The following is a 55803-nucleotide window of genomic DNA, read 5'->3' as shown; positions in this document are numbered from 1 at the left end:
TTGCCCAAGGTTGAATTCAACCGTGAATTCAGTTTCAGCGATGCGGACTTCGAGCGTATTCGCAAACTGATTTACAAGGAAGCCGGTATTTCGCTGAACCCGTCCAAGAAGGACATGGTGTACGGCCGCCTGGTAAGACGCATCCGTGAGCTGAAGCTGGCCACCTTTGCCGCCTATGTGGATTATCTCGAGTCGGTCTCCGGCAAGCGCGAGTTCGAGCAGTTTGTGAATGCCCTCACCACCAACCTCACCTTCTTTTTCCGCGAAGAACACCACTTCCCGATTCTGGCGGATCACCTCAAGCAAAGGGCGGCGGCAGGTGCCAGTGAGCTGTCCATCTGGTGCGCGGCATCCTCCACCGGCGAAGAACCGTATTCGCTGGCCATTACCGCGCTGGAGGCCTTCCCGCTGTCCGGCAAGCCTGCCATCAGCATCATGGCCACCGACCTGGATACCAGCGTGCTGGAAACCGGCCGCAAGGGTATTTATCCGGAAGACAAGATTGCCCGCCTGCCGCCCGGACATGCGCACAAGTATTTCGACAAACTGCCGGATGGCACCTATCAGGCCAAGGCGGTGCTGCGCAACATGATTACCTTCCAGCGCCTGAACCTGATCGAAAACAACTGGGCACTGCGCAAGCAGTTCGATGCCATTTTCTGCCGCAACGTGATGATTTATTTCGATCGCGACACCCAGTTTGCCGTGCTGAAAAAGTTTGCCCCGCTACTGAAGCCTGATGGCCTGCTGTTTGTCGGCCACTCGGAAAACTTCTATTTCGCCTCGGACTACTTCCAGCTGCGCGGCAAGACGGTGTATCAGCACACACCGAAAAAGTAGCGTTTCCCCCATTGAGCCCTGCTGCGCTGCGGCGTAGTATCCGGGGTCTCAATCGGCTGAGCCGGACGGGCAAGCATGACTTGCCCGTTGTCACGTCTGCTGGAGTCAACATGAAGGTAGCTGTGCTGGGATCAGGCGTGGTGGGGGTATCCACCGCCTGGTTTCTGGCCCGTGCAGGGCATGAGGTAGTGGTGCTGGACCGCGCCAGCGGGCCGGCACGTGAAACCAGTTTCGCCAATGGCGGGCAAATTTCCGTCAGCCAGTCCGAGCCCTGGGCCAACCAGGCCGCCCCCTGGCAAATCCTGCAGTGGCTATTGCGCGATGATGCCCCGCTATTGTTCCGCCTGCGGCTGGACCCGGCCCAGTGGCGCTGGTGCTGGCAGTTCCTGCTGGAATGCCGCGCCAGCCGTGCCGAACGCAATATGCGCCAGATGCTGGCGCTGGGCCGCTACAGTCGCGATACCCTGCAAATGCTGCGTGCTGAGCTGAACCTGGATTACCAGCAGCAAACGCGCGGCATTGTGTCCTTGTTTCATACCCAGCGCCAGCTGGACGAGGCCGCCCATGTGGCCGCGCAAATGCGCGAGCTGGGCATGGACAAGCACATCATCAGCCGTGAAGAACTGGCACGCATCGAGCCGGCACTGGCCGGCATTGCTCCCACGCTGGCCGGTGCCAGCTACTGCCCGTCGGACGAATCCGGGGATGTGCATCTGTATACCTGCGCCATGGCCGAGCATGCGGCGCGTGCCGGGGTGGAGTTCCGTTTCAATACCCGCATCAATGCGCTGGAAACTGATAATGGCCGCATCAGCGGCGTGTCGGTCAATCTGCCGGAGGGTAATTACCGCCGTGTGACTGCCGACGCCTACGTGCTGGCGCTGGGCAGTTATTCGCCCTTGCTGGCGGCACCGTTGGGGCTGCGCCTGCCCATCTACCCATGGAAGGGCTATTCCGCCACTTTGCCCCTGCGCGACCCGGCCACGGCCCCGCTGGCCAGCATTACCGACGAAGCCTACAAGGTGGTTATCTCGCGTCTGGGCACGCGGCTACGCATTGCCGGGACGGCGGAGCTGGCCGGTTACTCCAGCAGCCTGAATGCGGTGCGCTGCCAGGCGCTGATCAAACGCGGCCAGGCCTTGATGCCCGAGGTGGCCGACTGGGACGCCGCCGAGTTCTGGAGCGGCTTGCGCCCGGCTACGCCCGGCAATGTGCCGCTGATCGGCCGCAGCCGCTATCCCAATCTCTACTTCAATACCGGGCACGGCACGCTGGGCTGGACCGAAGGCGCGGGCAGCGGCAGGGCGCTGGCGGAAATCATCAGCGGCCGTACCCCACCCATCGATTTTGCCTTTCAGGGTGTTTGATCCGGCGCAGCGGGTAGCAGGGCAGCAATGCTAAAATGCCGGCCTGCATTATTTCATTTTCTAACTGGAGTCGGACCATGCGTATCGGAACCCCGCACAGCGCCACTGCGCTGCGTGTCATGCTGCTGGGCAGCGGCGAGCTGGGCAAGGAAGTTGTCATTGCATTGCAGCGCCTGGGGGTGGAAACCATTGCGGTAGACCGCTACGCCGGCGCTCCGGCCATGCAGGTGGCGCACAGCAGCCATGTCATCAATATGTCGGATGCCGCCGCACTGCGTGCTCTGGTGGAGCAGGTGCGCCCGCATCTGATCGTGCCGGAAATCGAAGCCATTGCCACCGAAGAGCTGCTACGCATCGAGGCTGACGGTCTGGCCGAGGTAATCCCCACCGCCCGTGCTACCAACCTCACCATGAACCGCGAAGGCATCCGCTGTCTGGCGGCGGACGAGCTGGGCCTGCCCACTTCGCCGTTTGCCTTTGCTTCCTCGCTGGACGAATTGCAGCAGGCCATCGACGCCGGTATCGGCTACCCCTGCCTGGTGAAGCCGGTGATGTCCTCCAGCGGCAAGGGCCAGTCGCTGCTGCGTGGCCCGGATGATGTGGCCAAAGCCTGGGAATATGCCGTCAGTGCCGGTCGCGTTGACAAGGGCCGGGTGATTGTCGAAGGTTTTATCGACTTTGATTACGAAATCACCCAGCTCACCGTGCGTGCCAGCGATGGTCAGGGCGGTATTGCCACCCACTTCTGCGACCCCATCGGCCATCTGCAAAAGAACGGCGACTACGTGGAAAGCTGGCAGCCGCAGCCGATGAGCGAACTGGCACTGCTGCGCGCCCGTGAAATGGCCAAGGCTGTAACCGATGCGCTGGGCGGACGTGGCCTGTTCGGGGTGGAGCTGTTCGTCAAGGGCGATCAGGTATGGTTCTCCGAAGTCAGCCCGCGCCCGCACGATACCGGGCTGGTGACACTGGCTACCCAGCGCTTCTCCGAATTCGAGCTGCATGCGCGTGCCATTCTGGGCCTGCCGGTGGATGCCAGCCTGCGCAGCGCCGGTGCCTCGGCGGTGATTTACGGTGGCATGGAAGAGCAGGGCATTGCCTTTGAAGGCGTGGCCGAAGCACTGGCGGTGCCGGGTGCCGACCTGCGCCTGTTCGGCAAGCCGGAAAGCTTTGTCCGCCGCCGCATGGGCGTGGCGGTGGCGCAGGCTGATGATGTGGCTACCGCGCGTGAGCGTGCCTTGCTGGCCGCCTCGCTGGTCAAGCCGGTAAAGGACTGAGCCATGCAGGAAATGACGCCATACGAGCTGATGGGTGGTGAAGGCGTGGTGCGCTGGCTCACCAACCGCTTCTACGACATCATGGACAGCGACCCTTCGGTCAAGGTGCTGCGCGACATGCATCCGGCTGATTTGGCCGGTTCGCGCGAAAAGCTGTTCATGTTCCTGTCCGGCTGGCTGGGCGGGCCGGGCTTGTATATGGAAAAGTTTGGTCATCCGCGCCTGCGCATGCGCCACATGCCGTTTGCCGTGGACGGGGAAATGCGCGACCAGTGGATGCAGTGCATGACCCAGGCAGTGAACGAACTGCTGGTGGAGGACTGGCTCAAGGCCAAGCTGCTGGAAGCCTTCTATAACACCGCAGACTTCATGCGCAATCAGGAAGGGTAAGCGCCGGTCTGATTCAACGTAACCGGATAACCCTCTGCGCGGTAATTGCCGGCAGAGGGTTTTTGTTTATCTGTTGTCGGTCAACGGCGGAATGGAATAGGTGCCGGTGACATGTGCCACCGGCTCGTCACTGCCCGCAGAGTACAACAGCACTTCACCCACGGCCAGGCGTTTGCCCAGTTTGAGGATGCGGCCTTCGGCAATCACATCTTCCTGCGGCGACTTGCGCAGGAAATTGATATTCAGGCTGGTAGTCACTGCCAGCTCCACCTTGCCTATCATGCCTAGTACCACGGCATACAGGGTGGCATCGGCCAGTGCCATCAGGGCCGGGCCGGCAATGGTGCCACCGGGGCGGATCAGGTCGGGGTTGAAGTGCATGCGCATGCGGGCGGTGCCATGGGCAATGTCCTCGGTACGCATGCCGAACAGTTTGACCAGCGGCAGTTCGCTGTCGATCAAGGCCTGGAATTCTGCAACGCTGATCTGGCTCATGAGGTTTCTCTGAAAAAAGGCAGAGACACATGCTGCATGACCATTACGTTAACGTCAATTTGCGACCGTCAGACAGCGCATGAAGGCCACCGGACAATCTGTCCTGAAAAAATCAGCGCGGACGGTGACCACGCTCGATCAGCACGCCAACGCGGCGCACGCCGGGTAAAATTCCCAGCTTGGTGACGGAAACCTGTACCCAGGGCGCGCCAAAGTCTTCACGAATCACCTTGGCGATATATTCGGCCAGCGCTTCGAGCAGCAGGAAGTGCTGTTCCGACAGTGCCTTGCGCAAGCGTTCCACCACCACGCCATAGTGAATGGTGTCGCCGATATTGTCGGTGTGGCAGGGCACTTCACTGGGAATGCCGATTTCCAGGTCGATTTCGATGGTTTGCGGATTTTTCCGCTCCCACTCATAAACACCGATAATGGTGTCGGCGCGTACTTCGCGCAGGAAAATGATGTCCATTGCTATGCCGGGAGTTGGGCTTTGTCGCCCGATACCGTAAAATCCGAAGCCTTCTATTCTAATGGATACACCATGACCACGACAGCATTTGCCTTCATTGTTGCGGCCTACCTGCTGGGCTCGCTGTCTTTTGCCGTGATCGTGAGCAAGGCCATGGGCATGGCCGACCCGCGCAGCTACGGCTCGGGCAACCCCGGTGCCACCAATGTGTTGCGTACCGGCAAGAAACTTGCCGCCGTGCTGACCTTGCTGGGTGATGGAGCCAAGGGCTGGGTGGCAGTGGCGCTGACGGCCTGGTTCGGCCCGCAATACGGACTGGGCGAGCAGGCCATTGCCATGTCGGCACTGGCGGTGCTGATCGGCCACATGTGGCCGGTATTCTTCGGCTTCAAGGGCGGCAAGGGTGTGGCCACCGCGGTGGGCGTGCTGTTCGGTTTCAATATCTGGCTGGCACTGGCCGCCATTGCCACCTGGCTGTTCATGGCTTTTGTGGTGAAGATTTCCTCGCTGTCCGCCATCGTGGCCTGCGTGATGGTGCCGGTGTATGCCTATTTCATCGTGCAGCCGTCCTCGCCGTATTTTGGCACCTGCATCATCATTGCCATCCTGGTGATTCACCGCCACAAATCCAACCTGATCAAGCTGTTGACCGGGCAGGAAGGCAAGATTGGCGAGAAGGCCGAGAAAAAGGGCAATTAGTCGCTTGCCGACAAACCAAAAAGCCACCGCATGCGGTGGCTTTTTTTGCAGCCTTTGGCCATCAGCCGTCGGACAGTACCTTCACATGGGCGGTTACGCTGCGCGCCAGCGAGGACAAGTCATAGCCGCCCTCCAGTACCGAGACGATGCGGCCATCGGCATACTGGTCGGCAATCTGCATCAGGTGGCGGGTCACCCATTCATAATCCGCTTCCACCAGTCCCAGTGAACCCATATCATCCTCGCGGTGGGCATCAAACCCGGCAGAGATAAAGATCATCTGCGGCTGGAAGTCGTGCAGGCTGGGCAGCCACACGTTTTCCACCACTTCGCGGAATTCCCGCCCGGTGCTGCCCGCCTTCAGCGGCACGTTAACCATGTTCGGCCCTACCGGGTTGTCACCGCAGTAAGGGTAGAAGGGGTGCTGGAAGATGGACACCATCATCACGCGCGGGTCGTCACGGAAGATGTCTTCGGTGCCGTTGCCGTGATGCACGTCGAAGTCGATCACCGCAATCCGTTCGAACTTGTAGGTGGACAGCGCATGGGCAATGCCGACGGCGATATTGTTGAAGAAGCAGAATCCCATCGCCTTGTCGTGCTCGGCATGGTGGCCGGGCGGGCGAATGGCACAGAAGGCATTGGGTGCCTTGTCCTCGCACACCATTTCCACCGCCTTGATTACCGCGCCGGCGGCGCGACGTGCGGCAGGCAAGGTGCCCGGTGCCATGGCGGTGTCCGGGTCCATGCGAAAGGTGCCAACCGATGGCGCACAGGCCTCGATGTATTCCACATAGCGTGGCGGGTGCACCCGGGCCAATTGCTGCTCGGTGACCTCCGGTGCTTCCACCTCATGCAGGCTGTCGTAAATCTGTGCGGCCATCAGTTGATCCTTGATGGCAACCAGGCGTTCCGGGCATTCCGGGTGGCCCACCCCCATATTGTGCTGCAGGCAGACAGAATGGGTGATGTAGGCAGTGAGTCCGTTTCTCTGTAGACGGTTTTTGAGCCAAGTTAACACGAGCGTTTCCTTGTTGCGTACGATTGTTTGCGTACAATGGACGCGAGTTTTATCTTTATGTATTTTCGATAAATACTGCGCGCAACCGGGTCCAAATGCAATCACTCAGCCTTGCCTATCGTCAACTGAACACGCTTATCCTGGGGAAGTCTCGCGCCGTCCGGCTGGCGCTGACCTGCCTGATCGCCCGGGGCCACCTGCTGATCGAGGACGTGCCCGGCGTGGGGAAAACCACGCTTGCCCATGGTCTGGCGGCGGTACTGGGGTTGCATTACCAGCGTGTGCAATTCACCAGCGACCTGCTGCCTGCCGACATTCTCGGCGTCAATATCTACCAGCGCGATAGTGGCAGCTTCCGCTTTCACCAGGGACCGGTATTCAGCCAGCTGTTATTGGCCGATGAAATCAACCGTGCCTCGCCCAAGGTGCAATCTGCCTTGCTGGAAGCCATGGAAGAGCGTCAGGTCTCGATTGATGGTGAAAGTCATCCGCTGCCCCAGCCGTTTTTTGTGATTGCCACCCAGAACCCGTCCGAGCAGCTGGGGACTTTTCCGTTGCCGGAGTCGCAGCTGGACCGTTTCCTGATGCGGATTTCGCTTGGCTATCCTGCAGCCGATGCCGAGCGGGCATTGCTGCTGGGACAAGACCGGCGCAGCTTGCTGGCAGACATGACTCCCTGCTTGCAGGGCGATGGTTTGTTGCAACTGCAGCAGAAGGCAGCCGCGCTGACGGTCACTGCCGATCTGGCTGATTATGTGCTGGCACTATTGCAGGCTACCCGGCAGGAAAGCAGTTTCCTGACCGGCCTGAGTCCGCGTGCCGGGCTGGCCTTGCTGTCCGCGGCCAGGGCATGGGCGATGCTGGAAGGGCGTGACCACGTATTGCCGGAAGATGTTAAAGCCATTTTCCCGGCAGTGGCCGGCCATCGTCTGGGTTTGACCGGGGATGCCACGGCCAGCCTCACCGCCTTGCTCGACCATGTTGCCATTCCGTAAGCGCCTGCGTAGCTGGTGGTGGCGGCGTCTGCCGCAGGAGGCGGTCTGCCGGCTGAGCCAGCGGCGTATCTATCTGCTGCCCACCCGTTTTGGTTTGCTGTTGTTGCTGGTGGCCGCTGCAGTGTGGGTGGGCGCGCTCAATTACGCGGTCAGCCTGGCTTACGGGCTGGCATTCTGGATCATCAGCCTGTTGTTGCTTGCCGTGCTGATGGCCTACCGGCAATTGGCCGGCCTGCAATTGCAGGTGGAAGCCGGGGAAAACACTTTTCTTGGGCAGGTGGCCAACTGCCGTCTATTGCTGATCAATCAGGCTGGTGTGGAGCGACAAATACATCTGTGGGCAGAAGCAGGAGAAAGCGCTGTACATTGCCAGCTACCGGCGGGTGGCCAGCAGTCGGTCAGCATTCCGCTGTTGCTCAATCGGCGTGGGCCGCATGCTTATCCGGTGCTGCAAATATGGAGCACCGCTCCTTTTGGCCTGATTCGTGCCTTCTCCTGGTGGCGCCCTGACGCCACTGTGCTGGCCTACCCACACCCTTTGCCAGACCACATCCGTCATGCTGATGGCTTGCAAGCGGGCAAAGGGCGCAGTGGGGGAGAGGATGAGGAGGATTTTTCCCATCTGGCTGAATATCAGGCGGGCGATACGCCACGCCAGATTGCCTGGAGCATGCTGGCGCGGCGCGATGTATTGGCCAGCAAACGCTTTGTCAGCCAGCCGCGTGGCCATGCCGTGCACGAGCTGGCCTGGCAGGATTACCCGGCATCACTGGACGTGGAAACCCGGCTGTCCCGTTTGTGCTGGCGCCTGTTGCAGTGCGAGAAGGCCGGCCAGCGCTATCGCGTGCGTTTGCCCGATACGGTGATCGAACCGCAGGCAGGTCAACGGGAAAGGGCATTGGCCGCACTGGCCAACTGCTCACTGCCATCATGAAACATTCTTTGTTCCGCCTCGCTGAAATGGCGGTGCTACTGGCCGTGGCGCTGGTCATCGTCCCCTTGTTGTTCTATCTGCCGTTCTGGTTACCGGCCCTGGTCGAGCTCATGCTGTTGCTGCGCGCATGCCTGCTGCTGCGCCAGTCTCGCTTGCCTGGTTTGGCTGTGCTTCTGCCCTTGCTGGTGTTGGCAGCGGCTGGTGTATGGCTGAATCTGAATACCCTGATTGGCCGGGAAGGTGGAGCAGCATTGTTGATCCTGCTCTTGGGCTTCAAGGTTTTTGAGTCCCGCCAGCAGCGTGACTGGCAAGTCGTCCTGGCGCTGGGTTTTTTCCTGAGCGCCATCCCCTTGTTATTCGATCAGAGCCCCTGGTCCGCGTTGTGGCTGGTCATCAGCCTGCTCGCCTTGACCTGGGCCATGTTGCGACTGGCCGGGGATATTCCATCAGGCAGTGCCCGCACCGCGGTACAAGCCTTGTTGCTGTCCTTGCCGCTGATGCTGGTGTTGTTTGTGGTGATGCCGCGTTTGCCCGGCCCCTTGTGGAGCATGCCGCACGATAGTCATATCGCGCAGACCGGCCTGTCCGACAGCATGGAGCCAGGCAGTATCAGCCAGCTGGTGCAACGTGAAGATGCCGCATTTTCAGTGGTGTTTTCCGGCCAGGCACCAGCCGTCAGCCAGATGTATTGGCGCATCATGATCCTGGACGATTTTGATGGCCGTCGCTGGCAGAACGTACATGGCTTGCAGCAAGAGACTGTGCAATTGCAAGGCGGTCAGCTTATTCCTTACCGTTTGACCGGCAAGCCCGTCCGCTCCCGGCTCCCCTTGCTGGAGTACCCTTTGCAAGCACCCGGAGGCGGCGTGCTGGAGCCGGGCCGGCTATTGCGCCTGGCCAGTGACAGCGATGACATGGTGCGCATCGATGCTGCAAGCCTGCTTGGCAGTCATTACCGCCAGTCTCTGAGCCAGAGCGATCAGGATTTCTACCGCCGCCTGCCTCCGGGCAATCCGGCCAGTCGGCAGTTGGCGATGCAATGGCGCATGCAAAGTCAGGATGATGCCGGTTTTGTGCACGAGGCCCTGCTGCATTTCCGTCTGAACGGTTATCGCTATACCTTGACGCCGCCCTTGCTGGAAGGTGACAACACGACCGATGCCTTCCTGTTTTCCAGCCGTCAGGGCTTTTGCGAGCATTACGCCTCGGCCTTTGCATTCCTGGCCCGGGCTGCTGGCATTCCGGCCCGGGTAGTTACCGGTTACCAGGGCGCGCAGTACAACCCGGTTGGCCGGTTCTGGCAAGTGCGCTCCTCAGATGCCCATGCCTGGGTCGAAGTATGGTTGAAGGAAAGCGGTGAGTGGCTGCGGGTCGATCCGACGGCGGCGGTTGCGCCACAACGGGTCAGTGATGGTGTCAGCCAAAGCATTCCCTCATTGCAGCCTGCCATGCCCTTGATGGGCAGCCGTATCCCTGGCTGGTTGCTGCCTCTGCAGCAAAGCTGGCAGGCTGCCGGCTTTGCCTGGCAGCAGTGGGTGGTGGGCTACGATGCCACCCGACAGCTCAATCTGTACCGTTTGCTGGGCCTTGGTGAGGCGGTGGATGCCGCAGCCGTCTTGCGCGCATTGCTTTTAGGTGGTGCTCTGGGTTTGTTGCCATTGTTGTGGTGGTGGCGCAGGCGACCCGCGATGGCACCATTGCAAGTGGGCCGCAACTTGTTGGTGGCTGCATTGCACTGTCACGGCATCACGATTCTGCCCAGTGACGGGCCGCTGGACATGCTTAACAAGGCTGCGCATCTGCCAAAGGACGTGCGTGTCCTGCTCAAGCAATTGCTCAAGGAGTATGCCGCCATGCGTTATCGGCATGCAGAATTGCCAGTCAGGCAAGTGCAGGCCTGGCTTGGGCAAGTGCGCCGTTTTGCGCAGCAGGCTCGCAAGCAAAGGCGGCACAGCTGAGTGAATGAATGTACCGGATTTCGGGGAGGACTACGGCGACGTTTGCCTGAGGATACTAGTCGTGTGTCTTGTCGCAGACAAACAAAAACCCCGCCGTTACGGGCGGGGTCATGCTGCGGTTGGCAGGGCTGGTAAAGCGCGATGTTTACAGGACAAAATCGCGTGAAATACCCTTGCGGCGCAGAATGCGACGCAGTTGCTCCAGCCCTTCTATCTGAATCTGGCGCACGCGTTCCCGGGTCAGGTTAAGCGCAGCAGCCAGCTCCTCCAGCGTGCAGATTTCATGACCGTTCAGGCCATAGCGGCGCTCGATCACCATGCACTGCTTGTCATTGAGCTGTGCCAGCCATTCCTTGACGAAGAGTTCCAGCTGGTTGTTATGCAACTGGATTTCAGGCTCTTCATGTTGTTCATCAGGGATGGACTCACCAATGGACAGCATCGGGTCAATGTCGAGCGGGGCATCCAGTGAAGCCATGCGTTCGTTCAGATTCATGACCTTGCGCACATCTTCCACCGGTTTGCCGACATGCTGGGCAATTTCTTCCAGTGTCGGTTCACGTCCCATCCGGCTTTCCAGTTGGCGGGAAGCACGCAGGTAGACGTTCAGCTCCTTGATGACATGAACCGGCAGACGGATGGTGCGTGACTGGTTCATGATGGCCCGTTCGATACTCTGACGAATCCACCACGTTGCATAGGTTGAGAAACGGAAGCCGCGTTCCGGATCAAACTTTTCCAGTGCATGCATCAGCCCGATATTGCCCTCTTCGATCAGATCAAGCAGCGCAAGGCCGCGATTGATGTAATGTTTGGCAATATTGACCACCAGACGCAGATTGTGCTCGATCATTTTCTGACGGGCATCAAAATCGCCAGTGACTACACGGCGTGCCAGTTCCAGTTCCTGGGCTGGTGTCAGCAAGGCATTGTTTCCGATGTCGTTAAGGTAAATCTGGGTGACATCGGCCACTTCCTCGGTCACGCTCTGACGTTCGGCAGCCTCTTCGGTTTCTGCTTCAGCGGCAACGTCTTCGGCAACTTCTTCTTCAAGAACTTCCTCTTCTTCGAGGATATCGCTGTCTTGGTTCATTATTTCCCCCCGCTACGGTGGATCCTGGCAGAGGGAAATACCTCTGTTCAGGACTTGTTGTCTAGGTACTGCATCGGATCAACCGGTTTCCCGAAGCGGCGGATCTCAAAATGCAGTTTTACCTGATCGGCATCAGTATTACCCATTTCGGCAATCTTTTGCCCTTTCCTGACAGACTGGCCCTCCTTGACCATCAACTGACTGTTATGAGCGTATGCAGACAGAAAAGTCTTGTTGTGCTTGATGATGATGAGTTTACCGTAGCCCCTCAAGCCATTTCCGCTGTAAACGACCTTGCCATCGCCTGCAGCTATGACACTTTGACCTGCACGACCACTGATATCGACACCTTTATTGCTTTCCGAATAACCGCGTATCACTTTTCCTTCGGTTGGCCAACCCCAGGCGACTGCATCTTCACTTGTTGTTGCCTGAGATTTTTCTTCAATTTTGTTCTTATTTTCCGATATTGCAGCTGGAGTACTACTGTCCTTTTTGTCGGATTGACTGTTTGCGGACGTCATCGCAGCTACTTTGGGTGGCATTGTCTTTTTATTGCCACTTCCTTCGCTCTGTTGTGCCAGTGTTTTGGCAGTTTCTTCCGAATAAGGCAGTTTCAGTGCCTTCGGATAATTTTTGCTGCCAGCGGCAGGATTACCACTTTCTATGGTGGCTTGTTCTGGTTTTGGTTGTTCTGTTGCCGGTACCGTCGTTTGTTGTTTCAGGACGGGTTGGGGCTGGGCTTCATTATTGGCCGGTGGCGTCAGACGTAACACCTGACCAACCTTGATATTGTTGTCTGACAGATTATTCCATGCAGCAACATCTTTGTATTTCAAACCATTATTCAGCGAAATGCGAAACAGGTTTTCACCTGCCTGAACAACATGTGTCTTTTCTGCTGAATCATTGCCCAATTTCTTGGCAGTCAGTCCGCTGCCGCTCTTGTAGGGCGTTGCCACGGCAGTGTCTGCTGCAACTGGTGCCTGGGGCTTGCTGGTCGTGCTCGTTATCGTTGCCACCGGAGCGGGGCGGGCTGACTCAACCGGTGCTGCCTGTTGCGCCATGCTGCTGCAACCTGCCAGAACAACGGAGGTTAACGATGCGGTCAGCCAATGCTTTGAATGCTGTTTATGCATGCCTATGGATTTTATATGTCAGTTAATTGAGGTTTGTAAACATTTACACTTGGTATGTGTTGTGTTTTTGCAAGAATTAGTTACGACCGGGCAGGAGTGGTACAAACTTGACCGGGTCCAGTCTGGTCTTTTGCAAACCCTGCGTGGTCTTCTCCAGCAGCCACAAATACTGCTCGGCTTCACCGACCGGCATGATCAGCCTGCCGCCTTCTGCCAATTGTTCGACCAGTGCTTCCGGAATGTTGCGAGCCGCCGCTGTCATGATGATGCCTTCGAACGGTGCTGCTTCCGGTAGCCCGAAGTGACCATCACCATGAACCAGCCGGGCGTGAACCAGTTTGGCTGCACGCAGATTCCGTCTTGCTTTGTCCAGCAGGGCCGAGAGTCGTTCAATCGAATACACTTCAGCCCCGGTCTTGAGCAATACGGCTGTCTGGTAGCCGCATCCCGTGCCGATTTCCAGCACCTTGCCAGGCTTGCGACCGGCAAGTAGCACTTCAGTCATGCGCGCTACGGTCAGCGGCTGCGAAATGGTCTGGCCATGACCGATGGGGAGGGATACATCGTCATAGGCGCGTGTTGCCAATGCCTGATCGACAAACAGGTGACGTGGCACATCAGACATGGCACCAAGGACACGTTCGTCCTGAATGCCGGATTGTCGCAGGCGCTCCACCATGCGTTTGCGGGTACGGTCAGACAGCATGCCATAGGCTTGGCTGTCTTGTGTCACGGATGAAGCCATGTATTGATTCCGTCCATTTGGCCAAATGCAGTTAGATCGAGCATGAGCGGAGTCAGCGAGGCATGCTTGCCTGCAATGGCCGCAAAGTCGGTGCCTGGCCCGGCATCTTGTGCCGCTCCCACCGGGCCTACCCAGTATATCGTTTCTCCACGGGGATTCTTGGCTTTGATGACCGGTTCGGCATGATGCCGGTGCCCCAGACGGGTGACTTGCAGCGCTTGCAGCTCGTTGGCAGGGATGTCCGGGACATTGACATTGAGCAGCACGGGGCTGCTCAGTGGATATTGTCGATGGTGTTCCAGCAGTTGCTCCACCACCAGTGCTGCAGTATCGAAGTGCTTGCCGCTATAGCCGGCCAGTGAGACGGCGATGGAGGGAATGCCCAGCAAAAAGCCTTCGCTGGCGGCGGCGACGGTGCCGGAGTAAATGGTGTCATCGCCCATGTTCGGGCCATGGTTTATACCGCTGAAGATCATGTCCGGACGGAAATCCAGCAAGCCGGTCACTGCCAGGTGAACGCAGTCGGTGGGAGTGCCATTGACATAATAAAAGCCGTTGGCTGCCTGGCGGACGGTCAGGGGGCGGTCCAGGGTGAGCGAATTGCTGGCGCCGCTTCGGTCGCGTTCCGGGGCGACCACGACGACTTCGCCATGGCGTGCCAGGGTTTCCGCCAGTACCCGTATGCCGGGTGAGAAATAACCGTCGTCATTGCTGATGAGGAACTTCATGCTCTGCTTCCGGGTTGGACGCATGATTGTATCGCTGCGAGGGAGTGCTGGGAAACCATTGCAGCACATTCAGACAAAGAAAAACCCGCCGCAGCGGGTTGGTCTGATCAGGCGTAGTAGCGCTGGCTGAATTCCAGCATGCGTTCAATCGGGATGCGGGCTGCATCCATTTGTTCCGCCGTGAGGTAGTCGATGCGCAAACCCTCGCCTTGCTGGGCGCGTTTGACCGCTTCGATGGTATTCATCTTCATGTAAGGACAGGAGTTGCACTGGCAACCGGCGTAGATGGGGGCCTGCCGCAGGTCCAGGTCAGGGCGGGCCAGGCCCATGTTGTACAGGATGCCGTCTTCGGTTGCGACAAAGATGACGGCCTTGCTATCACCCTTGAAGGCTTTTACCCAGTTCAGCATGCCGGAGGTGGAGCCAACGTAATCGGCCTTTTTCAGTACCGGCAACGGGCTTTCCGGGTGGGCAATCAGGTATTTTTCACCCGTTGCGGCGGCAAATGCTTCATCCAGCGCTGCTTCGTTGAACTTGTCGTGTACTTCACACACGGCCGACCACAGCGGCATGTCGTAGCCGTATTGGTCGTTCAGGTAGCCGCCCATGTTGCGGTCCGGCGAGAAAATGACTTTTTTGCCTTTGGCATACAGGTGGGCAATGATGTCGTCCACATTGCGGCTGGTGACAATCCAGTCTGACAGTGCCTTGTGTTCTGCGCTGGAGTTGATGTACGACACATGGACATGGTCCGGGTGGCTTTCACGCCATGCCTTGAGTGCAGTGACATCGGTCTGGGTGACCAGCGAACAGGTGGAGCCTGCATCCGGCAGAATGACTTCAGCCTGCGGATTGAGGATTTTGGCGGTTTCTGCCATGAAACGGACACCGGCAAACACAATGATGTCGGCGTTGGCTTCCTTGGCATACAGCGACAGTTCCAGGCTATCGCCCACCTTGTCAGCCATTTGCTGGATTTCCGGCTGGGTGTAGTAGTGGGCAAGGGTGACGACGCGCTTCGTCATGATGGCTGACTCCTGCCCGCTCTGCTTAACGTGATGCAGGCGAGCTGAATTGATATGTTGCAATGCAGTTCCCGTGGACTGCTGAACCGTCAAGGGTAGCAATATTGCAGTGCGATTACCACCGCCAGCTTGTGTGCGATGCGCGGACGGTGGCGGTCTTTGCTATAAAATTCATCTGGGGTGCGCTTGCCCGAGGTCAACATGAGGCGGCAAGGTCTGCGGCAGCATGTCGGTGTCATTCTGCACAGGCTGTGCTTGGCCGATCAGTCCTGTCACGTCATGACGCATGCTCGTTTGTCCTTATTGTGCATTGCACAATACTATCGCAACATACAAGTATCAAGCTGGATTTGCCTTTGCAAGTCCATGTATTCAAACAGATCTGGCCAGAAGATTGGCTGCCACCTGGCAGCGCGTCGTGCTGGATGACTGCTGGCATTAACCCTACTGGAACCGCTTCCATGAAGCCTCACTACCTTACTCCGCTGTTTTCACCGCGCACTGTTGCTGTTGTTGGTGCCAGCGATACGCCTGGCTCCATTGGCCAGGCGGTGTTTGCCAATTTGTTGGCAGGCAATTTTCAAGGCAAGCTGTTTCCGGTCAATCTGAATCACAAGGTAGTTGGTGGTATTCCTGCCGTTCCCTCGGTACGCCTGATCGAACCGGCGGTTGACATGGCCGTGGTCTGTACGGCCATTCGCACTTTGCCAGCCATCATCAAGGATTGTGGCAAGAAGGGCATCAAGGCCGTGCTGTTGGCCAAGGAGTTTTCCGACAGTGAGCAACTGGAGCGGGAAATCCTGAATGAGTCGGTATCCATTGCCCGCCACTATGGCATCCGTGTGCTGGGACCGAATGTATTGGGCCTGATGCGACCGGTAGCTGGTTTCAATGCCACCAACTACACCAGTAAGGTCCGTCCGGGAAACATGGCGCTGGTGTCGCAGTCGTCAGCCCTGTGTACGGCCATGCTGGACTGGGCAGACAGCAAGGGCATCGGTTTTTCCAGTGTGATTTCGGTGGGCGACGCGCTGGATGTCGATTTCGGCGAAATTCTGGATTACCTGGTGGCGGATAATTTCACCCAAGGCATTCTGTTGCATGTTCACCACATCCATCATGCACGCCGCTTCATGAGCGCGCTGCGTGCGGCCGCGCGTACCAAGCCGGTGGTGGTGATCAAGTCGGGTCGCTATCAGGATGATGTGACCGGTGTCACTCATTCGAGCAACCTGATTGAAAGCGGTGATGTTTTCGATGCGGCGCTGTCCCGAGCCGGTGTGCTGCGCGTGTCTTCCATTGCCCAGTTGTTTACTGCGGCCAAGGTGCTGGCAGCCAATTTCCGCGTTGGCGGCAAGCGGCTGGCTATTGTCACCAACGGTATTGGCCCGGGGGTGCTGGCGGCCGACAGTGCTTATACCAATGGTGTGGAGTTGGCCAAGTTGAGCGACGCCACCATGGAACTGCTCAATAACGCCTTGCCACGCAACTGGTCGCATGGCAACCCCATCGACCTGATCGGCGATGCCAGCCCGGTGCGTTTTCGTACTGCGGTAAAGGCCTGTATTGACGACCCGAATGTCGATGGCGTGCTGGTGATTTTTACCCCGCAAGCCGGTACCGACCACCTGACCACGGCGCAGTTGATGATTGGCTTGCAGCGAGAATCCAGCAAGCCGATGTTCCTGTCCTGGCTGGGTGATGCCAAGGTATCGGAAAGCCGCGACCTGTTTTCCAAAGCAAAGTGCGCGCATTTCCGTGCGCCGGAATACGGCATCGAGGTATTCCGTAACCTGGCTTCCTATCATTACAACCAGCAATTGCTGTTGCAGACCCCGGGGCCGCTGGAAGGCAAGCGTGAAGCGCCAGACCTGCTACGTGCCCGTGCAGCGATTGCCGGAGCCATGGCCGAAGGCCGGACCATTTTGTCCGAGCGGGAATCCAAGGAAGTGCTGGCCGCATTCCGTATCCCGGTTAACCCCACCTTGTTGGCGCGTAGCGAAGACGAGGCGGTGGTGCTGGCCGAGCAAATCCATTACCCGGTGGTGCTGAAGATTGACTCTCCGGACATCATCTACAAATCGGATGTCGGCGGTGTGGAGCTGAACATCAGTAATGAAGCCACCTTGCGCGCAGCCTTCCGCAGCATTCTGGAGCGGGCGCACCAGGCCATGCCGGAGGCGCGCATTGATGGCATTTCGGTACAGCCCATGCGTAAACGCCGTTTTGCGCGTGAAGTGATGGTGGGGGTAACCCATGACAGCTCTTTCGGCCCGGTGATTACCTTTGGTGCTGGTGGCATTGCGGTGGAAGTCATGCATGACCGTGCGCTGTCTTTGCCGCCACTGAACCAGTACCTGGTGGGCAGCATGATACGCAAGACCCGTATCGGCCAATTGCTGGGTGCCTTCAAGAACCTGCCTGCAGTGGACATGGACGAGCTGGTGGATGTGCTGCTGCATGTTTCCGAGATGGTGTGTGAACTGCCGGAACTGCGTGAGATGGACATCAACCCCTTGGTTGCGGACGAAAAGGGCGTTATTGCGCTGGATGCGCGCATCATCGTCGAACCGTTAAAGCCAGACGTGAAGCGCTACGGCCACATGGCCATCATGCCTTACCCTACGCATATGGTGCGCAGCGCCACGCTGAACGATGGCATGAAGGTCACCATTCGCCCGGTGCGACCGGAAGATGCCGAGATGCAGCAGGAATTTGTCCGCATGCTGTCGGACGAAAGCCGCTACAACCGCTACATGTCCAGCATCAAGCAGCTGTCGCAAACCATGCTGGTGCGCTTTACCCAGCTGGACTACGACCGTGAAATGGCGCTGGCCATGACCTGCGAGACCGAGAACGGTGAAGAGCAGCAAGCAGTGGCCCGTTTCATTACCGATCCGGACAACGAAGGCTGCGAATTTGCGCTGGAAGTGGCGGACAAATGGCAAGGCAAGGGCATTGGCTACATCCTGATGAATGCCTTGTTCGATGCCGCCCGTGAGCAAGGGCTGACCGTGATGCGCGGTGAAGTGCTGGCCGGCAACAAGGGCATGCTCAAGCTGATGCACAAGCTGGGCTTTACCGTGGAAACCCATCCGGAAGACAGGGCGCTGACCATTGTCACCAAGATTCTTTAATGCATTGCACTGTACGCCCTTGGCCGATTGCAGGGCTGTGGTGTGGTTTTTTTCGTCAAAGCAGGGGTCTTCTGCTGACCGATATCGGGCGGCAGGACTGGCAGGCGTATTAAGCGCTTGCAAGATAAGGGAAAAGTGCCATAGAATCGTGGGCTTTTCTACGATACCGTTTTTATCTAAGGACAATCGACAATGGTAGTGATTCGTCTGGCACGTGGCGGCGCCAAGAACCGTCCGTTCTACAACATCGTGGTGACCGATTCCCGTAACCGTCGTGACGGTCGCTTCATCGAGCGCGTTGGCTTCTACAACCCGGTAGCTAACGAGAAGGAAGAGCGCGTGCGCCTGACTTCCGATCGTCTGAACTACTGGATCGGCGTTGGTGCCCAGGTTACCGACGCTGTAGCCAAGCTGCTGAAAGAGCAGAAGGTTGCTGCCTAATCGTTCGTTGACTCAACTCGCGGACTAAGGCGCATGCGCAAGGAAGATCTCGTCTTGATGGGGTTTGTGCGTGGCGCCTTCGGTATCAAGGGCTGGATCAAGGTCCAGGCCGATACCGAATACGCTGACGGTCTGTTTGACTACCCGGTCTGGTGGCTGGGCAAGGATGACAGCTGGAAGCCGTACACATTTGAAAACGGGGCGGTGCAGCCCAAGGGCTTGTCCGTCAAGCTGCAGGGCATTGAAGATCGTGACGCGGCGGAAGCCCTGCGCGGCCTGCAAATAGCCGTTCCCCGTAGTGAATTGCCGGAAGCTGGCACTGACGAATATTACTGGTCCGATCTGATCGGCCTGTCTGTCGTCAATCAGCAAGGTGTGGTGCTGGGCAAGGTGACCGAATTGATGGAAACCGGAGCCAACGACGTATTGGTGGTAGAAGGTGAACACGGCCAGCGGCTGATTCCCTTCGTTGGCCAGTTCGTACTGGATGTCAGTCTGGCCGAGGCCCGCATTTCAGTCGACTGGGGCCTGGATTACTGATGCATATCGATGCCATCACCCTGTTTCCGGAAATGTTCGATGCCATCGCCCGCTTTGGTGTAAGCCAGCGGGCGCTTGATCTGGGCATTTGGGATTTCCAGAAATGGAATCCACGCGATTTCACCCATGACAACTACCGCCGTGTGGACGACCGTCCTTATGGTGGTGGGCCTGGCATGCTGATGCTGATTGAACCGCTGGAGGCTGCCATTACGGCGGCCAAGGCACGTCAGCAGGCAGCAGGTGTCGAAGAGAGCCATGTTATCTACCTGTCCCCGCAAGGGCGTGCATTGACGCACGAAAAAGCGGTTGAGCTGTCCCGTCGTCCCGGTCTGATTGTGCTGTGCGGACGTTACGAAGGGGTGGACGAGCGTTTGATCGAGCGGCAGGTGGACGAGGAAGTTTCCATTGGCGACTACGTGTTGTCCGGTGGCGAGCTACCGGCCATGGTGCTGATGGATGCGGTCATCCGGCTGCTTCCCGGTGTTCTCAACGACGCCCAGTCTGCTTATGAAGACTCATTTGTGAACGGACTCCTTGATTGTCCGCACTATACCCGACCCGAAGACTATCAGGGCATGCGGGTGCCGGATGTACTCATGTCCGGAAATCATGCACTGATTGCTAAATGGCGGCTCAAGCAGGCGCTGGGAAGAACGTGGCAACGTCGACCAGAGCTGTTGCAGGGCCGCACTTTGACAAAACAGGAATCTCGGCTGCTGGCAGAGTACCAGCAGGAACAAGATATCCGTAAAAAACCGGAGTAACACATGGATCTGATCCAGAAACTCGAGCAAGAAGAAATCGCCCGCCTGGGCAAAACCATCCCGGAATTCGCTCCTGGCGATACCGTTGTGGTGAATGTCAAGGTAAAGGAAGGTAACCGCGAACGTCTGCAGGCTTACGAAGGCGTTGTTATCGCCAAGCGTAACCGTGGCCTGAACAGCTCTTTCATCGTGCGCAAGATGTCCGCCGGTGAAGGTGTTGAGCGTACTTTCCAGACCTACTCCCCGCTGGTGGCTTCCGTTGAAGTGAAGCGCCGTGGTGACGTACGTCGCGCCAAGCTGTACTACCTGCGTGGTCGTACCGGCAAGTCCGCACGTATCAAGGAAAAACTGCCGGCTCGCAAGCAAGGCTGATCCTGATACCGTCAGGTATGATGAAAGCGCAAGGTTCACACCTTGCGCTTTTTTTATGTCTTCGGCCAGGAAAGACATCATGAGTACGGAAAGCATAGACCGGTTTCTCGATCATCTGTGGCTGACGGATGGCTTGTCTGCCAATACCCTGGCGGCTTATCGCCGTGATCTGGCCAAAATGCAAAAACAGCTGCAAAGCCAGGATGACGCGCTGGAATCGGCCAGCCATGCCCAGCTGCAGCAGGCCTTGTTGGCAAGTATCGAGCAGGAGAAACCTGCCACGCGAGCCAGGCAGCTGTCCTGTCTGCGGCGCTATTACCAGTATCTGCTAGGGACAAAGCAGCGCAATGACGACCCCAGCCTGCATCTGGATAACCCCAGGCTTGGGCAGCGGCTGCCCAAAACGCTGTCAGAAGGGCAGGTTGAGCTATTGTTGCAGGCGCCGGATGTGGAAACTCCGCTGGGACTGCGCGATCGGGCCATGTTTGAAGTGCTGTATGCAACCGGCTTGCGCGTGTCCGAGCTGGTGGGGCTGACGCTGCAGCAACTGGACATGGTGACGGGTCTGATCATCACCCGTGGCAAGGGCAACAAGGAGCGCATGGTGCCCTTGGGAGAAATTGCCCTGGAATGGCTGGAGCGCTACTTCAGGGACGCCCGTGTGCTGTTGTTGGGTGGAGCGCAGTGCGATGCCGTATTTGTCACCCAGCGCAAGGCCGGGATGAGCCGGCAGATGGCCTGGCATCTGATTGCCAGCTATGCCAGTGCGCAGGGTTTGCCACCCGTTGGGCCACACATGCTGCGACATGCCTTTGCCACCCATCTGGTGAACCATGGTGCTGACTTGCGCGTTGTACAGTTGCTACTGGGGCATTCGGATATATCCACCACACAAATCTACACACACGTTGCCCGCGAGCGACTCAAGCAGCTGCATGCCCAGCATCACCCGCGTGGCTGAGTGATGATGTCCTTGTCCGGTACAAAAAAACGCCCGCAATTGCGGGCGTTTTCGGTGAGGCGATATGGCTATCAGGCTCAGGCGGGCTCTGCTGCCAGTGCTTCGGTGTCGAATTGCAGCTCGACCACATCCTGGTCATTGATATCCACCGTAACTTCCCCGCCGTGGGCCAGTCGGCCAAACAGCAGTTCGTCTGCCAGTGCCTTGCGGATGGTGTCCTGAATCAGCCGTGCCATCGGACGCGCACCCATCAGCGGGTCGAAGCCGCGTTTGGCCAGGAAGGCGCGCAAGGCATCGGTGAAGTGGATTTCCACCTTCTTGTCGCCCAACTGATGCTCAAGCTGCATCAGGAACTTGTCCACCACCTGCATGATGATCTGCTCATCCAGCATCTTGAAGGAAATGGTGGCATCCAGCCGGTTGCGGAATTCCGGGCTGAACAGGCGCTTGATGTCCGCCATCTCATCCCCGGTTTCCTTGGACTGGGTAAAGCCCAGCGTCGGCTTGGACATGGCTTCGGCCCCGGCATTGGTGGTCATGATGATCACCACATTACGGAAATCGGCCTTGCGCCCGTTGTTGTCGGTCAGGGTGCCGTGATCCATTACCTGCAACAGTACGTTGTAGATGTCCGGATGCGCCTTCTCGATTTCGTCCAGCAGCAGCACCGCATAGGGGTGCTTGTTGATGGCCTCGGTCATCTGGCCGCCCTGTTCGAAGCCGACATAGCCCGGAGGCGCACCAATCAGCCGGCTTACCGCATGACGTTCCATGTATTCCGACATGTCGAAGCGGATCAGCTCCACGCCCAGCACATAAGCCAGTTGCTTGGCTACTTCGGTCTTGCCCACGCCGGTAGGACCGGAGAACAGGAAAGAGCCGATCGGCTTGTGCGGATTGCCCAGGCCCGAGCGCGTCATCTTGATGGCCGTGGCCAGGCTTTCGATGGCCTTGTCCTGGCCGAATACCACGTTCTTGAGGTCGCGCTCCAGGTTCTTCAGCACGTTCTTGTCGTCGCTGGAGACAGTCTTGGGCGGAATACGGGCAATCTTGGCGACGATCTCTTCGATCTCTGCCTTGTTGATCACCTTCTTCTGCTTGGACTTGGGCAGAATCTTCTGTGCGGCACCTGCTTCGTCAATCACGTCGATGGCCTTGTCCGGCAGGTGACGGTCATTGATATAGCGGGCAGACAATTCCGCAGCGGTAGACAGGGCCGACTGGGTGTATTTCACACCATGATGTGCCTCGAAGCGCGATTTCAGGCCCTTCAGGATTTCGATGGTCTGCTCCACGGTGGGTTCAGCCACGTCAATTTTCTGGAAGCGCCGCGATAGCGCGTTATCCTTTTCGAAAATGCCGCGATATTCGTTGTAGGTGGTGGCACCAATGCAACGCAGGCTGCCGTTGGACAGTGCCGGCTTGAGCAGGTTGGAGGCATCCAGCGTGCCGCCAGAGGCCGCACCGGCACCAATCAGCGTGTGAATTTCGTCAATGAACAAGATTGCATGTTCATCTTCGGTCAGCTGCTTGATGACTGCCTTCAGGCGCTGTTCGAAGTCACCGCGATACTTGGTGCCGGCCAGCAGCGCACCCATGTCCAGCGCGTAGACGGTAGCCTTGGACAGCACGTCAGGTACTTCATTATTGACGATGCGTCGCGCCAGGCCTTCCGCGATGGCCGTCTTGCCCACGCCAGCCTCACCGACCAGCAAGGGGTTGTTCTTGCGGCGGCGGCAGAGGATTTGCACCGTGCGTTCCAGTTCGTGCTCGCGACCGATCAGCGGGTCTATCTTGCCATCGCGGGCCTGCTGGTTCAGGTTCAGCGTGTAATTTTCCAGTGCACCACCTGGGCCGCTGCTTTGCTCTTCACCATCGGATTCGTTGTGCTGTTCACGCGATTCCGGCGGATGCTGGGGAGAGCGTTGCTTGGTGATGCCATGCGAAATGAAATTGACCACATCCAGCCGGGATATGCCCTGCTGATGCAGGTAGTACACCGCATGTGAGTCTTTTTCGCCGAAGATGGCTACCAGAATATTGGCACCAGTCACCTCCTTTTTACCGGAAGACTGAACGTGCAGGATGGCGCGCTGGATAACACGCTGGAACCCCAGTGTGGGCTGGGTTTCCACCTCGGTTTCCCCCGGAACGGTAGGTGTGTGTTCGTCAATGAAATCGCCCAGCTGCTTTTTCAGCTGGTCGAGATTGGCCCCGCAGGCCCTCAGGACATCGGCGGCGGAGGGGTTGTCGATCATGGCAAGCAGCAAGTGCTCCACGCTGATGAACTCGTGGCGCTTGCGCCTGGCGTCCATGAACGCCATATGCAGGCTTACTTCAAGCTCCTGGGCAATCATCAGTTTTCCTCCATAACGCACTGAAGCGGATGCTGGTGTGCTTTGGCAAATTGCAACACCTGTTCAACCTTGGTGGCAGCCACGTCTTTGGTATAAACGCCACACACGCCGTGACCTTGCGTATGGACTTGTAACATGACTTGGGTCGCTTTTTCCCGATTCATGTGGAACAACTGTTGCAATACTTCCACCACAAATTCCATTGGGGTGAAATCATCGTTCAATAACAATACCTTATACATGGGGGGAGGGGTGGTCCTCACCCGAGACGCCTCTTTGACGACGTCTTCGCTGAACTGCGTTGGCATGTCGACTTTCAGTTAAACCGCGGTTTACTTCAATTTTGGTTCCCCCTGGCTTTTTTTCAAGGGGAGCGTGCGAATTCCTTCAGGGGCTTGACGCTATCACAATGGTTGCGTAGAAATGCTGTCAGGTGCTTGGCTTAGCTGTTTGGCATTGTCGGATAAGCCGCAATGGGCAGCAGGCTTTAAGTTGTTCGGCCTCACCAGCCATCGTCAATCAAGGAAGTAACATGTCAATTGGTACCGTTAAGTGGTTCAACGACGCTAAAGGCTTTGGCTTTATTACCCCGGATGAGGGTGGTGAAGACCTGTTTGCCCATTTCTCCGCCATCAACATGCAAGGCTTCAAGACCCTGAAAGAGGGTCAACGCGTAAGCTTTGACATTGTTAGCGGCCCGAAAGGCAAGCAAGCGTCGAACATCCAGGCTGCCTGATCAGGCAGAGGATGTGCCAGGATTGCCAGGCACGCTGATCTGACCGGTCAACGTCCCGACAGCTTCAAACAAAACCCCGCCAGTTGGCGGGTTTTGTTTTTCATGCATTGTTGCGTGCACAGGCGCTGCCGCTGGCGTCCGGTTGCCACTGAGACCAGAGGGCAAGCAAGGTGATGCTGCCAACCAGTGACAGGCACAACCAGGGCAAGGCGGGCAGCTGCCACTGGTGCGATGCATCCAGCAGCCAGCCGCCGCCGACATAGCCCAGTGCTCCGCCTACAGCCAGTCCCACCCGGCTGCAACCCAGGTAGCTGGCGCGGGCGTGTGGACGCGCCAGGCTGGCAACATGGGTCTCCCGTGCCGGTTCCATGATGATGGAGCCGACAAAGAACAACCCCAGCACGCTGAATGCGGCCAATGGATGCGTCACATTGCTCATGACGGCCAGGCTCAGGCTCATCAGGCCAAGACCGATCAGCATGCGCTGCTCGCGGCGCAGGTGACGTTCGCCCCAGCGTGCCAACGGGTAGAGCAGGCTGAGTGAGAGACAGGTTTCCAGCGTGTACATCCAGCCGACGGCCTGGTAGCTGCCGGTGAGTTGCTTGATGGTGACCGGAACCAGCAGCATGACCTGCACCGCAAGCATGTAATAGCCGCTCAAGGTCAGTACAAAGCGCATATAGCTGCGGTCTTGCAGAACCACCCGCATGGATTGCCAGGGCGATGCCGTACCGGTGGCAACCCGATAGGGGGGGAGCAGCAAGGCATTGACCAAGGCCGCCAGAACAAAAATGGCGGTGCCCGCCAGGCCAACCCAGCGAAAGTCAAACTGTAGCAGCCAGCTGCCCAGCAAGGCGGCAGCAACTGCACCTGCACTGTCCTGCATCATCAGCAGGGCGTAGAAATGCGGGCGATGGCGGGCCAGTACCAGCTTGGCCACCAGTGCGGTACGCGGCGGGTCGAACAGGGTGCCGCCCAGGCCGGAGAGCAGGCAGGACAGATAAAGCAACCAGGGGGCATGTGCGATGGCCATGCAGGCGAAGCCGGCTGCGCGCAGCAGCATGCCAGAGACGATCAGCGGCTTGGCGCCAAAGCGATCGGCCAGCGAACCACCAAACAGCCCGAGTCCCTGCTGCAGGAACTGGCGCAGTGCCAGTGCCAGCCCGACCATGCTGGCACTCCAGCCCAGCTGATCGACGAAGTGCAGGCTGATCAGCGGAAACACCATGAAAAAACCGAATATCACCAGCAGGTTGTCCAGCAGGATGAAAGCCTTGCCAAGCTTGCGGGCACGCTGTGCGGATGCCATGTCTTCTCCTCATTCGAACAGCATTCTAGGGAGGCATCCTGCTATTATGTAAGTCTATTTCTCCTCATATTTCATATCGGTTTTGATTATGTCTGTTGCCTTGTCTGATCTGGAGCTTCTACTGGATGTGGCCGAACTGGGCAGCTTCAGCCAGGCTGCGGCCAAACGGGGCTGGTCCCAGCCGCAGGTCAGCCAGCGCATCGGTTTGCTGGAGCAGCACTGGGGTGTCACCCTGTTTACCCGGCATCGGCGTGGCGCCGTGGCCACCAATGCCTGCGAGGCTTTTCTGGAGTCTGCCCGTCAGTCGCTGACGGTTTACCGGCAAGGTCTGGATGCCATGCAGGGCACGCCGGCGGTACGGCGTATCCGCCTGTCTTGTCTGCCATCGCTGACCTCTCCGGTGTTTGGTCCCTTGCTGATGAAACTGGCGGACGCATCGATGGAAATCCGCTGCAATACTGATCATTCCCAGCAAATCATGCAGGATTTGCTCACTGGCCAGGTTGAGGTGGGTTTTGTACTGAAATGCCCGGCCATGGCAGGTATCCAGATGGAGTTGCTGTGGCGCTCGCCCATTGTTCCGGTGGTGGCTGCCAGTCATCCCCTGGCAGCTGCTGGCGGGATGCTGGCGCTGGCTGATATTGCCCGGCACCGTATTGCGCCCCAGTTCTGGGGGGATGAGTGTGAGAGCCTGATCCAGCAGATTCGCATGCTGCGGCAGCTGCCCAGCCCGATACATGCGGTGCAACCGGCATCTGCCGCGCGCGAGCTGGTGCTGCGTCATGGTTTTGTGTCCTTCATGCCGGAGTTGTCGATCAAGGCTGATTTGCAGGATGGCACGCTGGTTCGCTTGTGTGTACCAGAGCTGCCAGCCTGGCACTGGGAAGTGATGATGGCCTGGCGTGCCGGCAAGCGGGTGGATGCAGCCAAGGCACAGGTGCTGGATGCAGCGCGGGCGCTGGTGGCCGGTTGAAACGCACAAGGCCCGCTGAAGCGGGCCTTGCCAGGGGATGATGTGGTGAGGGGTTACATACGGGCAATCATGGCATCGCCAAATTCCGAGCAGGAGACTTCGGTAGCGCCGTCCATCAGGCGGGCAAAGTCGTAGGTGACCTGCTTGTCGGCAATGGCTGCTTCCATGGACCGGATCACCAGATCCGCCGCTTCCACCCAGCCCAGATGGCGCAGCATCATTTCCGCGGACAGAATCAGCGAGCCGGGATTGACCTTGTCCAGGCCGGCATATTTGGGTGCCGTCCCGTGGGTGGCTTCAAAGCAGGCGTAGTGGTCGGAAATATTGGCTCCTGGTGCAATGCCGATGCCGCCAACCTGGGCAGCCAGTGCATCCGAGATATAGTCACCGTTGAGGTTGGTGGTGGCAATCACATCGTATTCCTCCGGGCGTAGCAGGATTTGTTGCAGGAAGGCATCGGCAATGGCGTCCTTGACGATGATTTCCCGGCCGGTATTGGGATTGTTGAATTTGCACCACGGGCCACCATCAATCGGCTCGGCCCCGAATTCCTTGCGGGCCAGCGCATAGGCCGTATCTCGGAAGTTACCTTCGGTGAACTTCATGATATTGCCCTTGTGGACAATGGTGAGGCTCTTGCGGTCGTTGGCGATGGTGTAATTGAGAGCTGCGCGCACCAGTCGCTCGGTTCCTTCTACCGAGATAGGCTTGATGCCGATGCCAGAGCTGTCCGGGAAGCGGATTTTCTTCACGCCCATTTCGTTTTGCAAAAAGGCGATCACCTTTTTCACCGCATCCGAACCGGCTTGCCATTCAATCCCGGCATAAATGTCTTCGGTGTTTTCCCGGAAGATCACCATATTGACCAGTTCCGGGTGCTTGAGCGGAGATGGCACGCCCTGGAAATACTGTACCGGGCGCACGCACTGGTATAAATCCAGTTCCTGGCGCAGGGCGACGTTGAGCGAGCGGATGCCGCCGCCGACCGGAGTGGTCATCGGCCCCTTGATGGATACCGAATATTCTTTCAGCGCATCGAAGGTTTCCTTGGGCAGCCATTCGTCCGGGCCATACAGCCGGGTGGATTTTTCCCCCGCATATACTTCCATCCAGTGGATTTTCCTGCGCCCGGCATAGGCCTTTGCCACGGCAGCGTCGATGACCTTGATCATCACCGGGGTGATGTCGATCCCGATGCCATCCCCTTCAATGAAGGGAATGATGGGGTTGTCCGGAATGGCCTGTCCCGGAATGATTTTCTGTCCTTCAGCCGGAACCTTGATATGGGACGCACTCATTGTTGTTCTCTCCTTGTCACAGGGTAGGGACTGCCGGGTTCAGCAGTGTTTTCCACTCACTCAGCCTAGACCTTGGCGCGGCTGTTGCAGAGAAAGATCAGACAAATTTACTGGCCGATGGTTGACGCATGACGGCATGACAAAGAAAAAGCGCCAGGAGGAATCCTGACGCTGGTGTGGTGCTACCGACCATGAAGGCCGGTAAGCGGACTTAGGCGTGAACGCTCTTCAGTGCCGCATTGAAGGTACTGCTCGGGCACATTACAGCCTGGCACTTGGCTGGATCGGGCAGGTAGTAGCCACCGATATCTGCCGGTTTGCCTTGCACGGCCTTCAGTTCGGCAATGATTTGCGCTTCCTGCTCGGCCAGTTGCTTGGCCAGTGGAGCAAACTGGGCTTGCAGCTCCAGGTCTTCGGTCTGGTTAGCCAGCGCCTCGGCCCAGTAGCTGGCCAGGTAGTACTGGCTGCCACGGTTGTCCAGCTCGCCAGTGCGGCGCGACGGGGACTTGTCGTTGTCCAGCAGCTTGCCGGTGGCGGCATCCAGCGTCTTGGCCAGAATCTTGGCCTTGCTGTTGCCGGTCTTGATGCCCAGTTCTTCCAGCGAAACGGCCAGGGCGAGAAACTCACCCAGCGAATCCCAGCGCAGGTGGTTTTCTTCCAGTAGCTGCTGTACGTGTTTCGGAGCCGAACCACCAGCACCGGTTTCGTACATGCCGCCGCCAGCCATCAGCGGTACGATGGACAGCATCTTGGCCGAGGTGCCCAGTTCCATGATGGGGAACAGGTCGGTCAGGTAGTCACGCAGGATGTTGCCGGTGACCGAGATGGTGTCCAGACCGCGGGCAACACGTTCCAGGGTGAAACGCATGGCACGGACTTGCGACATGATGTGGATTTCCAGACCGCTGGTGTCGTAATCCTTCAGGTAGGTTTCTACCTTCTTGATCAGTTCCTTTTCGTGCGGACGGTACGGGTCCAGCCAGAACACTGCCGGCATGCCGGAGTTACGGGCGCGGGTCACGGCCAGCTTCACCCAGTCGCGGATCGGCGCGTCTTTCACCTGGCACATGCGCCAGATGTCGCCGGCTTCCACGTTCTGGCTCAGCAGTACTTCACCAGTGGCCAGGTCGACGATGTTGGCCACGCCGTCTTCAGCGATTTCAAAGGTCTTGTCGTGCGAGCCGTATTCTTCAGCCTTTTGCGCCATCAGGCCCACGTTGGGCACGGTGCCCATGGTGCGCGGGTCGAAGTTGCCGTGCCATTTGCAGAAGTTGATCATCTCCTGATAGATACGGGCAAAGGTGGATTCCGGCATCACGGCCTTGCAGTCGGCCGGCTTGCCATCGGCACCCCACATCTTGCCACCGCCACGGATCATGGCCGGCATGGAGGCATCGACAATCACGTCGTTGGGCGAGTGGAAGTTGGTGATGCCCTTGGCAGAGTCCACCATGGCCAGACGCGGACGGTGTTCCTGGCAGGCGTGCAGGTCGCGGATGATTTCTTCGCGCTTGGTGGCCGGCAGGGTCTCGATCTTTTCGTACAGATTGGCCATGCCGTTGTTCACGTTCACGCCCAGCTCTTCGAACAACTTGCCGTGTTTCTCGAAGGCGTCCTTGTAGTAAATCTTGACGCAGTGGCCAAACACGATGGGGTGGGACACCTTCATCATGGTGGCTTTCACGTGCAGCGAGAACAGGATGCCGGATTCACGGCAGTCTTCCATTTCGCGCTCGTAGAATTCGCACAGTGCCTTCTTGCTCATGAACATGGAGTCGATGATTTCACCGGCCTGCAGGGCAAGCTTGGGCTTGAGCACGATGGTCTGGCCGCTCTTGGTGGTGAGTTCCATTTTCACGTCACGGGCCTTGTCCAGGGTCATGGACTTTTCGCCGTGGTAGAAGTCGCCGTGGTGCATGTGGGAAACATGGGTTTGCGACCATTGTTTCCACTCGCCCATGGAGTGTGGGTGCTTCTTGGCGTAATTCTTCACCGCCAGCGGGGCGCGGCGGTCGGAGTTGCCTTCACGCAGCACTGGGTTCACGGCCGAACCCAGACACTTGGCGTAGCGGGCCTTCAGGGCGTGGTCGGCGTCGGTGGTGGGCAGTTCAGGATAGTCCGGCAGGGCGTAGCCCTTGGATTGCAGTTCCTTGATGCAGGCAATCAGCTGCGAAACCGAAGCACTGATGTTCGGCAGCTTGATGATGTTGGTGTCCGGGTCCTGGGTCAGCTTGCCCAGTTCGCTCAGCGTATCCGGTACTTTTTGCTCGTCGGTCAGGTATTCGGGGAATTCGGCCAGTACGCGGGCGGCGACGGAGATGTCGGCAGTTTCAATATTGATGCCGGCGCTGCCGGTAAAGGTACGGATGACTGGCAGGAAGGCGCTGGTGGCCAGCGCAGGTGCTTCGTCGGTCAGGGTGTAGATGATGGTCGGCTGTTCCGAAGGCATTGCTCTATCTCCAATGATTATTTTGACGTCAGAACGACTGCGCGAGGCGGCTTTCGCACACCGGGGGATATTCCGCTAGGCGCGTGGAAAGATACTGCATGATGCAACCGTGCTGCCAGTTGGTCGCGAGGACCTGAGGGTGGCAGCATGGCCTTCAACTTGCGGCTGTCTTTTCGGAAGTGAATTATACCCCTCAAATGTTCGCACTGTTTGTAAGTATCCGAACTTTGCCCTTGCGACTGGATAAACACGTGTTCGAATGTGAATTTTACGCACCGGTGCTGTGAGTTGCAGTCCACAGCATAGTTCCATGTTCCGGTTTTTGCTGTCCTCCTTTGTCGCAGTGAGTGGTTTGCCTGGGGCAACGCAGCAAGTAGTGGAGCGGTGGCATGACCAGCGCTTGCGGTCCTTGGTATCATCCGGGCCATGACTTCACTTTCTGCATGGTCCAGCCACAATGCCCGCGCTTTTTCTGTTCAATAAACCTTATGGCGTCATTTGCCAGTTTTCCCGGCACGAATTGCATCCGACGCTGAAGGATCATATTTCCACACCGGGCATCTATCCGGCCGGCCGCCTGGATACTGACAGCGAAGGCCTGCTGTTGCTGACCGGGGAGGGGGCCTTGCAACACCGCATCAGCGACCCGCGCTGGAAACTGCCCAAAACCTACTGGGTGCAAGTGGAAGGCAGGGCCAGCGAAGAACAGCTGGCCGCGCTGCGCGCCGGGGTGGATTTGGGCGACTTTGTTACCCGTCCGGCCCAGGTGCGCCAGATCGACCCGCCAGCCTTGTGGGAGCGCAAGCCACCGGTGCGTTTTCGCAAGACCGTACCGGATTGCTGGCTGGAAATCATCATCAGCGAAGGCAAGAACCGTCAGGTACGCCGCATGACGGCCAAGGTGGGACTGCCTACCTTGCGACTGGTCCGCGCAGCTATCGGCCCTTGGCAGCTGGGTGACATGCAACCGGGCGAGTTGCGCAGCATCGAGGTGAGTCTTGAAGATTTGCCGGCACTGTCCCATGCTGAGCGTCTGGGCAAGCCGACGCCCTTGCCCCAGGGGAAGGCGGGGGCGGGGGGTGGTCAGTCCCGAGCGCAACCATCTTTCCGTTTTGCCCGCAAAAACAAGTCCTGATTGTTGTCGTTGGGGCGGCTGGCTGGATGCGCGACAGCGATGAGGCCCCATCATGCATATTCCCGAGTACTACAACCCGGTTGCCCGCGATATCGCCCAGGCGCTTGTCGCCGGGTTCAACAAGCATTACCGCTTGTTCCGCGCCTGCAGCAAGCAGGCCAAATCCCTGTTCGAGCGCGCGGACTGGCAAGGCGTGCAGCAGGCCATCCGCGACCGTATCCAGTTTTACGACGAACGGGTGGACGAAACGGTTGGCCGGCTGCATCACGAATTTCATGCCGATTTGCTGGATGATGAAATCTGGCAGCAGGCCAAACTGTACTTTATCGGCCTGCTGACCCAGCACAAGCAGCCGGAACTGGCCGAGACCTTTTTCAACTCGGTGTTCACCCGCATGCTGCACCGGGATTACTTCAACAACGATTTCATCTTTATCCGTCCGGTCATTTCCACCGAATATATCGAGTCTGATCCCCCTTGCTATCGTAGTTACTATCCGGCAGCCAGTGGTTTGCGCCAGGTGATGCGCCAGATCGTGCGAGATTTTTCCTGGGCGCTGCCTTTTGCCCGCTTGAGCCGGGATCTGGCCTGCGTACTGGGCGCGATAGCGCAGTATTTTTCCGGCCAATGGCCAAGCCCGGAAGCCAATCTGCAAATCCAGGTATTGTCCTCGGCCTTCTATCGCAACAAGGCGGCTTATATTTTCGGCAAGGTGATCAATGGTGGCGTGAGCTATCCGTTTGCCGTACCGGTACTGCGCGATGAAAACGGCAAGCTGTATCTGGACACCGTGTTGCTGGAGCCCTGGCGCATTGGTGTGCTGTTTTCCTTCAGCCGGGCTTATTTCCTGGTGGATATGGAAGTGCCATCAGCCTATGTGCAGTTTTTGCGCAGCATGCTGCCCAGCAAGACCAAGGCCGAGCTTTACACCATGCTGGGCCTGCAAAAGCAGGGCAAGAACACCTTCTATCGCGATTTCGTGCAGCACCTGCAGCATTCGAATGACCAGTTTGTCATTGCGCCCGGCATTCGTGGTCTGGTGATGCTGGTGTTCACCCTGCCGTCCTATCCCTATGTGTTCAAACTTATCAAGGATGTCTTTGGCGGGCCCAAAGAAATGGACCGCGATACGGTCAAGCGCAAATACCGGCTGGTGAAACGGCATGACCGGGTAGGGCGCATGGCCGATACGCTGGAGTTTTCCAATGTGGCCTTTCCGCGCAGCCGCTTTACCGCAGAATTGCTGGATGAGCTGCGCAGTCAGGCGGCATCAATGATAGAAGAAAGCGGCGACAGCATTGTCATCCGCCATCTGTATATCGAGCGGCGCATGAAACCGTTGAACATATACCTGATGCAATGCGACGAGACGGAAAAGGAGAGGGTGATTCGCGACTACGGCATGGCTATCCGCGAGTTGGCATCGGCCAATATCTTTCCGGGCGACATGTTGTTCAAGAATTTTGGTGTGACCCGCTACGGTCGGGTGATTTTTTATGATTACGATGAAATCGAATACATGACAGACTGCCATTTCCGCAGCATTCCGCCTGCGCCCAACCCCGAAATGGAACTCTCCGGTGAGGTGTGGTACCCGGTTGGCCGTCATGATGTTTTTCCGGAAGAATTTGCCACCTTTTTGCTGGGTGACCCGCATATCCGCAAGACTTTCCTCACGTATCACCGAGACCTGCTGGATCCACGGTTCTGGCAGCAGTGTCAGCAGCGCATCAAGGATGGCGTGATCGAGGACTTTTTTCCGTATCCGGTGGAAATGCGTTTTCGCAATCCGTAGGGTATGGGAGAGACTAATGCAGCAAGGGGAAGCCGTGGCTTCCCCTTTTTTTGTGATGACAGCGACGGCTGCCTTGTTTTAGTGCGAAAAATAGGCAAGTGGGCCGGCCGAAGTGAGACCGATGCAAAAGGACATGCCTGGTACATAGCCTTTGGAGGGCGAGCAGGCATTGAGCAATTCAAACAAAGAACGTGTTTCATGGAATTGCTGCCGCAAGTCATGACTGTTGGACAACCACAGGCGTATCGCCCTGGCTTGCGGATGCTGGCTGTGCAATTCCAGCGTGCCTTCTGAGTTGCAGATCAGGCAGATAGCTGGCGGGATGTGAATGCTGCGGGCTTTCATTTCCTGTATGGCTTGCTGGCCAAACATGCCTAGCAGGGTTTTGGCTTGCAATAACAGATTGGCAGCCAGGCCGGGCTCTTGAGGCGCCAAGGGTGGGCGTAGGGGCGCGATGGTTGGGCGTATGGACTCAGTTAATGGCATGGGGTGGCTCCCGAGAAGTGTGTACCTTGATGGTAGAAGTACTTGAGCACCCGGGAGTCTGATGATCTCCTAGGAAAATTCACTTTTACCGGTGGTAGGTTCCAGCCAATTTGCCAAGGTGAAAATGCAAAACAGGGAGACCTGAGTCTCCCTGTCGGTCAGGCCGAAGGCCTGGCGGATTACTGTTGACTGCACACGTGATCTTCAAAATAAGCAATCGGACCCGCACTGGTCAGGCCGATATGGAAGCAGGATGATTCGGGGAAGGTTTCACCTGCGTACTCAGTAGCGCGGATAATTTCAAACAGGACTTCCACTTCTTTGAACAGGCTGGAAACTTTGGCATTGCCGTCAAGCCAGGTGAGGATGTCGTCGGCCTGTGGGTGATTGTTTTCCAGTGTGAGACTGCAACCAGGACAGCTGACCAGGCTGATGGCCGGGGGCATGCTGATCTGGCGGGCAGCCAGTTCTTCTTCTGCCAGCGTGGCAAAACGTGTCAACTGCTTGGAGGCTCTATCGCGAATGGCTTGAAGGGAAATGCTGCCATCTTCTCCGGCGTGACCAAACAGACGAATCAATCCCGGATTACTGGCAGTGCTCTGCGACGACATGATTAATGCTCCTGTTCTCTGGTTGTCATGATTTTTTCATCATAGAAGACGGCAAGAATTTTGCTGAATCATTTCAGCGCTTTTTTCACTTTATAGAGAAATTCAAGTGCCTGGCGCGGTGTCAGCTCGTCAGGATCGATTTCTTCCAGCATTTCCAGTGCAGGATCCGGCGCGGTTTCCACTTCGATCGGCGTGGCTGGCGGAGCGGAAAACAGGTCGGGTTGAACGCGCGCGGCAGACTGGTTTTCCAGCTCGGCCAGATAGCGTCTGGCCTCGCGAATCACCTTGGGAGGCACCCCGGCCAACTGGGCCACCGCCAGGCCGTAACTCTGGCTGGCCGGGCCTTCGTCCACATGGTGCATGAACACGATGCGGTCCTTGTGCTCGACGGCAGACAGGTGAACATTGGCCACGGACGGGTATTGCTCGGCGAGGGTGGTCAGCTCGAAATAGTGGGTGGCAAACAGGGTGTAGGCACGGCTTTTTTCGATCAGAGCCTTGGCAATGGCCCAGGCCAGCGCCAGGCCGTCGAAGGTGGAAGTGCCACGGCCCACCTCGTCCATCAGCACCAGTGACTGGGCGGTGGCGTTGTTTAAGATATTCGCCGTTTCGGTCATTTCCACCATGAAGGTAGAGCGGCCGCCCGCCAGGTCATCCGAGGCACCGATACGGGTGAAGATGCGGTCGATCTGGCCGATGATGGCGCGGTTGGCCGGTACGAAGCTGCCAATATGGGCCAGCAGGGTGATCAGTGCATTCTGCCGCATATAGGTGGATTTACCGCCCATATTGGGGCCGGTGATCAGCAACAGCTTGCGGCTATCACTCAGGCGGGTGTCGTTGGCGATGAAGCGTTCCACCTCGGCTTCCACTACCGGGTGACGGCCTTCGATGATTTCCAGTCGGGTTTCGCTGACGAATTCCGGCTCGACATAATTATTGCTGCTGGCGCGTTCGGCAAAGGCAGCCAGCACGTCCAGCCCGGCCACGGCCTGGGCGATCAGCTTGAGATCGGAAATATAGGGCGCGAGCTGGTCCAGCAGCTGTTCGTACAACTGTTTTTCCAGGGCCAGCGAACGGTCTTGCGCCGACAGTGCCTTGTCTTCGAATTCCTTCAGTTCCGGCGTGATGTAACGCTCGGCATTTTTCAGGGTCTGGCGACGGCGATAATCGTCCGGCACCTTGTCGCCCTGGGCGCGGGAGACTTCGATATAAAAGCCGTGCACGCGGTTGAATTCCACCTTGAGGGTGGTGATGCCGGTGCGCTCCTTCTCGCGCGCTTCGAGTGCCAGCAGGAAGTCGCCGCAATCGGTCTGGATGGCGCGCAGCTCGTCCAGGTCGGCATTCAGGCCGTGATTGATCACCCCGCCATCACGCAGGAAAGTTGCCGGTTCTGGCAGGATGGCCGCGCTCAGCAGTTGTTCGACCGGAGACTCGTCCGGCAGCACGCGCGACAGTTCACCCAGCAGCGGCGCGTCCAGGCTGGCGGCCAGCTGTTTGGCACCGGTAAGCGCCTTGAGCGAGTCGCGCAGGGCGGCCAGGTCGCGCGGGCGGGCGCTGCGTAGCGCAATGCGGGCGGTGATGCGTTCGATGTCGGCCACTTCGCGCAGCTGGGCGTGGATGTCCTGATGCACCGGCAGCAGCGCGCGTACCGATTCCAGCCTGCGTTGCAGCTTGCCATGCTGGCGGATGGGGTGGTGCAGCCAGTGGCGCAGCAGGCGGCTACCCATGCTGGTGGCGCAGGTGTCCAGCATGGATGCCAGGGTGGGCGAGGGTTCGCCGCGTATGGTTTCGGTCAGTTCCAGATTACGCCGGGTGGCAGCATCCATGCGGATCAGTTCGCCCGCGTCTTCCACTGCCAGCTGGGCGATGTGGGCCGGGTTCACGCTCTGGGTGGATTTGACGTACTCCAGCAGCGCGCCGGCGGCACCTACCGCCACCGGCAGGGTGTCCGCACCAAAGCCTGCCAGATCGTGCGTGCCAAAGTGGCGGGTGAGCGCCAGCTGGGCGGAGTCGTGGTCAAACTGCCAGGGCGGCAGTTTTTTGCGCGGGCAGCTGACCTGTTCGAAGATATTCAGCCCGCTGTCGTCCGGCAGTACCAGTTCTGCCGGTTTCAGCCGTTCCATTTCGCTGGCGAACTCTTCCACGCTGGTTTGCATGATCCTGAATTCGCCGCTGGCCATGGACAGCCAGGCCAGGCCCAGCGTGCCCTTGATCATGTTGACCGCCAGCACCAGGTTGTCGCGCTTGTCGTCCAGCAGCGCGGCATCGGTGAGGGTGCCGGGGGTGACGATGCGCACCACCTTGCGTTCCACCGGCCCTTTGGCCAATGCCGGGTCGCCAATCTGCTCGGCAATGGCCACCGATTCACCCATTTTCACCAGCCGTGCCAGATAGCCTTCGGCGGCGTGATAGGGCACACCTGCCATCTTGATCGGGTTGCCGCCGCTGGCACCGCGGGTGGTGAGGGTGATGTCCAGCAGGCGCGCCGCCTTTTCCGCATCCTCGTAGAACAGCTCGTAAAAGTCGCCCATGCGGTAGAACAGCAGCTTGTCGGCATGCTGGCTTTTCAGGGCGAAGTACTGCTGCATCATCGGGGTGTGCTGGGGCGTGCTCATGCGCGTGGTGCTCTTTTGATATCGGGTGCAGATGACAACGCCCCACCGAGGCGGGGCGCTGACGCAAAACGCGAATTCTACCGTAGCGGGCTCTGGGTGTCAGGCCGGCATCGCGGCTGTGGCGGGCTGTAAGCGCATGTTGCATTCATGGCCTGTGCTGATTGGCAAGCTGTTTGATCAAGCAATCTGTTCATTGACCGGAACCAAATGATGAAAGTATGATCTTTATCAAACTTTCAGAAATTCCTGAAAATTGAGGAAGTCATGAATACCACCCCTCTTGTCCAGTCCTTTGTGGCGCATTTCGGTGAAATGGGCAGCCGTTGGGGCATCAATCGCACCGTCGGTCAGATCTATGCCCTGCTGTTTGTTTCCGAAAAGCCGCTCAATGCCGATGAAATTGCCGAAAGCCTGAGTTTCTCCCGTTCCAATGTCAGCATGGGGCTGAAGGAACTGGAGTCGTGGCGGCTGGTGAAGCTGCAGCATTACCCCGGCGACCGGCGCGAATACTTTTCCACCCCGGACGATGTCTGGGCCATCTTCAAGACGCTGGCCGAGGAGCGCAAAAAGCGCGAGGTGGAACCCACCCTCACCATGCTGCGCGGGGCGATGATGGAGAAACCAGCCAGCGATGCCGAGCGTCATGCACAACAGCGCATGAGCGAGATGTACCAGTTGATCGAGCTGGTTACCACCTGGTTCTCCGACATCCAGCACATGGATGTGGAAACCCTGCAGCGGCTGATGAAGCTGGGCTCGCAGGTGCAGAAAGTACTGCAATTCACCCAGTCGCTGAGCAAGCTGACCGGGCGAGATACCGATAGGGAGTAGCCGTCATGGAACTGGATGCCCTGGCACTGGCACGTGCCCAGTTTGCCGCCAATATCAGCTTTCATATCCTGTTTCCCAGCATCAATATTGCGCTGGCCTGGGTGTTGCTGTTTTTCAAGCTGCGTTACCTGCGCACCGGCCGGCAGGCGTGGATGGATGCCTACGGTTTCTGGGTGAAGATTTTTGCACTGTCCTTTGCCCTGGGCGTGGTGAGCGGCGTCACCATGAGTTTTCAGTTCGGCACCAACTGGCCGGGCTATATGCAAACGGTAGGCAATATCGCCGGGCCTTTGCTGGCTTATGAAATTCTGACGGCGTTTTTCCTGGAGGCGGGGTTTCTCGGCATCATGTTGTTTGGTCGTAGCCGGGTATCGGAGCGGGTGCATACCTTTGCCACGCTGCTGGTGGCCTTTGGCAACAGCCTGTCGGCGTTCTGGATCATCGCGCTCAATTCCTGGATGCAAACGCCGGCCGGTTTCGTGATGAAGGATGGCCGCGCGCATGTCACCAGCTGGCTGGAGGTGATTTTCAATCCGTCCATGCCTTACCGGCTGACGCATATGCTGTTGGCTTCCGGGCTGACTGTGGCCTTTCTGGTGGCCGGGTTGTCGGCGTATCGCCTGCTGAAGGCCGACCGCAGCGCGGGCAATGCCGTGGCGCTGAAAACCGGTGTCTGGCTGGCGGCGCTACTGATTCCGCTGCAAATCCTGGCGGGGGACGCGCATGGCCTGAATACCATGGCGCACCAGCCGGCCAAGCTGGCCGCCATCGAAGGGGTATGGCACACCGAGCGCGGCGCGCCCTTGCTGCTGTTTGCCCTGCCCAATGCCGATACCCAAAGCAATGACTACGCGCTGGGCATTCCCAGGCTGGCCAGCCTGATCATCAAGCACGACCCTGACGGCGAAATCCGCGGTCTGAACGAATTTGCCCAGCATCCACCGGTTGCCAAGGTGTTCTGGAGTTTTCGCGTGATGGTGGGGGTAGGAGTGCTGATGCTGCTGGCGTCCTGGCTCACCGCCTGGCAGTTGCGTCGCCGGGATGCAGCCGGACTGGACCGTCGCCTGCTGTACTTGCTGGTGGGCATGACCTTTGCCGGCTGGGTGGCCACGCTGGCTGGCTGGTATGTGACGGAAATCGGCCGCCAGCCCTGGCTGGTGACGGGTGTACTCACCACCGCACAGGCTGCCGGGACGGCGACCGGCAGCATGGTGGCCGGTTCGCTGCTGACTTATCTCGCCTTGTATGCCGGCCTGTTGCTGGCCTACATCTCGGTACTGTTTCATCTGGCCAAAAAAGCGGCAGGGCAGGCTGATGCTGCCGTGGCACTGAAGGAGGTGCAAGCATGAATGCTGCGTACTGGTTGCCGGTGATCTTCGCCGGGCTGATGGGGCTGGCCATGCTGGTGTATGTGGTGCTGGATGGCTTTGATCTGGGCGTGGGCCTGCTGTTGCCACTGGCGGACGATGCCGGAAAGGACCGCATGGTGGCCAGCATCGGCCCGTTCTGGGATGCCAACGAAACCTGGCTGGTGCTGGGCGCGGGCCTGTTGCTGGTGGCCTTCCCCATGGCGCACGGTGTGGTGTTTGGTGCCTTGTACATCCCGGTACTGCTGATGCTGGTGGGGCTGATCCTGCGCGGGGTGGCCTTCGATTTTCGCGTCAAGGCGCGTGACCCGCACCGGCCATGGTGGAATGCCATCTTTGCCTTTGGTTCCTTGCTGGCCTCGCTGGCGCAAGGCGTGATGCTGGGCCGCTATCTGACCGGTTTTGCCGATGGGGCATTGCCCTGGCTGTTTGCCTTGCTGGTGGGAGCGGGGCTGACTGCGGCCTATGCCTTGCTGGGGGCCTGCTGGCTGATCATGAAGACGGAAGGTGCCTTGCAAAAGCAGGCGCTGGGCTGGGCGCGGCGCAGTGTGCCGGGCGCGGGCCTGGCTGTGCTGCTGGTGTCCATCGTGACGCCGCTGGCCAATCCGGCCATCGCCGGCAAATGGTTTGCCCTGCCGCAGCTGTTCTTGCTGCTGCCCTTGCCGCTGGGGACGCTGGCGCTGTTTGTGGTGCAATGGCTGGCCCTGCCACGGCTGGCCCGGCGTCAGGCTGCCGGCAACGACAGCTATTGCTGGCTGCCGTTTGCCACCACCGTGGGCATGGTGCTGCTGGCCTTCTGGGGCCTGGCTTATAGCGTGTTCCCGCAGGTGATACCGGGCCGCATGGATATCTGGCAGGCCGCCAGCGACCCCGAAGCCTTGTGGATCATGCTGTGGGGTGCGCTGCTGGTACTGCCCTGCATCATCGGCTACACGGCCTTTGCCTACCGGGTGTTCTGGGGCAAGACCGGCACTTTGCGTTATCAGTAATTGTGGATGGTTCCGGCCTGGCCTGTCGCATGCAGGTCGGGTTTTGTCATGTCCGGGTCACATACAGGCCAGATAATTGCAGCCTTTTGCCGGTGTAATGGACAATGCGGCCTGCTTTGGCAGCCGTTGACGAAATAGCCGCAAATCAGCACTGGCAGAGCGCCTGCCTGGCGTTACGATAGGCATGATCTGTCTTGTCCCTGCGCACCCTTCCGGATGGAGAACCACATGACGCAGCAGCACACCTCACCCTGGCCCTATCCCCGGCTGGTCGCCCATCGTGGCGGCGGCGTCATGGCTCCGGAAAACACGCTGGCCGGTTTCCGTGCCGGCGTAGCATATGGCTACCGGGCCGCCGAGTGTGATGTGAAGCTGTCCGCCGACAATGTGTGCTTTCTGCTGCACGACGATACGGTGGATCGCACCACGAATGGCCACGGTCTGGCCGCCGGGCTGAGCATGGCGCAGCTCTCGCAGCTGGATGCCGGTGGCTGGAAAGGCGCGCAGTTTGCCGGGGAGGCGCTGCCCGGCTTTGCCAATGTGGCGGCCTATTGTCGGGCGCAGGGTATGTTGCTGAATGTGGAAATCAAACCCTGTCCGGGACGCGATGATGAAACCGGCCGTCTGGTGGCGCAAGAAGCTGCACGACTGTGGGCCGGTGCGGCCGTACCGCCGCTATTGTCATCGTTCAGTGTGGACGCCCTGCGCGCCGCGCAGCTGGCCGAGCCGGATTTGCCACGCGCCTGGCTGGTGGAGGAGATTCCGGCGGATTGGCAGGCCACCTTGCAGTTGCTGGGCTGCATTGCCTTGCATTGCGACCATGCCACGCTGACGCCGCAGCTGGCCGCCGCCATCAAGGCCGCCGGTTACCAGTTGCTGTGCTACACGGTGAACGATGTGGCGCGGGCGCGCGAAATCACGGCCTGGGGTGTGGATAGCGTCTGCACCGACCGGCTGGATGTGCTGCAGCCTGCGCAATGGCTGACGGAGTAAGGCCGGATGAACGCCGCACTGGTGGAATGGCTGGGCCTGTTGGCCGGTTGCCTGACTACCTTATCGTTTCTGCCGCAGGTATGGCTGGTATGGCGCAAGAAATCGGCCAGTGACATCTCGCTGGGCATGTATCTGCTGATGTGCAGCGGGGTGGCCTTGTGGCTGAGTTACGGCCTGCTGATTAACTCGCGGCCGGTGGTGCTGGCCAATGGCCTGACCTTGCTGCTGAGCATGGCGGTGCTGCTGATGAAGCTGGTGTTTGATGCACGCCGCCAGCCGCAAGCGGACAGGCCGGGCGGCTAGAAGCTGGTCATCTGCTGGGCTTCTTCGCGGTTGAAGTACTTGCTGAATATTTTCAGCAGCGTGCCATCGCGCCGCATGTCGTTGATCAGCTCACGCCAGCGTTCCTGTTGTTCTGGCGAGATGGTTTTTTTCGACATGATCAGGCCGTGGGGTGTGGGCTGGTCATTGGTTTCCACCATGCGGACCAGCTTGGCCACCTGGTATTTTTCCAGGTCGGAATAATCAAACGGCTCGATGATGATGGCCTGGGTGCGGTCCTGGCGCAGGTTCTGATACAAGGTTTCATAATCGTAACTGCCGATCAGTCGTCCTTGCTGGTCCAGTTTGTCCACCAGCTGATTAATGGTGTTGCTGTAGCGGAAGCTCAGGATGCCACCCAGCTTCATGTCATTGCGGGCGGCGAAATCCGCCAGCGTCTGCACGCCGCTGTCCTTGCGTACGACCAGGCTGTATTTGTCGGCGAAATACCAGGCAAATGCGGCGTATCGTTCGCGCTGTTCATTGGTGATGCCTGACAGGCTGAAATCCAGGCTGCCCACTTCCAGCAATTTCCAGATGCGCGAGCGCGGCAGCAGGCTGACTTCCACCTTGCAGCCGCTGCGGCGGATCAGCTCGTCCGCCACGTCTTTATCAATCCCGCTGCGCGTGCCGGCGTTATACAGCAAGCCATGTTCATGCAAGGCCAGGGTATAGCTGCGCTTGCAGTCCGGGCCGGCGGCCAGCGCCAGCAGCGGCAGGCAGCACAGGACGGCAAGGTACAGGCGCGTAAGCAACTGGGGCATGGATATTCTCCTGTTCAATGATAAGAGCATAGCAGATGACAGGCACGGTTCTGGTTCATGTGATGAAGTACTTGGTGATGAAAATTTGCAGGCATATAATTAGTGAGCTAATCAAATTCAGGATGCCTCATGCCACAGTCTCATCAAGAACTTGCCGAATTGCTGGGTGCCGTCCCCAAGGCGTGGCGCGCCTTGCTGGACCAGCGACTGCGTCCCTATGGTTTTTCCCAGGCTACCTGGCAGGTGTTGCTCAAACTGGGGCGTGCCGGTGAGCCCTTGCTGCAAAACGAACTCGCCGCCCGGGTGGGCATAGAACCGGCCTCGCTCGTGCGGCTGCTGGATGTATTGCAGGCCGATGGCTGGATCACCCGCCAGCAGGATGAACAGGACCGGCGTGCCAAACGGGTATTGCTGACCGCCAAGGCCAGCCAGGTTTCCGGCGAGCTGCTGCAAGTGGCCGATGCGCTGAAAGCCGAACTGCTGGGCGGGCTGGATGAGGCCGAGCTGCAAACCTGTATCAAGGTGCTGGCACAAATCCGCCATGCTGCCGAACAGGCACAGGAGCCAGGCGCTTGAGCCAGCGTGTGCTGGTTACCGTGGCGGTGATGGCGGCTACGGTGATGCAGGTGCTGGATACCACCATCGTCAATGTCGCCTTGCCACAAATGCAGGGCGAACTGGGGGCAACGTCAGACCAGATCAGCTGGGTGCTGACCAGCTATCTGGTGGCCAGCGCCATCTGCATGCCGCTGACCGGTTATCTGACTGACAAACTGGGGCGGCGACGCTATCTGTTACTGTCCATCAGCGGCTTCGTGCTGGCCTCCATGCTGTGTGGCGTGGCGCTGAATCTGGGCCAGCTGGTGGTGTTCCGCCTGTTGCAAGGGGTATTTGGCGCTGCCCTGGTGCCGCTGTCGCAGGCCATCATGGTGGACAACTACCCGCGCGAACAGCGTGGCAAGGCCATGGCCATCTGGGGCATGGGAGTGATGGTGGGGCCGATTGCCGGGCCCACGCTGGGCGGCTGGCTGACCGATATGTTCGACTGGCGCTGGACCTTCTTCATCAACCTGCCGGTAGGTCTGTTGTCCTTGCTGCTGGCGCGCCAGGTACCGGATACGCCCAAGCGCGAGCGCGACATCGACTGGCTGGGCCTGCTGCTGATTTCACTGGCTATCGGTGGCATCCAGTACGTGCTGGACCGTGGGAATGGCGACGACTGGTTTTCCAGTACCGGCATTGTGGTGGCAGCCGTGCTGGCGGTGCTGGGCGCGGTGGGTTTCATCTGGCGCGGCTTGTCCGGCAGCGCCCATCCCCTGTTCGACCTGCACATGTTCCAGGACCGCAATTTCGTGGCTGCCAGCATTGTCATTGCCGCGCTGGGCCTGTCCATGTACGGGGCGATGGTGATTCAGCCCATCATGCTGGAAGGTCTGTTTCACTACCCTACGCTGGATACCGGCCTGATCATGGCGCCACGTGGCATTGCCAGCCTGGTGAGCATGATGATTGTAGGAAAGCTGATTGGCCGGGTGGATTCGCGTTACCTGATTGGCACCGGCTTGCTGATTGGTGCCAGTGGCACCTGGGTGTGTACCCATTACAACCTCGATACCAGTCCATTCTGGTTTGCCTGGCCGGTGCTGTTGCAGGGCTTTGGTCTGGGAATGATTTATGTACCGCTGTCGGCCATGGCCATGTCAACGCTGCCATCGCGGCTGTCTGCCGAGGCGGCCGGGCTGTTCAGCCTGTTGCGCACCATGGGATCTTCGGTGGGGATTGCCATTGTCAGTACCGCCTATTCGCGCGGCGAGCAGTCGGCCTGGAATGCCTTGAGCGGTTTTTTCAGTGCCGACAATCCCTGGTTGCAGGATTATCTGGCGCGCATGGGCAAGACGGTGGTGGATGGCACCACCGCTACCCAGCTGGCGGCAGAGTTGCAACGCCAGGCGCTGATGGTGTCCATCGTCGATGTGTACTGGCTGATTACCTACAGCTTTCTGGCCATGCTGCCCTTGCTGTTGTTGCTCAGGCCGCGCAAGGCAGCGCCGGGGAGTGAGCCAGCCGTCGACGTGGTGATGCACGAATAGCCACCGTCGAACGGGCAATAAAAAACGGCGACCAACTGGTCGCCGTTTTGTTGCCTGCATTCAGGCGATTACTTGCTCAGGTGCGGCGCGATGGTGGCCAGCAGCTGGGCCAGCACCTTGGGGTTGGCGGCCACGATGTCGCCAGATTCCATCCATTCCTGCTCGCCGGTCAGGTCGGTGACGATGCCACCGGCTTCCTGCACGATCAGGCTACCCGCAGCGATGTCCCACGGCTTCAGGTTCATTTCCCAGAAACCGTCCACGCGGCCACAGGCCACATTGCACAGGTCGAGCGAGGCTGCGCCTTCGCGACGTACGCCGGCAGTCTTGCCCAGTACATCCTTGAGCATGCCCAGGTACTGGTCGATATAGCTTTGGTCGGATACCGGGAAACCGGTGGCGATTACGCATTCATTCATCATGAAGCGCTTGGAAACACGGATGCGGCGGTCGTTGAGGAAAGCGCCAACACCACGCGAGGCGGTAAACAGATCGTTACGGCTAGGGTCGTACACCACGGCCTGCTGCACCTGGCCCTTGTGCGCCAGTGCGATGGAGATGGCGTATTGCTGGTGGCCATGCAGGAAGTTGGTGGTGCCGTCGATGGGGTCGATGATCCACTCGTATTCGGAGGAGCCCACGCCTTTGGCGCCGGACTCTTCTGCTAGAATGGCGTGCTTGGGATACGCCTCGAGAATCATGTCCACGATGGCCTGTTCGGCAGCGCGGTCCACGTCGGTCACAAAGTCATTGTGCTTTTTCTTCTCTACACGAATGGTATCGAGGTTAAGCGACGCGCGCTGGATTACACTGCCAGCACGGCGGGCGGCTTTAACCGCGATATTGAGCATCGGATGCATTGACGGCCTCTAGAACGGATAGCAGATGTCAGCCAACATGGCTCGACATCTGTCAGTAACAATCTGGGTTAAGGAACAAAAAAAGCCGGCGCGAGCGCGCGGGCTTTTTGATATGCCCGCCATTTTAATGTGAAACTGCTGATGAATAAACCCCAAGTACCTGATTTTCTGAAAAACATTCGCATCGTGTTGGCTCGCCCCAACCATCCGGGCAATATCGGTTCGGCCGCACGGGCGATGAAAACCATGGGGCTGACCCGCCTGTATCTGGTTGAACCCAAAGTGTTTCCCAGCGATGAAGCCAATGCACTGGCCTCCGGCGCGGTGGATGTGCTGGAGAGCGCCACCGTGGTGGCGAGCCTTGCCGAAGCGCTCAGCGACGTCACCGTGGCCTGCGCGCTCACCAGCCGCCGCCGCGAGCTGACCACGCCATTGTCCACTCCGCGCGAAACCACGCCGGAACTGGTGGCCCGCGCGCGCGATGGCGAACAGGTGGCGCTGGTGTTCGGCAATGAAACCTTCGGCCTGTCGATTGAAGAAGTGGAGCAGTGCAACCGGCTGGTGACCATTCCGGGCAACCCGGATTACTTCTCGCTCAACCTGGCCATGGCAGTACAGGTGATGACTTACGAGCTGTTCAGCCATACCGGCGTTGATGTGGAATACCTGCGGCCGGAAAGCGAAACCGCCAGCCTGGGCGAGGTGGAAGGCTTCTGCCAGCATCTGGACCAGACCATGGACGCCATCGGCTACTACCGCCGCCGTAACAGCGAGCGACTGATGCGCCGCATGCGCGCGCTGTTCAACCGGTCCGGCATGCTGCGCGACGAGGTGGACATTCTGCGTGGACTGATGAAGCAGATCCAGCGCGTGGCAGACGGCCATGAGCACGGCGGCGAATCCTGATTGCGGTTTTTATCTGCCTTACACGCAGCCTGCGCTGCGTGATCTGGCTTTCTTGCTGACCGCCCCTTCCCCCTGGGATAGTGGCTGCAATCTTTCGCCACAACGCCTGCTGGGCCCGGATGGCCCGGCCTTGCTGGCCGCACTGGAACAAGACCCGGCACCGCTCTATGCCTGGCTGGCCGAGCAGCCCTGTCGCCGTCTGGGCCACTATGCCGAGCGCTTGCTGGCTTTCTGGTTTCACCTTGCGCCCCATATCGAGCTGGTGGCCGCCAATCTGCCGCTACGGGACGCCAGTGGCCGCACCATTGGCGAATTTGATTTCCTGATCCGGCTGGATGGCGAACCACTACACGTGGAGACTGCCAGCAAATTCTATCTGCAATTGGGTGCCGGCCCGGACAGCCTGGTAGGCCCCAGTCTGCGCGATGCCTGGCTGCTGAAGGCGGGTAAATTGCAGGCGCAGTTGCAGTTGTCCCGCCACCCCTTGGCCCGTCGCGTATTGCCGCCAGGCTTTGTGGCCTGCGCCAGTCAGGCCCGGCTGGCCGGCTGGTTTTTCTATTCCCGCCCGACACGTCCCGCCCCGCCACTGGCTGCGGATCAGCTGCAAGGCTGGTTCAGCCCGCTATTGCAGCCCTGGCCCAGTACCAGCCCGGCATCACGCTGGTTGTGGTTACCACGCTTGAACTGGCTGGCTCCGGCCCGTGTGGCCGAAGCCGAAGTGCGCGAACAGCACAGCCTGCAGCAGGAATTGCGCCAGGCCCTGGTGCCGCAACTGGTGGCAGAGCTGCTGCCGCTGGGCGATGGCTACTGGGAGGAGGTGGCGCGCGGTTTCGTGGTGCCGCCAGGCTGGCCCGAAGCAACACGCCTGCAAGCATTGATGGCCACGTTGCCAGGGAGTCCTGCAGCATGAAGCGCTTGCTGTTGTTGTATGCCAGCCAGACCGGCCGCACCTTGCAGCTGGTTGACGCCGTGCGCGCCAGCGTAGCGCAACTGGCGGATGACCTGCAGTTCAACTGCCTGCCCGCCGAGCAGGCCACACTGGATGACTTGCTGACAACAGACGGCATCGTGCTGGCAACGCCGGAGAATTTTGGCTATATGGCGGGCAAGATGAAAGATTTCTTCGACCGCACCTTCTACCCCGCGCAGGGCCTTACCGAGGGGCTGGCCTGCCTCTTGCTGGTGTCCGCCGGTAACGATGGCATGGGGGCTGTGTACGCCATGCGGCGCATCATCGCCGGCTATGGCTGGGACGAAGTGCTACCCGCCGTGGTGGTACGCGGCGAGCCGGACGCCGCGCAGCTGGCTGAAGTGGCGGAACGGGCCGAGCAACTGGTGGCCGGCATGCTGATCGGGCGCTGGTAATACCTTGACCGGAAGAGTTAGTGCTTGCGGAGAATGGCGTGCCTGCCCGGATGGGCGGAAGATGCAAAAAGGGCGGTAAGGCGCATTGCGCCCACCGCCCGGATGGCTGTTACCGTGCTGTCGGCTTACACGCCGTTGGCGTGGGTACAACCGGAGATCAGGTCCTTGAGTGCATCGGCCTTGATCAGCTGGATGTGCTTGTGGTCCACGCTTAGCCAGCCTTGTTGCTGGAACTTGGATAGCGTACGGCTGACGGTTTCCAGTTTCAGGCCGAGGAAGCTGCCGATTTCCTCGCGGCTCATGCGCAGGATGAAATCGTTGGCGGCAAAGCCGCGGGTGGACAGACGCTGTGACAGGTTCAGCAGGAAGGCAGCCAGACGTTCTTCTGCCTTCATGTTACCCAGGAGCAGCATGACGTTCTGGTCACGCACGATTTCGCGGCTCATCAGGCGGAAAAAGTGGTGTTGCAGGCTGGGAATGTCGCGCCCCAGGCTTTCCATGCGGTTGAAGGGCAGTTCGCAGACTTCGCTGTCTTCCAGGGCAATGGCGTCGCAGCCATGCACATTGGACGAGATGCCATCCAGGCCCATGAGTTCGCCGGACATCAGAAAGCCGGTGACTTGTTCACGACCGTCCTGGCTTGCCACGCTGGTCTTGAAGAAACCGGTGCGCACGGCAAACAGCGATTTGAAGGCTTCGCCACTGCGGAACAGGTATTCACCGCGCTTGAGGCGGCGGCTCTGACGGATAACTGCATCCAGCTGTGTCATTTCGTCGCGGTTCAGCCCGATGGGCAGGCAGAGTTCGCGCAGACTGCAGTTGGAGCAGGACACCTTCAGTGCGTGCAGAGTGTGTTGGTGTTGGTCTGACATCGCGTGTTTTGTACAACCCTGTAAAGAAGCTTGACCCTTGTCAAAGCGGAATTCGCACGTTTTCCGCAAATTTACCAGTCCACCTGACGTTTGACTATCAATACCCGACGACATGCACACCACCCATCCGTTTTCGCCTACCCACTGTGAGTTCGACCGAGCATTGATCGAACGTCTTGATGGTTCCGGCCCAAGATACACTTCTTACCCCACCGCCGACCGGTTTACCCCGGCATTCGGTGAGAAGGACTATAAACACTGGCTGAAGCAACGCCACCTGGGCATGCATCAGAACGCAATATCATTGTACGTTCATATACCGTTCTGTAATACGGTATGTTACTACTGCGGCTGCAACAAGATCATTACCAAGGACAAGAGCCGTGCCGACCGCTACCTCGATTACCTGGAAAAGGAAATCAAGCTGGTTGCCGCCTCGCTTGGCTGCCGGGAAAAGCTGATCCAGCTGCACTTTGGCGGCGGTACGCCGACCTTTCTGTCCGACGAGCAGCTGGACCGCCTGATGACCATGTTGCGTGCCCACTTCGAATTTTTGCCGGAGGGAGAATATTCCATCGAGATCGACCCGCGCAAGGTGGGTCGTGAAACCGTGCATCACCTGGCGCGACTGGGCTTCAACCGCATGAGCGTGGGCATTCAGGACTTCGACCCGCAGGTGCAAGCCGCGGTGAACCGGGTGCAAAGCGAGGAAGAAACGCTGGAGGTGATCGAGGCTGCGCGCGAAGCCGGCTTCAAGTCGGTCAGTGTGGACCTGATCTACGGCCTGCCGCTGCAAACCCGCGAGTCGCTCAAACGCACGCTGGACAAGGTGATTGCCATTGGCCCGGACCGGCTGGCGCTGTACAACTATGCCCATTTGCCCACCGTGTTCATGCCGCAACGGCGCATCAACGAGGCGGACCTGCCAGCAGCCAGCACCAAGCTGGACATCCTGCAGGACGCGGTAAAGAGCCTGGCGGATGCAGGCTATGTATTCATTGGCATGGACCACTTTGCCAAGCCGGAAGATGACCTGGCCATTGCCTTGCGCCAGGCGCGCCTGCAGCGCAATTTCCAGGGCTATTCCACCCATGCCGACTGCGACATGATCGGCCTTGGCGTGTCGTCCATCGGCAAGGTTGGCCCCTGTTACAGCCAGAACGAGAAAGACCTGGACAGCTATTACGCCGCGCTGGACGAAGGCCGGCTGCCGGTAATGCGTGGCATGGTGCTGGATCAGGACGACATCCTGCGTCGCGGCATCATCCAGGCGCTGATGTGCCGCTTCTCGCTGTCGGTGGAAGCCATCGAGCAGGTGCACGGCATCAATTTCGCCGAGTATTTCGCTGCCGAGTTGCCAGCCATCCGCGAGTACCACAAGCTGGGCCTGCTGACCTTTGACGGCGACTTCCTGATGGTGGAGCCCAAGGGGCGTTTCCTGATCCGCAATATCGCCATGCTGTTCGACCGCCATTTGCGTGAACGGGAAACCAAGGCGCGATATTCCAAAACCATCTGACGGTTTTGTTCAGACTGTTTAAAGGGTTATCCCCTAAAAAAGCAGCAAAAAAAGCCCGCAGGTAGCGGGCTTTTTCATTGAAAAAGTGATGGTTTTTTACAACACATCCGGTATGGTTTTTCCGGCTGACTGTGCTTTAGGACTGCGATGCAGACGAATGATGGCCTCGCCGGTAGGGCTGGCAATCACGTCGCGCAGCGTATAACTGTCCAGTGTGCTGAAAAATGCCTGCATGCCCACATCCAGCATGGCCTTGAGCTGGCAGTCCTGACGCAGCGCGCAAGGCGGTTCGGCGCAGTCAATCAGCGGCACATTGCCTTCCAGCGTGCGGATGATGCCGCCCAGGCGGTAATGCTCGGGCGGCTGGGCCAGCGCCAGCCCGCCACCCTTGCCACGGCTGTTGTTCAGCCAGCCTTGCACGCCCATGAAATGCACCACTTTCACCAGGTGATTGCGCGACACCTCGAATCGTTCGGCAATTTCGCTGATGGTGACCGGTTGCTCCCGGTCGCGGTGCGTCAGGTACATCAGCACGCGCAGGCCAAGGTCGGTAAAGCGGTTCAGTTGCATGGCAGTAAAGTGGGCTGGGAAAGTGCCGCGCAGGATACTCCGCAGCGCGGCAGCTCACAATGCGCAGCGACAAACAAAGCCGTTTCAGTCTGTGCGCATGGCATTGGAGCCAAACACTTCCATGTGGATGCGCGTAGCTTCTACCCCGGCCTCGCGCAGCTGGCGGTGCTGTTGCTGGATGAAGCCTACCGGGCCGCACAAATAATAGTCGGCATCCGGCAGCAGGGCATGGGTACGGATGGCATCGGCATCGATACGGCCTTGCTGATGGAAGTCCACACCAAGGGTATCGTTTGCGGCCGGGGTTTCATAAAACACGCGCTGTTGCAGCTGCGCATGCTGCTGCGCCAGCGTGCCGACTTCCTGCTTCATGGCGTGAACCGCCCCGTGACGTGCGGCGTGCAAATAGCGGATGGGGCGCGACTGAGCACTGGCCAGCAAGTGCTGCAGCATGGACAGCAGCGGAGTCTGGCCCACCCCGGCACTGATCAGCACCACCGGCGTGTCCCGCTCCTGATGCAACACGAAATCACCAAATGGCGGCGATACCTGCAGGATGTCCCCTTCGGCCAGTTCGGCATGCAAGATGCCGGACACCTTGCCGGCGGGAGCCTCATCGCGCGCGTCTTCCCGCTTGACTGAAATACGCAGCCAGTCCTTGCCGGGCGCATCGGACAGGCTGTACTGGCGCGGCTGGCTCAGGCCCCATTCCGGAATGAAACGCTGCACCGAAATGTATTGACCCGGCTGGAAGGCGGGCAAGCTGCCACCGTCCGCGGCTTGCAGGTAAAACGAGGTGATCTCGGCACTTTCCACTTGCTTCTTCACCACGCGAAACGGCCGCCAGCCGCTCCAGCCACCGGGCTGGGTGGCGGCACGCTGGTACAGGCTGTTTTCCAGCTGGATCAGCAGGTCTGCCAGTTGCTGATAGGCGGCAGCCCAGGCGTCCAGCAGGCTGTCCGGTGCAGCTTCTTCTCCCAGCACCTCACGGATGGAGGCCAGCAGATGCTTGCCCACAATCGGGTAGTGTTCGGCACGGATGCCCAGGCTGGCGTGTTTGTGCGCCACCCGTTCCAGCACCGGCAGCAAGACTTCGGGCGCATCAATGTGCTCGGCATAGGCGGCCACGGCCATGGCCAGTGCCTGCTGTTGCTGGCCGGCATGCTGGTGGCCCTGATTGAAGATGTTTTTCAGCTCCGGGTTGTGCTGGAACATGCGTTGGTAAAAATGGCTGGTCAGCAGCACGCCATGCTGCTTCAGGATGGGGGCAGTGGCTTTGACTTGCTGGCGGGTGGCGCTGTCTAACATGAGGGTTCCTTATGATGTAGAAAAAATGCATCTTTTCTGGCGAACTGCATGGTGCCGGACAGATTTTGTGCTGCTTGAAAATGTAAAAATAATACATCTTTAAGGGTGTGTTGTCATCAGCGCGCTGAACAGTATGAGGTGGTGAATAATTTTGCTGAAAACCACGGCAGGATGCGGTGTGGCGAGATTTTACGCCTATAAATGAAAGACTTGCCCACCCAACAAAAGATACAGGGCAAGGCCAATATTCCAGAGGAGTTGTCCATGTTCCGTCTTGTCGCGCGCTGGATGCAGCGCTTGAGTTACCCCACGCGCTTTGCGGTGATAGGGGCTGTTTTTGCCATCGCACTGTTTTATCTCACCTATGGTCTGTATCGCAGCAACCAGGACAATGTCGATTTCTCCAGCAAGGAAGTGGTCGGCGTGCAGTATCTGCAGCCGGCGATGAGCTTGTTGCTGGCCTTGGAGCAGGAACAGGCGCAGCGGGCCGCCGCCGACAAGGGCGCTGTGTCCTCTGCGCTGGAGGCGCAATGGAGCACGCTGCAGCAGACGCATCAGGCGCTCAATGGCCAGCTGGGGCTGGACAAGGGCTGGACTGCGCTGGACGGCGCATGGCAAAAGCTGAAAGGCACACCGGGGCTGGCGAACTACCAGGCCGTGGCAGACAGCTTGCTGGATCTGATCGGCCTGGCCAGCGATCAGTCCAACCTGACGCTGGACCCGGACATCGATACTTTTTATCTGATGGATGCCGTGACCGTGCAGTGGCCCAACTGGCTGAATCGCAGCACCCAGGCCAATGCCCTGCTGCTGCAGGCCAAGGGGCAGCCACTGGTCGGCACCGCGCGTGATCAGGCGGTTGGCCTGGCACCACTGATCAGTGACAGCCTGCAAAACCTGCAACATGACCTGGCCAAGGCGGTGGCCTATAACGCCACGGTCAAGGTCAGCCTTGCCGGCAGCGACGAGAAGCTGGCGGCGCAGTCTGCCGTGAATGCCGCTGCACTGGACAAGGCGATTGCCGGACAGGCCGTGGCAGGCAGTGGCTTGCCGGCCGCCACGCTGGATGTGGCCACGCACCTCCAGCAGGCCACCCTGCAGCAATTGGGCAGCCTGCTGGAGGCGCGCATCGGCCGCATCCAGTGGCAGCGCGATGTCTATCTGGCTTGCGCCGCCTTTGCCTTCCTGCTGTCTACCTATCTGTTCATTGCCCTGTATCTGTCCATTACCGCCCAGCTGGGTGGCGAGCCCTTCTATGTGCAGGAAGTGGTGGAGCAGATTGCCACCGGCAGGCTGGATACCAGCATTGCGCTCAATGGCCAGGACGAGTCCAGCTTGCTGGCAGCCATCCGGCAAATGCGCAATCAATTGCGCGATACGGTCAGCCAGCTGGTACACACCTCGCACCAACTGGACGGTGCTGCCCGTGATGTGGCCGAAGGGGCCAGCCAGGTGTCGAGCAGCAGCGACCGTCAATCCGCCGCGGCATCCAGCATGGCGGCGGCTGTAGAGCAACTCAGCACCAGCCTGTCGGTGAGTGCCGAGCGCTCGGTTGAAGCGCATGAGCTATCGTGTAGCGCGGTGGAGCAGTCTGGCACGGGTGCCGCGGTCATCCAGGGGGCGGGGCGCAGCATGGACAGCATCGTGCGCGAAATCTCCACCGTGTCGGACACCATCCAGGTGCTGAGCAAGCAGTCCGAATCCATCGTCGGCATTGTGGATGTGATTCGCGATGTGGCCGACCAAACCAATTTACTGGCACTTAACGCGGCGATTGAAGCGGCGCGCGCCGGAGAGCAGGGCCGCGGCTTTGCCGTGGTGGCCGATGAAGTGCGCAAGCTGGCAGAGCGTACCGCGCAGTCCACCACCGAAATCGGCGGCATCGTGCAGCAAATCCAGAACACCGCGCGGCAGGCGGCAGGCAATATGCACACCGGCATGCAAACCGTGGAAGCAGGGCAGCAACATGCCGAGCACGCCGGGACGGCCATCGTCACCATCCAGCAGCAGATTGATCAGGTACAGCAGGTGGTGGCGGAAATCCAGACCGCGCTGAACGAGCAAAGCCATACCAGCCAGGTGCTGGCGAAGAATGTGGAGCAAGTGGCGCAAATGTCGGAAGAAAACAGCCGGGCGATGAAGGGAACGGCAGAAACGGTGGGACAGTTGAAGGGTTTGTCCGAGCAGCTAAGTGCGTTGGCGGCGCGCTTTACCGTGTAGTCAGGCAGCCAGACGGGTGTAACAAGGCAAAGGCCGCTGGGAAGCGGCCTTTGTCATGGTGGGGTGGCAGGCAAAACTGCCCGGTGTGTCGTCCTCGCTGCGGGACTCGACATCCTGGGTTGCCGGGGACGGGTCGATCCAGTACAGCTCATCCAGCTCGGCCAGCATGGCCTGACGGGCATTCTGGCGCAGGCCGGAACGGCTGCTGCGGTGGGCACCGCCCTTTTTCAGCAAGGGCGAGCAGGCGTAGGGATTACGCGGTTTCAGGGTGTGCATTTTCAATCTCCATGAAGACGGCTGCAATGCAGCCGCTAAACCCCTTCTCGCTTTCATTTAAGAAAGCGAGGCACCCCTTCTTCAATTGGCCGGGTAAGGGCGGGGGGATAGGGAATAGATGGAAAGGCTGCGGAATCAGTCACTTCATCGAAAGGCCCGGCTTTGCCGGGTCCGGTGAAATCGTACCAAATTACTTTGTCAGCAGCCTGAACAGCTGCCATGCAGCCGCTGTCTGGCATTGTAGAAAGTGTGGCGGCGCAGTCAAGCGCCGCCTTGGCTTTTCACCACATCAATGCGTGGCAGGCACGCTGGTCGTCGGCCAGGGAAAGTCCGCCGTGCCCATCAGCCGTACCGGCTGCGTGCCAGCGGTAAAGTAAGCAGCCTGTGAGCGCGGCAGCGGCGCGCGGCCGCGAATGGCATCGGCCAGTTTCTCCGCCATCATGATGACTGGCGCATTGAGGTTGCCGGTGGTGACGCGCGGCATGATGGAGGCATCCACCACGCGCAAGCCCTCCACGCCATGTACCAGCCCGTCCTTGTCCACCACCGCCATGTCGTCGTAGCCCATCTTGCAGGTACAGGACGGATGCAGCGCGGTTTCGGCATGTTCGCGCACGAAGGCGTCGATTTCGGCATCGCTCTGAATCTTCATGCCCGGCTTGATTTCCTCGCCACGGAATTTGTCAAATGCCTGCTGGGCGATGATTTCCCGTGTCAGCCGCACGCCTGCGCGGAACTCCTGCCAGTCCACCGCATGCGCCATGTAATTGAACTGCAGCAGCGGTTTGACGCGCGGGTCGCGGCTGGCCAGCCGCACAAAGCCGGTGCTGGGCGAGCGCATGGAGCCGACATGGCACTGGAAGCCGTGCGCCTTTACCGGATTGCTGCCGTCGTAATTCATGGCCAGCGGAATGAAGTGGTATTGCAGGTTGGGCCAGGCAAATTCGGTACTGCTGCGGATGAAACCACCGGCTTCAAAGTGATTGGTGGCGCCCAGGCCGGTGCCGTTCAGATACCACTCCACGCCGATGGGCGGCTTGTTCCACCACTGCAGCGCCGGGTAGATGGAAACCGGCTTGGTGCAGTGGTATTGCAGATACATTTCCAGATGGTCTTGCAGGTTCTCGCCCACGCCGGGCAGGTGCACCACGCTGCTGATGCCATGTTGCTTGAGCTGGTCGGCATTGCCCACGCCGGAGCGTTGCAACAGCTGCGGGCTGGCAATCGCGCCGTTGCAGACGATGACTTCGCGCCGCGCTTCGGCCTGATGCAGGCTGCCGCCTTGCAGATAGCTCACGCCCACCGCACGGTTACCGGCAAAGCGGATCTGGTCGGCCAGTGCGCGGGTTTTCACCGTCAGGTTGGCGCGGGTGCGGGCTTGGTCCAGAT

At 59.0% G+C, this 55803-nt stretch carries 53 protein-coding genes (1 of these 53 only partly in view); 30 read left to right on the top strand and 23 right to left on the bottom strand.

Annotated elements, in window-relative coordinates:
• The 4 genes from JHD62_RS04660 to JHD62_RS04645 form a co-directional block, all read left to right on the top strand.
• On the top strand, positions 1-840 hold the 3' portion of the coding sequence (locus JHD62_RS04660) for a CheR family methyltransferase (protein ID WP_199101965.1). Its footprint begins 24 nt before the window's first position; only the last 840 of its 864 coding nucleotides appear in the window; its start codon lies beyond the left edge, outside the window; its stop codon occupies positions 838-840.
• Between the two features lie 110 nt (positions 841-950).
• Positions 951-2207, top strand: coding sequence for a D-amino acid dehydrogenase (locus JHD62_RS04655; RefSeq protein ID WP_199101964.1), 1257 nt, complete (start codon positions 951-953; stop codon positions 2205-2207).
• A 77-nt stretch (positions 2208-2284) separates the two neighbouring features.
• A complete protein-coding gene (gene purT, locus JHD62_RS04650) occupies positions 2285-3484 on the top strand; it encodes a formate-dependent phosphoribosylglycinamide formyltransferase (protein ID WP_062789094.1) in 1200 nt (399 codons plus the stop codon).
• Between the two features lie 3 nt (positions 3485-3487).
• Complete coding sequence (locus JHD62_RS04645) at positions 3488-3874, top strand: group II truncated hemoglobin (RefSeq protein ID WP_199101963.1); 387 nt, start codon at positions 3488-3490, stop codon at positions 3872-3874.
• A 66-nt stretch (positions 3875-3940) separates the two neighbouring features.
• Here JHD62_RS04645 and JHD62_RS04640 read toward each other — a convergent pair whose 3' ends face one another.
• Both JHD62_RS04640 and JHD62_RS04635 read right to left on the bottom strand, forming a co-directional pair.
• Entirely contained in the window at positions 3941-4369 is a 429-nt protein-coding gene (locus JHD62_RS04640) for a PaaI family thioesterase (protein ID WP_199101962.1), read from the bottom strand.
• A 112-nt stretch (positions 4370-4481) separates the two neighbouring features.
• Positions 4482-4841, bottom strand: coding sequence for a dihydroneopterin aldolase (locus tag JHD62_RS04635; RefSeq protein ID WP_045846611.1), 360 nt, complete (start codon positions 4839-4841; stop codon positions 4482-4484).
• Positions 4842-4913: 72 nt separating this feature from the next.
• On the opposite strand from JHD62_RS04635, the gene plsY reads away from it, so the two are divergent.
• Positions 4914-5540, top strand: a complete 627-nt coding sequence (gene plsY, locus JHD62_RS04630; protein ID WP_062789095.1) for a glycerol-3-phosphate 1-O-acyltransferase PlsY — start codon at positions 4914-4916, stop codon at positions 5538-5540.
• A 61-nt stretch (positions 5541-5601) separates the two neighbouring features.
• On the opposite strand, the gene JHD62_RS04625 is transcribed toward plsY, so the two are convergent.
• Complete coding sequence (locus tag JHD62_RS04625) at positions 5602-6561, bottom strand: histone deacetylase family protein (protein WP_045846609.1); 960 nt, start codon at positions 6559-6561, stop codon at positions 5602-5604.
• A 95-nt stretch (positions 6562-6656) separates the two neighbouring features.
• Here JHD62_RS04625 and JHD62_RS04620 point away from each other — a divergent pair, with 95 nt between their 5' ends.
• From JHD62_RS04620 to JHD62_RS04610, 3 genes are read left to right on the top strand one after another with little or no spacing between them, the layout of a single operon-like run.
• Positions 6657-7556, top strand: a complete 900-nt coding sequence (locus JHD62_RS04620; RefSeq protein WP_199101961.1) for a MoxR family ATPase — start codon at positions 6657-6659, stop codon at positions 7554-7556.
• Positions 7540-8490: a DUF58 domain-containing protein gene (locus JHD62_RS04615; protein WP_233160635.1), complete on the top strand. Its 951-nt coding sequence runs from the start codon at positions 7540-7542 to the stop codon at positions 8488-8490. The genes JHD62_RS04620 and JHD62_RS04615 overlap by 17 nt, the downstream gene beginning before the upstream one ends.
• Positions 8487-10448, top strand: a complete 1962-nt coding sequence (locus tag JHD62_RS04610) for a DUF3488 and transglutaminase-like domain-containing protein (protein WP_199101960.1) — start codon at positions 8487-8489, stop codon at positions 10446-10448. The genes JHD62_RS04615 and JHD62_RS04610 overlap by 4 nt, the downstream gene beginning before the upstream one ends.
• 145 nt (positions 10449-10593) lie before the next feature.
• Here JHD62_RS04610 and rpoS read toward each other — a convergent pair whose 3' ends face one another.
• From rpoS to nadA, 5 genes are all read right to left on the bottom strand, one after another.
• Complete coding sequence (gene rpoS / locus JHD62_RS04605) at positions 10594-11541, bottom strand: RNA polymerase sigma factor RpoS (RefSeq protein WP_199101959.1); 948 nt, start codon at positions 11539-11541, stop codon at positions 10594-10596.
• A gap of 47 nt (positions 11542-11588) precedes the next feature.
• On the bottom strand, positions 11589-12680 hold the full coding sequence (locus JHD62_RS04600; protein WP_233160633.1) for a peptidoglycan DD-metalloendopeptidase family protein: 1092 nt from the start codon (positions 12678-12680) through the stop codon (positions 11589-11591).
• A gap of 76 nt (positions 12681-12756) precedes the next feature.
• A complete protein-coding gene (locus tag JHD62_RS04595) occupies positions 12757-13425 on the bottom strand; it encodes a protein-L-isoaspartate(D-aspartate) O-methyltransferase (protein ID WP_045846604.1) in 669 nt (222 codons plus the stop codon).
• Positions 13410-14153: a 5'/3'-nucleotidase SurE gene (gene surE, locus JHD62_RS04590; RefSeq protein WP_199101958.1), complete on the bottom strand. Its 744-nt coding sequence runs from the start codon at positions 14151-14153 to the stop codon at positions 13410-13412. Before surE ends, JHD62_RS04595 begins: the two co-directional genes overlap by 16 nt.
• 107 nt (positions 14154-14260) lie before the next feature.
• Entirely contained in the window at positions 14261-15178 is a 918-nt protein-coding gene (gene nadA, locus JHD62_RS04585) for a quinolinate synthase NadA (RefSeq protein WP_199101957.1), read from the bottom strand.
• 461 nt (positions 15179-15639) lie between these two features.
• Between nadA and JHD62_RS04580 the strand changes: the two genes are divergently transcribed.
• The 6 genes from JHD62_RS04580 to xerD all read left to right on the top strand — a co-directional run bounded on the left by JHD62_RS04580 (position 15640) and on the right by xerD (position 21396).
• Positions 15640-18315: a bifunctional acetate--CoA ligase family protein/GNAT family N-acetyltransferase gene (locus JHD62_RS04580; protein ID WP_199101956.1), complete on the top strand. Its 2676-nt coding sequence runs from the start codon at positions 15640-15642 to the stop codon at positions 18313-18315.
• A 192-nt stretch (positions 18316-18507) separates the two neighbouring features.
• Positions 18508-18756, top strand: a complete 249-nt coding sequence (gene rpsP, locus JHD62_RS04575) for a 30S ribosomal protein S16 (RefSeq protein WP_045846601.1) — start codon at positions 18508-18510, stop codon at positions 18754-18756.
• 33 nt (positions 18757-18789) lie between these two features.
• A complete protein-coding gene (gene rimM, locus JHD62_RS04570) occupies positions 18790-19296 on the top strand; it encodes a ribosome maturation factor RimM (RefSeq protein ID WP_089085850.1) in 507 nt (168 codons plus the stop codon).
• Positions 19296-20063: a tRNA (guanosine(37)-N1)-methyltransferase TrmD gene (gene trmD / locus JHD62_RS04565; protein WP_062789100.1), complete on the top strand. Its 768-nt coding sequence runs from the start codon at positions 19296-19298 to the stop codon at positions 20061-20063. The genes rimM and trmD overlap by 1 nt, the downstream gene beginning before the upstream one ends.
• A gap of 3 nt (positions 20064-20066) precedes the next feature.
• Positions 20067-20435, top strand: coding sequence for a 50S ribosomal protein L19 (rplS, locus tag JHD62_RS04560; protein WP_045846598.1), 369 nt, complete (start codon positions 20067-20069; stop codon positions 20433-20435).
• A 79-nt stretch (positions 20436-20514) separates the two neighbouring features.
• Positions 20515-21396, top strand: coding sequence for a site-specific tyrosine recombinase XerD (gene xerD, locus JHD62_RS04555; protein WP_199101955.1), 882 nt, complete (start codon positions 20515-20517; stop codon positions 21394-21396).
• A 77-nt stretch (positions 21397-21473) separates the two neighbouring features.
• On the opposite strand, the gene clpA is transcribed toward xerD, so the two are convergent.
• Complete coding sequence (clpA, locus tag JHD62_RS04550) at positions 21474-23753, bottom strand: ATP-dependent Clp protease ATP-binding subunit ClpA (RefSeq protein WP_199101954.1); 2280 nt, start codon at positions 23751-23753, stop codon at positions 21474-21476.
• The gene (clpS, locus tag JHD62_RS04545) at positions 23753-24061 is read right to left on the bottom strand and encodes an ATP-dependent Clp protease adapter ClpS (RefSeq protein WP_178972176.1); all 309 of its coding nucleotides are present in this window, start codon (positions 24059-24061) and stop codon (positions 23753-23755) included. The genes clpA and clpS overlap by 1 nt, the downstream gene beginning before the upstream one ends.
• A gap of 224 nt (positions 24062-24285) precedes the next feature.
• Here clpS and JHD62_RS04540 point away from each other — a divergent pair, with 224 nt between their 5' ends.
• Positions 24286-24489: a cold-shock protein gene (locus tag JHD62_RS04540; RefSeq protein ID WP_045846595.1), complete on the top strand. Its 204-nt coding sequence runs from the start codon at positions 24286-24288 to the stop codon at positions 24487-24489.
• A 100-nt stretch (positions 24490-24589) separates the two neighbouring features.
• Here JHD62_RS04540 and mdtH read toward each other — a convergent pair whose 3' ends face one another.
• Complete coding sequence (mdtH, locus tag JHD62_RS04535; RefSeq protein ID WP_199101953.1) at positions 24590-25798, bottom strand: multidrug efflux MFS transporter MdtH; 1209 nt, start codon at positions 25796-25798, stop codon at positions 24590-24592.
• 88 nt (positions 25799-25886) lie between these two features.
• On the opposite strand from mdtH, the gene JHD62_RS04530 reads away from it, so the two are divergent.
• The gene (locus tag JHD62_RS04530; RefSeq protein ID WP_199101952.1) at positions 25887-26771 is read left to right on the top strand and encodes a LysR family transcriptional regulator; all 885 of its coding nucleotides are present in this window, start codon (positions 25887-25889) and stop codon (positions 26769-26771) included.
• Positions 26772-26824: 53 nt separating this feature from the next.
• Here the strand turns inward: JHD62_RS04530 and icd are convergent, their stop codons facing one another.
• The gene (icd, locus tag JHD62_RS04525; protein ID WP_233160631.1) at positions 26825-28069 is read right to left on the bottom strand and encodes an NADP-dependent isocitrate dehydrogenase; all 1245 of its coding nucleotides are present in this window, start codon (positions 28067-28069) and stop codon (positions 26825-26827) included.
• A 211-nt stretch (positions 28070-28280) separates the two neighbouring features.
• On the bottom strand, positions 28281-30518 hold the full coding sequence (locus tag JHD62_RS04520) for an NADP-dependent isocitrate dehydrogenase (protein WP_199101951.1): 2238 nt from the start codon (positions 30516-30518) through the stop codon (positions 28281-28283).
• A gap of 457 nt (positions 30519-30975) precedes the next feature.
• On the opposite strand from JHD62_RS04520, the gene JHD62_RS04515 reads away from it, so the two are divergent.
• Positions 30976-31653, top strand: coding sequence for a pseudouridine synthase (locus JHD62_RS04515; protein WP_045846590.1), 678 nt, complete (start codon positions 30976-30978; stop codon positions 31651-31653).
• A gap of 52 nt (positions 31654-31705) precedes the next feature.
• Positions 31706-33448: a bifunctional isocitrate dehydrogenase kinase/phosphatase gene (gene aceK / locus JHD62_RS04510; RefSeq protein WP_199101950.1), complete on the top strand. Its 1743-nt coding sequence runs from the start codon at positions 31706-31708 to the stop codon at positions 33446-33448.
• Positions 33449-33526: 78 nt separating this feature from the next.
• Here the strand turns inward: aceK and JHD62_RS04505 are convergent, their stop codons facing one another.
• From JHD62_RS04505 to mutS, 3 genes are all read right to left on the bottom strand, one after another.
• Positions 33527-33883 carry a hypothetical protein gene (locus tag JHD62_RS04505; RefSeq protein ID WP_199101949.1) on the bottom strand — a complete coding sequence of 119 codons (357 nt, stop codon included), beginning with the start codon at positions 33881-33883 and terminating at the stop codon, positions 33527-33529.
• 230 nt (positions 33884-34113) lie between these two features.
• Complete coding sequence (locus JHD62_RS04500) at positions 34114-34545, bottom strand: hypothetical protein (RefSeq protein WP_199101948.1); 432 nt, start codon at positions 34543-34545, stop codon at positions 34114-34116.
• A 68-nt stretch (positions 34546-34613) separates the two neighbouring features.
• The gene (gene mutS / locus JHD62_RS04495) at positions 34614-37163 is read right to left on the bottom strand and encodes a DNA mismatch repair protein MutS (RefSeq protein WP_199101947.1); all 2550 of its coding nucleotides are present in this window, start codon (positions 37161-37163) and stop codon (positions 34614-34616) included.
• A gap of 264 nt (positions 37164-37427) precedes the next feature.
• Between mutS and JHD62_RS04490 the strand changes: the two genes are divergently transcribed.
• From JHD62_RS04490 to JHD62_RS04470, 5 genes are all read left to right on the top strand, one after another.
• On the top strand, positions 37428-37994 hold the full coding sequence (locus JHD62_RS04490) for a GbsR/MarR family transcriptional regulator (RefSeq protein WP_131357866.1): 567 nt from the start codon (positions 37428-37430) through the stop codon (positions 37992-37994).
• Positions 37995-37999: 5 nt separating this feature from the next.
• Positions 38000-39343 (top strand): cytochrome ubiquinol oxidase subunit I, encoded by a 1344-nt coding sequence (locus tag JHD62_RS04485; protein WP_199101946.1) that lies wholly within the window; start codon positions 38000-38002, stop codon positions 39341-39343.
• Positions 39340-40350 carry a cytochrome d ubiquinol oxidase subunit II gene (locus tag JHD62_RS04480; protein WP_199101945.1) on the top strand — a complete coding sequence of 337 codons (1011 nt, stop codon included), beginning with the start codon at positions 39340-39342 and terminating at the stop codon, positions 40348-40350. The genes JHD62_RS04485 and JHD62_RS04480 overlap by 4 nt, the downstream gene beginning before the upstream one ends.
• Before the next feature lie 228 nt (positions 40351-40578).
• The gene (gene ugpQ, locus JHD62_RS04475) at positions 40579-41343 is read left to right on the top strand and encodes a glycerophosphodiester phosphodiesterase (protein WP_199101944.1); all 765 of its coding nucleotides are present in this window, start codon (positions 40579-40581) and stop codon (positions 41341-41343) included.
• A gap of 6 nt (positions 41344-41349) precedes the next feature.
• Positions 41350-41646 (top strand): SemiSWEET family sugar transporter, encoded by a 297-nt coding sequence (locus JHD62_RS04470; protein ID WP_199101943.1) that lies wholly within the window; start codon positions 41350-41352, stop codon positions 41644-41646.
• On the opposite strand, the gene JHD62_RS04465 is transcribed toward JHD62_RS04470, so the two are convergent.
• Positions 41643-42428, bottom strand: a complete 786-nt coding sequence (locus tag JHD62_RS04465) for an ABC transporter substrate-binding protein (protein ID WP_199101942.1) — start codon at positions 42426-42428, stop codon at positions 41643-41645. The genes JHD62_RS04470 and JHD62_RS04465 overlap by 4 nt on opposite strands.
• Before the next feature lie 129 nt (positions 42429-42557).
• Between JHD62_RS04465 and JHD62_RS04460 the strand changes: the two genes are divergently transcribed.
• Positions 42558-43004: a MarR family winged helix-turn-helix transcriptional regulator gene (locus JHD62_RS04460; protein ID WP_062789112.1), complete on the top strand. Its 447-nt coding sequence runs from the start codon at positions 42558-42560 to the stop codon at positions 43002-43004.
• Positions 43001-44518: a DHA2 family efflux MFS transporter permease subunit gene (locus JHD62_RS04455; RefSeq protein WP_199101941.1), complete on the top strand. Its 1518-nt coding sequence runs from the start codon at positions 43001-43003 to the stop codon at positions 44516-44518. Before JHD62_RS04460 ends, JHD62_RS04455 begins: the two co-directional genes overlap by 4 nt.
• A 68-nt stretch (positions 44519-44586) precedes the next feature.
• Here JHD62_RS04455 and JHD62_RS04450 read toward each other — a convergent pair whose 3' ends face one another.
• The gene (locus tag JHD62_RS04450) at positions 44587-45378 is read right to left on the bottom strand and encodes an inositol monophosphatase family protein (protein WP_199101940.1); all 792 of its coding nucleotides are present in this window, start codon (positions 45376-45378) and stop codon (positions 44587-44589) included.
• Positions 45379-45519: 141 nt separating this feature from the next.
• On the opposite strand from JHD62_RS04450, the gene JHD62_RS04445 reads away from it, so the two are divergent.
• From JHD62_RS04445 to JHD62_RS04435, 3 genes are read left to right on the top strand one after another with little or no spacing between them, the layout of a single operon-like run.
• Positions 45520-46284 carry an RNA methyltransferase gene (locus JHD62_RS04445; protein ID WP_199101939.1) on the top strand — a complete coding sequence of 255 codons (765 nt, stop codon included), beginning with the start codon at positions 45520-45522 and terminating at the stop codon, positions 46282-46284.
• Positions 46262-47194, top strand: a complete 933-nt coding sequence (locus JHD62_RS04440) for a DUF1853 family protein (protein WP_199101938.1) — start codon at positions 46262-46264, stop codon at positions 47192-47194. The genes JHD62_RS04445 and JHD62_RS04440 overlap by 23 nt, the downstream gene beginning before the upstream one ends.
• Positions 47191-47649 (top strand): flavodoxin family protein, encoded by a 459-nt coding sequence (locus JHD62_RS04435; RefSeq protein WP_199101937.1) that lies wholly within the window; start codon positions 47191-47193, stop codon positions 47647-47649. The genes JHD62_RS04440 and JHD62_RS04435 overlap by 4 nt, the downstream gene beginning before the upstream one ends.
• A gap of 125 nt (positions 47650-47774) precedes the next feature.
• Here the strand turns inward: JHD62_RS04435 and fnr are convergent, their stop codons facing one another.
• Positions 47775-48521: a fumarate/nitrate reduction transcriptional regulator Fnr gene (fnr, locus tag JHD62_RS04430; RefSeq protein WP_045846577.1), complete on the bottom strand. Its 747-nt coding sequence runs from the start codon at positions 48519-48521 to the stop codon at positions 47775-47777.
• Between the two features lie 112 nt (positions 48522-48633).
• On the opposite strand from fnr, the gene hemN reads away from it, so the two are divergent.
• Positions 48634-50040 carry an oxygen-independent coproporphyrinogen III oxidase gene (gene hemN, locus JHD62_RS04425; protein ID WP_045846576.1) on the top strand — a complete coding sequence of 469 codons (1407 nt, stop codon included), beginning with the start codon at positions 48634-48636 and terminating at the stop codon, positions 50038-50040.
• 96 nt (positions 50041-50136) lie between these two features.
• Here hemN and JHD62_RS04420 read toward each other — a convergent pair whose 3' ends face one another.
• Positions 50137-50610: an Rrf2 family transcriptional regulator gene (locus JHD62_RS04420; protein ID WP_199101936.1), complete on the bottom strand. Its 474-nt coding sequence runs from the start codon at positions 50608-50610 to the stop codon at positions 50137-50139.
• 84 nt (positions 50611-50694) lie between these two features.
• Positions 50695-51918: an NO-inducible flavohemoprotein gene (gene hmpA / locus JHD62_RS04415; protein WP_199101935.1), complete on the bottom strand. Its 1224-nt coding sequence runs from the start codon at positions 51916-51918 to the stop codon at positions 50695-50697.
• Positions 51919-52182: 264 nt separating this feature from the next.
• Between hmpA and JHD62_RS04410 the strand changes: the two genes are divergently transcribed.
• The gene (locus JHD62_RS04410) at positions 52183-54138 is read left to right on the top strand and encodes a methyl-accepting chemotaxis protein (protein ID WP_199101934.1); all 1956 of its coding nucleotides are present in this window, start codon (positions 52183-52185) and stop codon (positions 54136-54138) included.
• On the opposite strand, the gene JHD62_RS04405 is transcribed toward JHD62_RS04410, so the two are convergent.
• Together JHD62_RS04405 and JHD62_RS04400 are read right to left on the bottom strand one after the other, a co-directional pair.
• Positions 54139-54414 (bottom strand): hypothetical protein, encoded by a 276-nt coding sequence (locus tag JHD62_RS04405; protein WP_199101933.1) that lies wholly within the window; start codon positions 54412-54414, stop codon positions 54139-54141. It abuts the gene before it with no gap.
• A gap of 289 nt (positions 54415-54703) precedes the next feature.
• The coding region (locus JHD62_RS04400) for a GMC oxidoreductase (RefSeq protein WP_199101932.1) at positions 54704-55803 on the bottom strand (1100 nt) is incomplete at its 5' end.

This window comes from Aquitalea sp. ASV11, assembly GCF_016429185.1.
Taxonomy (GTDB): Bacteria; Pseudomonadota; Gammaproteobacteria; order Burkholderiales; family Chromobacteriaceae; genus Aquitalea; species Aquitalea pelogenes.
This window is presented reverse-complemented; position numbering and strand designations above follow the sequence as displayed.

What these genes read in the sequence shown, in the direction of transcription:
- JHD62_RS04655 (WP_199101964.1), top strand. Translation starts at nt 951, where the DNA reads ATGAAGGTAGCTGTGCTGGGATCAGGCGTGGTGGGGGTATCCACCGCC.
- purT (WP_062789094.1), top strand. Translation starts at nt 2,285, where the DNA reads ATGCGTATCGGAACCCCGCACAGCGCCACTGCGCTGCGTGTCATGCTG.
- JHD62_RS04645 (WP_199101963.1), top strand. Translation starts at nt 3,488, where the DNA reads ATGCAGGAAATGACGCCATACGAGCTGATGGGTGGTGAAGGCGTGGTG.
- JHD62_RS04640 (WP_199101962.1), bottom strand. Translation starts at nt 4,369, where the DNA reads ATGAGCCAGATCAGCGTTGCAGAATTCCAGGCCTTGATCGACAGCGAA.
- JHD62_RS04635 (WP_045846611.1), bottom strand. Translation starts at nt 4,841, where the DNA reads ATGGACATCATTTTCCTGCGCGAAGTACGCGCCGACACCATTATCGGT.
- plsY (WP_062789095.1), top strand. Translation starts at nt 4,914, where the DNA reads ATGACCACGACAGCATTTGCCTTCATTGTTGCGGCCTACCTGCTGGGC.
- JHD62_RS04620 (WP_199101961.1), top strand. Translation starts at nt 6,657, where the DNA reads ATGCAATCACTCAGCCTTGCCTATCGTCAACTGAACACGCTTATCCTG.
- JHD62_RS04615 (WP_233160635.1), top strand. Translation starts at nt 7,540, where the DNA reads ATGTTGCCATTCCGTAAGCGCCTGCGTAGCTGGTGGTGGCGGCGTCTG.
- JHD62_RS04610 (WP_199101960.1), top strand. Translation starts at nt 8,487, where the DNA reads ATGAAACATTCTTTGTTCCGCCTCGCTGAAATGGCGGTGCTACTGGCC.
- rpoS (WP_199101959.1), bottom strand. Translation starts at nt 11,541, where the DNA reads ATGAACCAAGACAGCGATATCCTCGAAGAAGAGGAAGTTCTTGAAGAA.
- JHD62_RS04600 (WP_233160633.1), bottom strand. Translation starts at nt 12,680, where the DNA reads ATGCATAAACAGCATTCAAAGCATTGGCTGACCGCATCGTTAACCTCC.
- JHD62_RS04595 (WP_045846604.1), bottom strand. Translation starts at nt 13,425, where the DNA reads ATGGCTTCATCCGTGACACAAGACAGCCAAGCCTATGGCATGCTGTCT.
- surE (WP_199101958.1), bottom strand. Translation starts at nt 14,153, where the DNA reads ATGAAGTTCCTCATCAGCAATGACGACGGTTATTTCTCACCCGGCATA.
- nadA (WP_199101957.1), bottom strand. Translation starts at nt 15,178, where the DNA reads ATGACGAAGCGCGTCGTCACCCTTGCCCACTACTACACCCAGCCGGAA.
- JHD62_RS04580 (WP_199101956.1), top strand. Translation starts at nt 15,640, where the DNA reads ATGAAGCCTCACTACCTTACTCCGCTGTTTTCACCGCGCACTGTTGCT.
- rpsP (WP_045846601.1), top strand. Translation starts at nt 18,508, where the DNA reads ATGGTAGTGATTCGTCTGGCACGTGGCGGCGCCAAGAACCGTCCGTTC.
- rimM (WP_089085850.1), top strand. Translation starts at nt 18,790, where the DNA reads ATGCGCAAGGAAGATCTCGTCTTGATGGGGTTTGTGCGTGGCGCCTTC.
- trmD (WP_062789100.1), top strand. Translation starts at nt 19,296, where the DNA reads ATGCATATCGATGCCATCACCCTGTTTCCGGAAATGTTCGATGCCATC.
- rplS (WP_045846598.1), top strand. Translation starts at nt 20,067, where the DNA reads ATGGATCTGATCCAGAAACTCGAGCAAGAAGAAATCGCCCGCCTGGGC.
- xerD (WP_199101955.1), top strand. Translation starts at nt 20,515, where the DNA reads ATGAGTACGGAAAGCATAGACCGGTTTCTCGATCATCTGTGGCTGACG.
- clpA (WP_199101954.1), bottom strand. Translation starts at nt 23,753, where the DNA reads ATGATTGCCCAGGAGCTTGAAGTAAGCCTGCATATGGCGTTCATGGAC.
- clpS (WP_178972176.1), bottom strand. Translation starts at nt 24,061, where the DNA reads ATGCCAACGCAGTTCAGCGAAGACGTCGTCAAAGAGGCGTCTCGGGTG.
- JHD62_RS04540 (WP_045846595.1), top strand. Translation starts at nt 24,286, where the DNA reads ATGTCAATTGGTACCGTTAAGTGGTTCAACGACGCTAAAGGCTTTGGC.
- mdtH (WP_199101953.1), bottom strand. Translation starts at nt 25,798, where the DNA reads ATGGCATCCGCACAGCGTGCCCGCAAGCTTGGCAAGGCTTTCATCCTG.
- JHD62_RS04530 (WP_199101952.1), top strand. Translation starts at nt 25,887, where the DNA reads ATGTCTGTTGCCTTGTCTGATCTGGAGCTTCTACTGGATGTGGCCGAA.
- icd (WP_233160631.1), bottom strand. Translation starts at nt 28,069, where the DNA reads ATGAGTGCGTCCCATATCAAGGTTCCGGCTGAAGGACAGAAAATCATT.
- JHD62_RS04520 (WP_199101951.1), bottom strand. Translation starts at nt 30,518, where the DNA reads ATGCCTTCGGAACAGCCGACCATCATCTACACCCTGACCGACGAAGCA.
- JHD62_RS04515 (WP_045846590.1), top strand. Translation starts at nt 30,976, where the DNA reads ATGCCCGCGCTTTTTCTGTTCAATAAACCTTATGGCGTCATTTGCCAG.
- aceK (WP_199101950.1), top strand. Translation starts at nt 31,706, where the DNA reads ATGCATATTCCCGAGTACTACAACCCGGTTGCCCGCGATATCGCCCAG.
- JHD62_RS04500 (WP_199101948.1), bottom strand. Translation starts at nt 34,545, where the DNA reads ATGTCGTCGCAGAGCACTGCCAGTAATCCGGGATTGATTCGTCTGTTT.
- mutS (WP_199101947.1), bottom strand. Translation starts at nt 37,163, where the DNA reads ATGAGCACGCCCCAGCACACCCCGATGATGCAGCAGTACTTCGCCCTG.
- JHD62_RS04490 (WP_131357866.1), top strand. Translation starts at nt 37,428, where the DNA reads ATGAATACCACCCCTCTTGTCCAGTCCTTTGTGGCGCATTTCGGTGAA.
- JHD62_RS04485 (WP_199101946.1), top strand. Translation starts at nt 38,000, where the DNA reads ATGGAACTGGATGCCCTGGCACTGGCACGTGCCCAGTTTGCCGCCAAT.
- JHD62_RS04480 (WP_199101945.1), top strand. Translation starts at nt 39,340, where the DNA reads ATGAATGCTGCGTACTGGTTGCCGGTGATCTTCGCCGGGCTGATGGGG.
- ugpQ (WP_199101944.1), top strand. Translation starts at nt 40,579, where the DNA reads ATGACGCAGCAGCACACCTCACCCTGGCCCTATCCCCGGCTGGTCGCC.
- JHD62_RS04470 (WP_199101943.1), top strand. Translation starts at nt 41,350, where the DNA reads ATGAACGCCGCACTGGTGGAATGGCTGGGCCTGTTGGCCGGTTGCCTG.
- JHD62_RS04465 (WP_199101942.1), bottom strand. Translation starts at nt 42,428, where the DNA reads ATGCCCCAGTTGCTTACGCGCCTGTACCTTGCCGTCCTGTGCTGCCTG.
- JHD62_RS04460 (WP_062789112.1), top strand. Translation starts at nt 42,558, where the DNA reads ATGCCACAGTCTCATCAAGAACTTGCCGAATTGCTGGGTGCCGTCCCC.
- JHD62_RS04450 (WP_199101940.1), bottom strand. Translation starts at nt 45,378, where the DNA reads ATGCATCCGATGCTCAATATCGCGGTTAAAGCCGCCCGCCGTGCTGGC.
- JHD62_RS04445 (WP_199101939.1), top strand. Translation starts at nt 45,520, where the DNA reads ATGAATAAACCCCAAGTACCTGATTTTCTGAAAAACATTCGCATCGTG.
- JHD62_RS04440 (WP_199101938.1), top strand. Translation starts at nt 46,262, where the DNA reads ATGAGCACGGCGGCGAATCCTGATTGCGGTTTTTATCTGCCTTACACG.
- JHD62_RS04435 (WP_199101937.1), top strand. Translation starts at nt 47,191, where the DNA reads ATGAAGCGCTTGCTGTTGTTGTATGCCAGCCAGACCGGCCGCACCTTG.
- fnr (WP_045846577.1), bottom strand. Translation starts at nt 48,521, where the DNA reads ATGTCAGACCAACACCAACACACTCTGCACGCACTGAAGGTGTCCTGC.
- hemN (WP_045846576.1), top strand. Translation starts at nt 48,634, where the DNA reads ATGCACACCACCCATCCGTTTTCGCCTACCCACTGTGAGTTCGACCGA.
- JHD62_RS04420 (WP_199101936.1), bottom strand. Translation starts at nt 50,610, where the DNA reads ATGCAACTGAACCGCTTTACCGACCTTGGCCTGCGCGTGCTGATGTAC.
- hmpA (WP_199101935.1), bottom strand. Translation starts at nt 51,918, where the DNA reads ATGTTAGACAGCGCCACCCGCCAGCAAGTCAAAGCCACTGCCCCCATC.
- JHD62_RS04410 (WP_199101934.1), top strand. Translation starts at nt 52,183, where the DNA reads ATGTTCCGTCTTGTCGCGCGCTGGATGCAGCGCTTGAGTTACCCCACG.
- JHD62_RS04405 (WP_199101933.1), bottom strand. Translation starts at nt 54,414, where the DNA reads ATGCACACCCTGAAACCGCGTAATCCCTACGCCTGCTCGCCCTTGCTG.